The 57,671-nt window shown below is 61.9% G+C and carries 45 protein-coding genes, 1 tRNA gene and 2 pseudogenes (1 of these 48 cut by a window edge); 26 read left to right on the top strand and 22 right to left on the bottom strand.

The features are described from left to right. Positions 1 to 11: 11 nt before the first annotated feature. Positions 12 to 611 (top strand): exopolysaccharide biosynthesis protein, encoded by a 600-nt coding sequence (locus tag D6C00_RS03245; RefSeq protein ID WP_125180288.1) that lies wholly within the window; start codon positions 12 to 14, stop codon positions 609 to 611. 167 nt (positions 612 to 778) lie between these two features. On the opposite strand, the gene D6C00_RS03240 is transcribed toward D6C00_RS03245, so the two are convergent. Further along, on the bottom strand, positions 779 to 949 hold the full coding sequence (locus D6C00_RS03240; RefSeq protein ID WP_125180287.1) for an entericidin A/B family lipoprotein: 171 nt from the start codon (positions 947 to 949) through the stop codon (positions 779 to 781). Positions 950 to 1,162: 213 nt separating this feature from the next. Between D6C00_RS03240 and D6C00_RS03235 the strand changes: the two genes are divergently transcribed. Together D6C00_RS03235 and D6C00_RS03230 are read left to right on the top strand one after the other, a co-directional pair. Further along, positions 1,163 to 1,441, top strand: coding sequence for a DUF1206 domain-containing protein (locus D6C00_RS03235; protein ID WP_158675270.1), 279 nt, complete (start codon positions 1,163 to 1,165; stop codon positions 1,439 to 1,441). Between the two features lie 252 nt (positions 1,442 to 1,693). Beyond that, positions 1,694 to 2,692 (top strand): YihY/virulence factor BrkB family protein, encoded by a 999-nt coding sequence (locus tag D6C00_RS03230; protein WP_125180285.1) that lies wholly within the window; start codon positions 1,694 to 1,696, stop codon positions 2,690 to 2,692. A 71-nt stretch (positions 2,693 to 2,763) separates the two neighbouring features. On the opposite strand, the gene D6C00_RS03225 is transcribed toward D6C00_RS03230, so the two are convergent. After that, positions 2,764 to 3,249, bottom strand: a complete 486-nt coding sequence (locus D6C00_RS03225; protein ID WP_206609496.1) for a DUF4112 domain-containing protein — start codon at positions 3,247 to 3,249, stop codon at positions 2,764 to 2,766. A 136-nt stretch (positions 3,250 to 3,385) separates the two neighbouring features. Here D6C00_RS03225 and D6C00_RS03220 point away from each other — a divergent pair, with 136 nt between their 5' ends. From D6C00_RS03220 to D6C00_RS03205, 4 genes and pseudogenes are all read left to right on the top strand, one after another. Beyond that, positions 3,386 to 3,559: a YqaE/Pmp3 family membrane protein gene (locus D6C00_RS03220; RefSeq protein ID WP_125180283.1), complete on the top strand. Its 174-nt coding sequence runs from the start codon at positions 3,386 to 3,388 to the stop codon at positions 3,557 to 3,559. Between the two features lie 95 nt (positions 3,560 to 3,654). Next, a complete protein-coding gene (locus tag D6C00_RS03215; RefSeq protein ID WP_125180282.1) occupies positions 3,655 to 4,788 on the top strand; it encodes an AI-2E family transporter in 1,134 nt (377 codons plus the stop codon). 164 nt (positions 4,789 to 4,952) lie between these two features. Further along, positions 4,953 to 5,567, top strand: coding sequence for a hypothetical protein (locus D6C00_RS03210; protein WP_125180281.1), 615 nt, complete (start codon positions 4,953 to 4,955; stop codon positions 5,565 to 5,567). A 636-nt stretch (positions 5,568 to 6,203) separates the two neighbouring features. Continuing rightward, a pseudogene (locus D6C00_RS03205) lies at positions 6,204 to 7,478 on the top strand (DUF2254 domain-containing protein). A 191-nt stretch (positions 7,479 to 7,669) separates the two neighbouring features. Here the strand turns inward: D6C00_RS03205 and D6C00_RS03200 are convergent. Then, positions 7,670 to 8,734 carry an endonuclease/exonuclease/phosphatase family protein gene (locus tag D6C00_RS03200; protein ID WP_125180280.1) on the bottom strand — a complete coding sequence of 355 codons (1,065 nt, stop codon included), beginning with the start codon at positions 8,732 to 8,734 and terminating at the stop codon, positions 7,670 to 7,672. A gap of 251 nt (positions 8,735 to 8,985) precedes the next feature. After that, positions 8,986 to 9,150 carry a lipoprotein gene (locus D6C00_RS15575; RefSeq protein WP_170165440.1) on the bottom strand — a complete coding sequence of 55 codons (165 nt, stop codon included), beginning with the start codon at positions 9,148 to 9,150 and terminating at the stop codon, positions 8,986 to 8,988. Between the two features lie 454 nt (positions 9,151 to 9,604). Here D6C00_RS15575 and D6C00_RS03195 point away from each other — a divergent pair, with 454 nt between their 5' ends. Beyond that, the gene (locus D6C00_RS03195; protein ID WP_125180279.1) at positions 9,605 to 9,895 is read left to right on the top strand and encodes a DUF883 family protein; all 291 of its coding nucleotides are present in this window, start codon (positions 9,605 to 9,607) and stop codon (positions 9,893 to 9,895) included. 8 nt (positions 9,896 to 9,903) lie between these two features. Here D6C00_RS03195 and D6C00_RS16305 read toward each other — a convergent pair whose 3' ends face one another. The 5 genes from D6C00_RS16305 to D6C00_RS03175 form a co-directional block, all read right to left on the bottom strand. Then, the gene (locus D6C00_RS16305; RefSeq protein ID WP_255416749.1) at positions 9,904 to 10,389 is read right to left on the bottom strand and encodes an AI-2E family transporter; all 486 of its coding nucleotides are present in this window, start codon (positions 10,387 to 10,389) and stop codon (positions 9,904 to 9,906) included. Beyond that, positions 10,341 to 11,090 (bottom strand): AI-2E family transporter, encoded by a 750-nt coding sequence (locus tag D6C00_RS16300; RefSeq protein ID WP_255416748.1) that lies wholly within the window; start codon positions 11,088 to 11,090, stop codon positions 10,341 to 10,343. The genes D6C00_RS16305 and D6C00_RS16300 overlap by 49 nt, the downstream gene beginning before the upstream one ends. A gap of 14 nt (positions 11,091 to 11,104) precedes the next feature. Further along, positions 11,105 to 11,320 carry a DUF3185 family protein gene (locus tag D6C00_RS03185; protein WP_125180278.1) on the bottom strand — a complete coding sequence of 72 codons (216 nt, stop codon included), beginning with the start codon at positions 11,318 to 11,320 and terminating at the stop codon, positions 11,105 to 11,107. 182 nt (positions 11,321 to 11,502) lie between these two features. Next, complete coding sequence (locus D6C00_RS03180) at positions 11,503 to 11,682, bottom strand: CsbD family protein (RefSeq protein WP_125180277.1); 180 nt, start codon at positions 11,680 to 11,682, stop codon at positions 11,503 to 11,505. A gap of 690 nt (positions 11,683 to 12,372) precedes the next feature. Further along, positions 12,373 to 12,969: a PRC-barrel domain-containing protein gene (locus tag D6C00_RS03175; protein ID WP_125180276.1), complete on the bottom strand. Its 597-nt coding sequence runs from the start codon at positions 12,967 to 12,969 to the stop codon at positions 12,373 to 12,375. A 497-nt stretch (positions 12,970 to 13,466) separates the two neighbouring features. Here D6C00_RS03175 and D6C00_RS03170 point away from each other — a divergent pair, with 497 nt between their 5' ends. Then, complete coding sequence (locus D6C00_RS03170) at positions 13,467 to 22,034, top strand: GH36-type glycosyl hydrolase domain-containing protein (protein ID WP_125182341.1); 8,568 nt, start codon at positions 13,467 to 13,469, stop codon at positions 22,032 to 22,034. Between the two features lie 824 nt (positions 22,035 to 22,858). Here the strand turns inward: D6C00_RS03170 and D6C00_RS03165 are convergent. Continuing rightward, a pseudogene (locus tag D6C00_RS03165) lies at positions 22,859 to 23,932 on the bottom strand (class I SAM-dependent methyltransferase); the annotation flags it as partial. A 278-nt stretch (positions 23,933 to 24,210) separates the two neighbouring features. On the opposite strand from D6C00_RS03165, the gene D6C00_RS03160 reads away from it, so the two are divergent. After that, complete coding sequence (locus D6C00_RS03160) at positions 24,211 to 25,185, top strand: AraC family transcriptional regulator (protein ID WP_125180275.1); 975 nt, start codon at positions 24,211 to 24,213, stop codon at positions 25,183 to 25,185. A 79-nt stretch (positions 25,186 to 25,264) separates the two neighbouring features. Here the strand turns inward: D6C00_RS03160 and D6C00_RS03155 are convergent, their stop codons facing one another. The 3 genes from D6C00_RS03155 to D6C00_RS03145 all read right to left on the bottom strand — a co-directional run bounded on the left by D6C00_RS03155 (position 25,265) and on the right by D6C00_RS03145 (position 28,840). Then, complete coding sequence (locus D6C00_RS03155) at positions 25,265 to 26,623, bottom strand: cation:proton antiporter (RefSeq protein WP_125180274.1); 1,359 nt, start codon at positions 26,621 to 26,623, stop codon at positions 25,265 to 25,267. Positions 26,624 to 26,708: 85 nt separating this feature from the next. Next, the gene (locus D6C00_RS03150) at positions 26,709 to 27,371 is read right to left on the bottom strand and encodes a potassium channel family protein (RefSeq protein ID WP_125180273.1); all 663 of its coding nucleotides are present in this window, start codon (positions 27,369 to 27,371) and stop codon (positions 26,709 to 26,711) included. Next, on the bottom strand, positions 27,368 to 28,840 hold the full coding sequence (locus D6C00_RS03145; RefSeq protein ID WP_241546779.1) for a TrkH family potassium uptake protein: 1,473 nt from the start codon (positions 28,838 to 28,840) through the stop codon (positions 27,368 to 27,370). The genes D6C00_RS03150 and D6C00_RS03145 overlap by 4 nt, the downstream gene beginning before the upstream one ends. A gap of 620 nt (positions 28,841 to 29,460) precedes the next feature. Between D6C00_RS03145 and D6C00_RS03140 the strand changes: the two genes are divergently transcribed. After that, a complete protein-coding gene (locus D6C00_RS03140; protein ID WP_125180272.1) occupies positions 29,461 to 30,408 on the top strand; it encodes a PDC sensor domain-containing protein in 948 nt (315 codons plus the stop codon). Between the two features lie 111 nt (positions 30,409 to 30,519). After that, entirely contained in the window at positions 30,520 to 30,996 is a 477-nt protein-coding gene (gene tadA / locus D6C00_RS03135) for a tRNA adenosine(34) deaminase TadA (protein WP_125180271.1), read from the top strand. A 139-nt stretch (positions 30,997 to 31,135) separates the two neighbouring features. On the opposite strand, the gene mltF is transcribed toward tadA, so the two are convergent. Next, complete coding sequence (gene mltF / locus D6C00_RS16295; RefSeq protein ID WP_125180270.1) at positions 31,136 to 32,047, bottom strand: membrane-bound lytic murein transglycosylase MltF; 912 nt, start codon at positions 32,045 to 32,047, stop codon at positions 31,136 to 31,138. Continuing rightward, the gene (locus D6C00_RS16290; protein ID WP_158675269.1) at positions 32,044 to 32,499 is read right to left on the bottom strand and encodes a transporter substrate-binding domain-containing protein; all 456 of its coding nucleotides are present in this window, start codon (positions 32,497 to 32,499) and stop codon (positions 32,044 to 32,046) included. The genes mltF and D6C00_RS16290 overlap by 4 nt, the downstream gene beginning before the upstream one ends. A 282-nt stretch (positions 32,500 to 32,781) precedes the next feature. Here D6C00_RS16290 and D6C00_RS03120 point away from each other — a divergent pair. Further along, positions 32,782 to 32,872, top strand: a tRNA-Ser gene (locus tag D6C00_RS03120). An 86-nt stretch (positions 32,873 to 32,958) separates the two neighbouring features. Here the strand turns inward: D6C00_RS03120 and D6C00_RS03115 are convergent. Then, positions 32,959 to 33,564 carry a CBS domain-containing protein gene (locus tag D6C00_RS03115; RefSeq protein WP_125180268.1) on the bottom strand — a complete coding sequence of 202 codons (606 nt, stop codon included), beginning with the start codon at positions 33,562 to 33,564 and terminating at the stop codon, positions 32,959 to 32,961. A gap of 465 nt (positions 33,565 to 34,029) precedes the next feature. Between D6C00_RS03115 and D6C00_RS03110 the strand changes: the two genes are divergently transcribed. Next, positions 34,030 to 34,374: a TusE/DsrC/DsvC family sulfur relay protein gene (locus D6C00_RS03110; protein ID WP_125180267.1), complete on the top strand. Its 345-nt coding sequence runs from the start codon at positions 34,030 to 34,032 to the stop codon at positions 34,372 to 34,374. A gap of 155 nt (positions 34,375 to 34,529) precedes the next feature. Here D6C00_RS03110 and D6C00_RS03105 read toward each other — a convergent pair whose 3' ends face one another. Beyond that, the gene (locus D6C00_RS03105) at positions 34,530 to 35,396 is read right to left on the bottom strand and encodes a LysR family transcriptional regulator (RefSeq protein ID WP_125180266.1); all 867 of its coding nucleotides are present in this window, start codon (positions 35,394 to 35,396) and stop codon (positions 34,530 to 34,532) included. A 308-nt stretch (positions 35,397 to 35,704) separates the two neighbouring features. On the opposite strand from D6C00_RS03105, the gene D6C00_RS03100 reads away from it, so the two are divergent. The 3 genes from D6C00_RS03100 (at position 35,705) to dsrB (ending at position 39,052) form a co-directional block, all read left to right on the top strand. Next, complete coding sequence (locus D6C00_RS03100) at positions 35,705 to 36,448, top strand: hypothetical protein (protein WP_125180265.1); 744 nt, start codon at positions 35,705 to 35,707, stop codon at positions 36,446 to 36,448. A 246-nt stretch (positions 36,449 to 36,694) separates the two neighbouring features. Further along, complete coding sequence (gene dsrA / locus D6C00_RS03095; protein WP_125180264.1) at positions 36,695 to 37,933, top strand: dissimilatory-type sulfite reductase subunit alpha; 1,239 nt, start codon at positions 36,695 to 36,697, stop codon at positions 37,931 to 37,933. Between the two features lie 45 nt (positions 37,934 to 37,978). Continuing rightward, on the top strand, positions 37,979 to 39,052 hold the full coding sequence (gene dsrB / locus D6C00_RS03090) for a dissimilatory-type sulfite reductase subunit beta (RefSeq protein WP_125180263.1): 1,074 nt from the start codon (positions 37,979 to 37,981) through the stop codon (positions 39,050 to 39,052). 51 nt (positions 39,053 to 39,103) lie between these two features. On the opposite strand, the gene D6C00_RS03085 is transcribed toward dsrB, so the two are convergent. Then, a complete protein-coding gene (locus D6C00_RS03085) occupies positions 39,104 to 42,700 on the bottom strand; it encodes a S8 family peptidase (RefSeq protein WP_125180262.1) in 3,597 nt (1,198 codons plus the stop codon). A gap of 393 nt (positions 42,701 to 43,093) precedes the next feature. Between D6C00_RS03085 and D6C00_RS03080 the strand changes: the two genes are divergently transcribed. The 8 genes from D6C00_RS03080 (at position 43,094) to D6C00_RS03045 (ending at position 52,673) form a co-directional block, all read left to right on the top strand. Beyond that, positions 43,094 to 44,908, top strand: a complete 1,815-nt coding sequence (locus tag D6C00_RS03080; protein ID WP_125180261.1) for a fatty acyl-AMP ligase — start codon at positions 43,094 to 43,096, stop codon at positions 44,906 to 44,908. Then, complete coding sequence (locus tag D6C00_RS03075) at positions 44,905 to 45,870, top strand: NAD-dependent epimerase/dehydratase family protein (RefSeq protein WP_125180260.1); 966 nt, start codon at positions 44,905 to 44,907, stop codon at positions 45,868 to 45,870. The genes D6C00_RS03080 and D6C00_RS03075 overlap by 4 nt, the downstream gene beginning before the upstream one ends. Further along, positions 45,860 to 46,126, top strand: coding sequence for an acyl carrier protein (locus D6C00_RS03070; RefSeq protein WP_125180259.1), 267 nt, complete (start codon positions 45,860 to 45,862; stop codon positions 46,124 to 46,126). Before D6C00_RS03075 ends, D6C00_RS03070 begins: the two co-directional genes overlap by 11 nt. Then, positions 46,123 to 47,331, top strand: coding sequence for a serine palmitoyltransferase (gene spt, locus D6C00_RS03065; protein WP_125180258.1), 1,209 nt, complete (start codon positions 46,123 to 46,125; stop codon positions 47,329 to 47,331). The genes D6C00_RS03070 and spt overlap by 4 nt, the downstream gene beginning before the upstream one ends. A 58-nt stretch (positions 47,332 to 47,389) precedes the next feature. Continuing rightward, complete coding sequence (locus D6C00_RS03060; protein ID WP_158675268.1) at positions 47,390 to 48,352, top strand: metallophosphoesterase family protein; 963 nt, start codon at positions 47,390 to 47,392, stop codon at positions 48,350 to 48,352. 67 nt (positions 48,353 to 48,419) lie between these two features. After that, positions 48,420 to 49,541: an LPS export ABC transporter permease LptF gene (gene lptF / locus D6C00_RS03055; protein WP_125180256.1), complete on the top strand. Its 1,122-nt coding sequence runs from the start codon at positions 48,420 to 48,422 to the stop codon at positions 49,539 to 49,541. Between the two features lie 3 nt (positions 49,542 to 49,544). Continuing rightward, complete coding sequence (lptG, locus tag D6C00_RS03050) at positions 49,545 to 50,612, top strand: LPS export ABC transporter permease LptG (RefSeq protein ID WP_125180255.1); 1,068 nt, start codon at positions 49,545 to 49,547, stop codon at positions 50,610 to 50,612. Between the two features lie 351 nt (positions 50,613 to 50,963). Further along, positions 50,964 to 52,673: an ABC transporter ATP-binding protein gene (locus D6C00_RS03045; protein WP_125180254.1), complete on the top strand. Its 1,710-nt coding sequence runs from the start codon at positions 50,964 to 50,966 to the stop codon at positions 52,671 to 52,673. Between the two features lie 264 nt (positions 52,674 to 52,937). Here D6C00_RS03045 and D6C00_RS03040 read toward each other — a convergent pair whose 3' ends face one another. The 4 genes from D6C00_RS03040 to D6C00_RS03025 are packed head-to-tail and all read right to left on the bottom strand — an operon-like array spanning position 52,938 to position 56,759. Continuing rightward, positions 52,938 to 54,101: a mitochondrial fission ELM1 family protein gene (locus D6C00_RS03040; protein WP_125180253.1), complete on the bottom strand. Its 1,164-nt coding sequence runs from the start codon at positions 54,099 to 54,101 to the stop codon at positions 52,938 to 52,940. Further along, the gene (locus D6C00_RS03035) at positions 54,098 to 55,063 is read right to left on the bottom strand and encodes a lysophospholipid acyltransferase family protein (RefSeq protein ID WP_125180252.1); all 966 of its coding nucleotides are present in this window, start codon (positions 55,061 to 55,063) and stop codon (positions 54,098 to 54,100) included. Before D6C00_RS03035 ends, D6C00_RS03040 begins: the two co-directional genes overlap by 4 nt. Positions 55,064 to 55,111: 48 nt before the next feature. Then, a complete protein-coding gene (locus D6C00_RS03030; protein WP_125180251.1) occupies positions 55,112 to 55,747 on the bottom strand; it encodes a sterol desaturase family protein in 636 nt (211 codons plus the stop codon). A gap of 10 nt (positions 55,748 to 55,757) precedes the next feature. Continuing rightward, positions 55,758 to 56,759: a lysophospholipid acyltransferase family protein gene (locus D6C00_RS03025; RefSeq protein WP_125180250.1), complete on the bottom strand. Its 1,002-nt coding sequence runs from the start codon at positions 56,757 to 56,759 to the stop codon at positions 55,758 to 55,760. 188 nt (positions 56,760 to 56,947) lie between these two features. On the opposite strand from D6C00_RS03025, the gene D6C00_RS03020 reads away from it, so the two are divergent. After that, positions 56,948 to 57,671: the 5' portion of a GNAT family N-acetyltransferase gene (locus D6C00_RS03020; RefSeq protein ID WP_177433195.1), read on the top strand. Its footprint extends 425 nt past the window's final position; 724 of the gene's 1,149 nt are visible here — the first part of the coding sequence; the start codon lies at positions 56,948 to 56,950; the stop codon falls past the right edge of the window.

The raw sequence follows: 57,671 nt of genomic DNA, 5'->3' as shown, positions 1-57,671 counted from the left end.
CGAGGCGAGGCATGCAGGACGATCATCAGAAGCCGGTAGGCAATCTTCAGCGCCTGCTCGATCGCATCGAGGACGCCGCGAACAACGCCGACCCGGTTACCACCGGGGAGGTGATCGATGCCGTGGGCAGACGGTCATTCGGTGCCATGCTGCTGATTCCGGGGTTGGTGACCCTGGCGCCGATCATAGGGGATATACCCGGTGTACCTACGCTGATGGGTGCAATTGTGTTGATTATTGGGAGTCAACTGCTGGTGGGGCGCAAACGTATCTGGCTGCCTGGCTGGCTTCTCAAGCGGGCCGCTGAGCGTGACAAGGTATGCAAAGTGATCCGCTGGCTGCGGCCGGTGGCGAGGCTTCTGGACCGGATTTCACGGCCGCGTCTCAGCCGGATCACGGGAGGCTTCGGGCAGTACATCATCGCCCTGGACTGTGTGCTCATTGCCGTCGCCATGCCGCCCATGGAGTTCGTGCCATTCAGCGCCAACGGGGCAGGCGCCGCGCTGACCCTTCTTGGTCTCGGGCTGATCGCCCATGATGGTCTGCTGGCGTTGATCGGATTGCTGGTTACAGCGGGAACCTTCGCAGCGGTCGGGTATGGCCTGTTTTGACAGCTGCTTGTGCGAGACCTGCTGAGGGCTGGTGCCCTCAAAGCCACCGTTCCAGGTGATGGTTCTCCACCTGAACCGCCAGACGCTTCTCACACCGTGCCCCCCCCCCCCCCCTCCGCGGCCATGCTCTAACGGGATCCAGCCCGCGGTCTCGATCAAAAAACCCTTCAGTCACGCTGTTCCTCGACCGCTTCCTCCTCGATGGATTCACCGGCGGATTCCACATCCTGGCCGATGCCGGCCATGGTATTACAGCCACTCAGGCCGAAAGCGGCGAGTACACCGATGCACAGGAACTGGTGGAAGGGGTGAACCGGGTTTTTGGCCAGTGTCTTCATTTTCGGATCCTTCTGCGTTTGCAGGGCAATGTCACTCATGAAGAGTATAGCAGCAACCTCATGCCATGGCGTATCCAGGGTAACGGCCGAGCCCTAGGGCGCGCGTGCGCGCGGTGTGGATGATATCCCCCATCCGGCGCCGGCGGGCATTATTGATCCTGGATTTCCGTGCAGGAATGCATGAGCTACATTCATGGAATGAGAACCGGTGACATGAATATCAGCCGCAGGCAAAACAAGTTTCAGTGGTTTTCCCGGCTGGGGTATGCCAGCCGGGGCGTGATCTATCTGATCATCGGGTGGTTCTTCCTGGTGGTCGCCTATACCACGGATTCCAGTGCCGCTCGCGGGTTGCCGGGCGCGCTCATGGCACTGCGACAGCAGGCCTACGGGTCTTGGCTGCTGATGACCATGCCCATCGGCCTGATGGCGTTCGGGCTCTACAGTCTGCTGGAGGCCGTGTTTCGGCGCATTCAACGTCCGCTCACCTGAGAGCCCGGTGGATTGCCCCCTGCGGTGGTGCATATGCCGCCGTCTGGCGGGTTAAAGGCGCCCGGGACGCAGATTGCGCCGCCGCATTCGCGCGGCATGTTTTTTGAATCGACAGAGCGTAATTATAGAATTTCAGCAGACATGTCTGACAGGCAAGGAGGTCGGCATGGACAGAGGCGACATTCATTCCTCCTGTCCAGACACCGGATCGCAGGAAGGCCTTCCCTCACGGTCGACCGAGGCAGGGTGGCGATGACACACACCAACACCGGTACGGCCGAGGCCCGTGAGCGTAAGCTGGGGCGCCATGCCAGTGTGCCCTCCGAGATCCCCTGGCGCGGCTGGCGCCGGGTCATGGCCCGGGTATGGGGCGAGATCGGTCGGCGCAATCTCGGGCTGGTGGCGGCCGGCGTCGCCTTCTACGGGCTGCTGGCTCTGTTTCCCGCCATTGCCGCGCTCATCGCGGTGTATGGGCTGGTGGCCGACCCCGCCCACGTGAGCCAGCAGTTCGCTATTCTTGAAAAAATGTTGCCCGCCGACGCCTATACCTTGCTGCAGCAACAGATGCAGCAGTTGGCCACGCGCCCGGACGGTAAACTCGGTCTAGGCCTGGCCGGGGCGGTCGTGCTGTCGGTGTGGAGTTCCACCAAGGGTTCCAGGTCGATAATCGCCGCCATGAACATCGCCTACAGGGAGCGGGAAAAACGCGGCATCATCAGATTGAACCTGATCGCCTATGCCATGACGCTTGGATTGGTGCTGGTCGCCGTGGTGGTCATCGCGCTGGTGGTGGCGGTTCCCATCGTGCTCAACCTGATCGGGCTGGGTGGCTTGGTCGAAGTCGGTGTCAATGTGCTGCGCTGGCTGCTGCTCGCCGGTGTCGTTCTGGTTATGCTGGCGAGCATTTATCGGTTCGGGCCGGCGCGGAAGGAGGCGCGCTGGCAATGGGTGTCCTGGGGGGCCGTGCTTGCCCTGCTCCTGTGGCTGCTGACCTCAGCCCTGTTTTCCTTCTATGTGTCCCGGTTCGGCAGTTATAACGCCACCTATGGCTCGGTCGGCGCCGTGGTGATTTTGCTGCTGTGGTTGTTTATCACCGCCTTTGCGGTGATTCTCGGGGCCGTGCTCAATGGCGAAATGGAATATCAGACCGGGCGCGACACCATCCATCACCACGAACGGCCCATGGGCGAACGCGGGGCGTTTGTGGCGGACCATCTGCCGACCGGCGACAGCCGCAGGCCGAAAGAATGACGGGGTTTACGGGCAGGCGTGCCATCCACAAACTTACGGTCTGTGCTGGATGCACGCGATTGTCACTCGTCTCAACTACTCAGCGAGGTCCACATCCAGTGCACCAGCGCCACCAGGAGATATACAATCCCCAGCAACAGAATTACGCCCCCGGCCGTGACCCCGACGATCAGCAGGCTACTCTGCCTCCGGGTCTGGCGCGGCTGCGCCAGATGACGTTCCAGCAGATCGACATTGCGGCGGTTGGCCTTCCATGCAAAGTCGAACAGGTCGCCCAGAAACGGGATGGTGCCGATCAGGGTGTCCAGTGCGATATTGCCGGCCATGTGTGCAATGACGCTGCGCGAGGCCCCGAGGCGGTAAGCCTGGGCGACGATGTAGGAAGACAGCGCGGCCCCGACCACGTCGCCGAGCCCCGGGATCAGGCCGATGATGCCGTCCAGGCCGATACGCAGCCCCCCGGGCAAGGGGATGGCGCTGTCGAGCAAATGGGCCAGCCGCTGCAGGCCGGCGCGTTGACGATGGCGGTCGTCGTCGGGTGTAGCCGTCCCATACATGCGAATCATCTCCTGGGCCTGGCCTACTTGATCCTAAGCAATAAACACGCCGGATCCAGGGATATGCCTGCGCCAGGCATGTGACTTGCAACCAGCAATAAACGGACACATTATCACAGCTAACAAGGAGTGCCACATGCCTGTTACAGCAACCGATCCGCTGAAGATCATTCTCGCGATACTGCTTCCTCCCGTGGGTGTGTTCACCGAGGTGGGGTTCAAGGGGCATTTCTGGTTGAATATCCTGCTCACCATCCTGGGCTATATTCCCGGAATCATTCATGCCCTGTACGTGATTCTGAAGCATTGAGGGTTCGTTCGGTTTGCGGACCAGCCCTCCGTTGGGTGGATTATATAACCATGCAGGGTGAATAACACCCATGCATTGCACATGAGCACCGAGATATGACGGAACCGCTGGAACAGGCCGAGTTGCAGCGCAATGCCCCGCGCAAGGCTGCACCGGCCGGGGAGAAGACGCCGCCCGACGGGCAGCATACCGATCGGCTGCGCAGGCTCTACTATGTGGTCGTGGGGCTGTTTGTTCTCGCGCTGCTGGGGGCGCTGCATTTCGGTCAGCCGGTGCTGCTGCCACTGGCAACTGCGTTTCTGCTCAGTTTCATCTTTCGCCCGGTGACGCGCCGCCTGCACCGCTGGCATATACCCTATCCGCTAAGCGCCCTGTTTATGGTGACTCTGGTGACGGCGGTATTGGGGTTCGGGGCGTACAGCCTGGCAGGTCCGGCGAGTGAATGGATTCGCGATGCGCCGCGTGCGCTGCTCCAACTGCAGTATAAACTGGCGGATGTAAGGCAATCGATGGAAGAGGTCAAAGAGGCGACCGCACAGGTCGAGGGACTGGGCGATGTGGACAAGTCAAAGCAAACCGAGGTGGTGGCAAAGGACGGTGGCCTGCAGAAACTCTTGCTGAGCAATGCGCGCGAGGCCACGGTGGGCGTATTCACCGCCGTGATTATGCTCTTTTTCATTCTCGGGTGGGGCGACCGTCTGTTCCGCAATATTGTCGCCTCGCTGACGGATTTTCACGCCCAACGCCAGGCCGTGGAGATCGGGCAGGAGATCGAAAAGTCGGTGTCTGCTTATCTCGTTACGATCACCATCATCAATCTGCTGTTGGGGGCCGTGGTGGCGGGCGTGCTGTACCTGATGGGAATGCCCAACCCGGCGCTGTGGGGCGTGGCGGCCGGGCTGCTCAATTTCATACCTTATCTGGGGCCGGCAGTGATGGCGGCGATTCTCAGCTTAGCGGCCATCCTGTCCTACCCCAGCTTGGGCGAGGCCTTGATGGTCCCGTTGGCGTTCCTCCTGATCACCTCCATTGAGGGCTATCTCGTCACGCCGCTCGCGGTGGGCAGGCGGCTTACCCTCAACCCACTGGTGATCTTCGTCTCCGTGGTTTTCTGGTTCTGGTTGTGGGGTATCGTTGGGGCGCTGCTCACCGTCCCGATCCTGGTCTGCGCCAAGGTGGCGTTGGAGCGGATCAGCGCGGCCAAGCCGCTGGCGCAGATCCTGGATTAGCGGACAAGCGACTGGATGAACGTCAGCGAGACGAGAGTGGACAGAGAAACTGAATGCGGCGGCGTTGACCGCACAGCTCGGCAGGGTGCCGATACCGGATCGTCGCCGCGGCGAGCGCTGGTCGCCTTCATTACCCTCAGCCTCGACGGAGTGGAACAGGGTGAGTGTGTCTGCAGGCGCTCGAAATTGCGCTTTCGGGAACCCCGGTCAGGATCGGTCTGGGACGGGTGAATGATTGTCTGTTCGCCAATGTTGCGAGCATCGGTCTCGGCCCGAAGGTGGCCGAACGCCTGTCGGGCGAAATCAAACGCCGATTGGGAGTGCTCGGCTATCCCCGCGCCTTGCTCAGTGCCTATCGTGATACCCGGCCGTTTCGGTGTCATATCATCCTTGATGACGATGCCGAGTACCATTTGCGGGTGATTCATGTGGCGGTCGGCAACGGGCGCTTCTATGGCGGCGGGGCGGTGGTATTCGAAGGCGCTGCCGTCGACGACAACCGATTGGATCTGTATACGTTGTTGCCGATGCCGCTGTGGCGGCTGATCCAGATTGGCCCCTGGGTCAAGGACGGACAGCACCGTGAGCTGGAGGAAGTCCGCAGCCTGCACGGGCGGAAGATTCAGGTGTGGACCTCGCGGCGGCTACCGGTCTCCGCCGATGGTGAGATCCTCACCCATACGCCCGCAACCTTTGAGGTCGTGCCGAGAGCTCTGTCGGTAATCGTCCCGTCTGCGGTGGACACCTCCGGGTTGACGCAATCTCCGACTCAAGGCTGATGCGTTGGTGCGGGGGATTCGAGACGTCGGGGGATATGCACCAGAAATGGTTGAAAACAACCGGGCGGTTTATGTCCAGATTGCTGACGACCCGCCTTTACCGAATCCGCAAGGACTTTAGCCCAGTCCAACGAACGACAGGACTGCGATTATGATGACGACTGCGCCGACGATGTAGACGATATTGTTCATGAAATATTCCTTTACGTGAGATTAAGAACGGCCCGAGGGTGGCGTATGATTTCCAGTCCACGCGTTCTAACTGTATCTTTTGCGATCCAGTCCCACTGTAAGCGCACTTGCCGTAATGACTGTCCGAATACGGCTCTCGGCGATTCCAGCTGTTTCAGTTTCTTCTAAACCCAGGCCGACTTCTGTACGGCAGCGCACAGAAGCCCTGAAAACCGCTTCGATGCATCATGCGCTGGCCCCATGTGTGCCGTCGGACAGGACGCTACGGGATTTTGGGTTATGCTTATGCGCATGGCGAACACATTCTGAAAGGGTGTGTTAATAGTAGTATGGCTACAATTAGGGAAGAATATGTGTTGCCACCCTGTCGTATGCGCCTTTCCCACTGCATAGGCGTTCCTGGCAACCTATGTGACCCTGTGCATTACGGTGGAGGAAGCGATTATGGGTCAATCATCACTGTTGACATCGGACGGTCTTCGCTTTTTCTTCAGTCGGATTAGAGAGCGTTTGTGGATCAAGCCGCTGGTGCTTTGCGTGCTTTCCATTGGTGGTACATTCATCGCCAAGCTGGCTGACGATACGGGTCTTTCCAGTGTGTTGCCCGAGGTCAACCTGGAATCAGTTGAGTCCCTGCTGTCTATCATGGCTTCCAGCATGCTGGTTATTGCGACTTTTGCGGTAGGTTCCATGGTTGCGGCATACGCATCCGCCAGTGCCGGTGCGACACCTCGTTCCATACCGCTTGTTATTGCTGATGATGTTACCCAGAACGCATTGTCTGCGTTTATAGGCGCCTTCATCTTCAGTCTTGTTTCTCTGATAGCAGTCAAAAATGACATTTTTGACTCTGCGGGCCTGTTTGCGATATTCGTGCTTACCCTTCTGGTGTTTGCCATTGTCATCATCACTTTCGTTCGCTGGGTGGACAGAATTGCCCGACTGGGCCGGGTGGTGAACACCATTGAGCAAGTGGAAAAGGCAGCCGGCGACGCTCTTGATCGTCGCCGACATGCGCCAACGCTGGGTGCTTCGTCAGTCTCACTGGATCAGGCGGGGGGCAAGGGTCTCTCCGTGTGTTCTTCTACGGTTGGTTATGTCTAGCATATTGATGTGGAGACGCTGCAATCCCGTGCTGAGTCGCTCAATTGCCGCGTGATAGTGACGGCGTTGCCGGGTACGTTCGTGAGCACACGCCGTCCACTGCTTCGTATTGAAGGCTGCGAGGCGTTCACACCTGATGCCTTTTCCAGCGCCTTCACGATCAGTCCGAATCGTGCTTTTGAAGATGACCCCCGCTTCGGGCTGCTTGCGCTGTCCGAAATCGCCGACAAGGCGCTGTCGCCTGGCATCAATGACCCGGGAACCGCGATCAATGTCATTGGCGCAATGGTACGACTGTTTACGCTTTGGCAATCCCCGATTGAAAAGGACAGATTGCCGGCGATAACCTATGACCGTGTATCGATCCCGGAGCTGGTGATCGACGACATGTTCGATGATGCCTTTACTGCAATTACCCGTGACGGCGCGGGTATCGTTGAGGTTTCCATTCGACTGCAGAAAGCTTTTTGCGCATTGGCCGAAACAGATGACCATGCGATGGTCGCCGCAGCCAAAAAACATTCACGGATGGCGCTGGTCCGTTCGGAGCGGGCCATGTCACTTCAGGACGATATCGATGCTGTGCGTAACGCTGCTGCGTTTTCGGCCACGTAAATTCAGGAGGAATAGACGGTTAACGGACGGAGGTGCGGAGGTCAGCCTTGAGCAAATGAAGAAGGTAGAATGCACGATCAGCGCCGATCGGATGGAGAACCCCAACACGCCATGCTGAAATCGAAGCACTGACTGATGTCGGGCAGCGGCATCTGGTAAAGGGCTTGTACCGGCCCCCGCTCCTGACGAGCTCATTCGTCCTTTTGCTGCTTCCCATCTTCGATCTTCTCATCTACCTCCTTTTTTTCCGCCCGGTTCGTATCAGCTCCTTCCTGCTCGGCTTCTGCTCCGCGCACCAGGCTCAGTTCGATGAAGATGGGAAAATGGTCTGATCCCCAAGCTGAACCCGTCTCCATCCGGACGAGCTTGAAATGATCGGAGTGGAAGACGTGATCAAGCGGCCAGCGCAGGAGCGGGTTCCTCGCGTTGAAGGTGTTGTACGTCCCCCGCCCGATGCGGGGATCGAGCAGGCCACTGGCTTTCTGAAACAGGCTCGTGGTATAGGACCATGCTACATCGTTGAAATCCCCGGCAATAATTGTTGGTTCATCGCGTTTTGCCACTTCTCGTCCCACGATAAGCAGTTCTGCATCCCGTTCTGTGGTCTCGGTCGTGTACTTCGGGTTGGGTGGGTCGGGGTGAACGAAATGCATGAAGACACGGTCTTCTGACGGCAATACCACCTGCATGTGCATCGACGGGATGCTGTCCTTGAGGATAAACCGGATCTCGGGATCGATTATCTCCAGTCGACTATGCACGAGCATGCCATAGGTGTTGTCGAGCGGGATCTTGAGCGAGTTCGGATATTGCTCTTCCAGTGGCCTGAGTGCTTCCTCCCACCACTCGTCTGTCTCCACGGTCAGGATCATGTCCGGATCGTACTCGTGCACGACATCCAGAAAGGCCCCCGACTCCCGGTTTTCCATCATCACGTTTGCAACGAGAAGCTTGAGGTTTCCGCCGTCCGAGCGCGACTCCGTCGCCAGTACCTGCTTGGGCATCAGCGCCGTGTATGGGAACATCTTCACTACCTGATATCCCACGGCCATAACCAATAGCCCGAGAACGACGGATTCGTAGACGCGTTGCGTGTTCCAGAAATAGAGATAGAGGGCAAGAAGTACAATCCCTGCGATGGTAATCTGACCTCTTGGAAAATCTAAAACGCGAATCCACCATTGGTCGAAACGCAGTAGCGGAAGAGCCGTAGCGATCACCAGTAGCAGGGCCAGTATGACCAGAACAATTTTCATATACCCACACACACGCGTCGGGCAGTCGTCGTTTCGAACGCGTAGCTCGGAGCGTCTTGTGAGCGTGGCGTGAACGATCCTCGCGGGTCCATACAGTCACTGCAGGCAACTACGCGCCGCCTCTTCTCGGTTTCCAGGCAAACCTCGTTCGTGATGCCCCGGAGCACGCATACTACCCTGACTGAAGCACCTGAACCGCTGTGCGGAGCATTTCAGCGGCTGTGGGGCGCGTCAATTGGGAAGAGAGAGGATCAGTTGCCGTCGGTGGTATCTTCGATGGCATCGCCCGCGTCCTCGACTTTGTCGTCAACTGCCTCACCAGCCTCTTCCAGAGGACCTTGCTGCTCGCAGCCAGCCAGCGTGAACATGAGAGCACTTGCAAGCAGAGAGGCTGCTATGGTTTCGCTGATTTTCATGGTTCCATCCTCCGAGTTGATTGCTGAAATACACACGATCCGCACCGGCGCCTGTAAAGGTGAATAGTGCATTGACAGGGTTCATGCTGATCCTTACCCAGTTACCAGTAAGGTAGGAATTAATCATGAAGCCCTACCGCGGAATGATCTGTGCGGTAGCGTACACAATGGCACGGGGGCGACCTTTCCTCGGCCACGAGTGCGCGGACCTTACCGTCAGCGGAATCCGTTGCGTCGACCCCCCAGGGTTTCCGAATTCTTAAACGCCGACTGCATTGTCAATGTCAGATCCGGAGCGAACGCGTGTACTCAGATCAATTATAGTGGTGGATTAGTCCATATGTTCGTTGCCGCGCAGACAGGTGGGGGCATTCGCGATAGTCTTCCCCGTACTTTCCAGTGGATGCCGAACGGCGTCCACCTATGTCCCATCAAAGCAGGGGGAATAAATACCATGAGAAAACCATCGAGTGGCGACCACACCACCACAGACCGTCTTTCTGAGCGTGCCCACGAGTCGGTGGACAAGTTCGCCAGGACTGCGGGCAAGGGCGAGGAACAGATTCGCCATAAGGCCGCGGATACGGAGGCCCGTGTCAGGGATGCCGGGCAGAAGGTCAAGCAGCGCTCCCGCGAAGCCCGGCAGTCCATTAGCGCCTTCGTGCGGAACAAGCCTTTGATCTCCCTGGGTATCGCCTTTGCCGCGGGAACCTTGCTGTCTGCCATCTTAGGGCGTCGCACATAGTGCCTCGTTCATGGTCTGACTTCCCGGTTGCTCAGCGAGCGTTTCAGACTGGCTTTGATCTCGCTCCAGATAGCGACGAAGAACGCTGTCAGGGGAACCGCAAGTACCATGCCGATAATGCCGCCCAGGGCTGTGCCCCAGAAGAACAGTGAAATAACCACGAGTTCGGGGTGCAGGCCCGAGCGGTTGGCCATGATTTTCGGCGTCAACAGCCAGCTTTCGATTACTTGAACCGCCGCGAATACCAGACCGGTCAGGAGCAGTAACTCAATGCCGCCATCAGGCTGCAGATAGGCCATGGGCAGGACCACCAGCAGGCCGATCAGGGTGCCCAGGAAGGGGACGATATTCAGCAGCCCAAGCACCAGACCGATAAGTACGCCGAACTCCAGGCCGATCAGAGTAAAGCTTATGGCATACAAGGTACCCATGGACACGGCGATGATCAGCTGGCCCTGAAAGAAGGCGGTGACGTATCCCACGAAAACATCCATGAAATACAGCACCTTCTGCTGGGTGGTCTTGTGGAAAGGGATAACAGTTCGGATGCCTTTCCCCGGAGTAAGTCCCCGGAGAGCAGGGTGAAGAACAGGAACAGGGGCACGAAGCTGATACCCGCCAACAGCCCCAGATAGGACATGATGGTCCTGCCCGGTTCCTCCAGGCCTGGCAGGACTGGCTGGGACTCCTCCCCGCCGCTGCTCTCCATCCGGGTGGAAATCATGGCGGTGAGTTCCGGGAACTGATAGGAGAAATGTGCCTGCCAGCTTGCGAGTATATCGGGCAAAACAGTCATCAGCTGGACGGTCTGGCTGACCAGAATGGGGACGAGCAGGAAAATCAGGCCGCTGATACCCACGAAGAAGACTGCCAGCAGAAGAATGATGGCCAGCAAGCGGGGTAAGCGAAGCCAACTCTCGAGAAAGTCCACTACCGGATAAAGCACCAGCGCCAGAATGCCGGCCAGGGAGAGCGACAGAAGCAGGTTGTAGAAGGCATTCAGTATCCAGCCTAATGACCACACGATGATTCCGATTAGCGCGGTCAGTGAAACCAGGGACAACAGGACCGCCGTGTAGCGAAACAAGCGAAGCTCAACGGCGTTGAACAGTCGTTTATCCGGAGGTGACGCCGCCAGGTTTTGATCGACAACCTTCGCCCTGCCAACCAGGGATTCCTGCCTGTGGTTGGGCATCGCGAATTCCTGCGCTACTTGCTTGCGGATTTACCGAACAGCAGCAGCCCAATACCGGCCACCGCAGAAGCCGCGCCAAGGATCAGGAACCAGGTGGTGGAGTCAGTGAAGCGTCCGGTAACGGCCTCCGTCACCTGATCGCCCAGGCTTTGGGATGACTGATACGCAAAGAAAAGCAGGATCAAGCCGATAACAAGCAACACAATTGCCAAAATTCTATTATTCATCATTTCAACCTCTTTCAGCTCGAGGAGGGATCATCATTCCGCTATTCAGGGATGGTTGTCTGGTGCTACAGCTGGAATTTTAATCCGCTGCGCTTCCCGGCCTGGTGACGACACTCAGCAATGTGACTCCTGTCTGCATGTCATCGGCGGCTGGTATCTGCTTTTCGATTGTGTCGTTGAATAGTTCACTTCGTTTCCTTCTTGACGTCGCTCTTGAGATCTCCGTACCTGGCTTCAGCCTTGCCGCCATGCTTCTCGGCTTTACCCTCGTACTCCGTGCTTTTATCGCCGGTCACCTTTCCGGCAACCTCCTTGACCTTCCCCTTCGCCTCGTTCGCACGACCTTTGACCTGATTCTTGTTCATGATTGATCTCCAGATGATCATTCCGTTTGGGTTCTGCCTCTTATCCATGAACTCATGTAGATGCAGGGTTATGTTTTCAAGATAGCTGAAGATCGAGGACTGCTCTGTGCGTTGTCCAACTTATGCGGTGTCATTTTCTTCAGATATGTCTCCAGCCACCAGTGTCCGACATGTTTCCGCAACAAAGTCAGTAGGTTATCGGTTCCGGCTATGTTCTCGGATGGCGCTATTTCAGTAAGCAGTCGAAACAACGGAACTTTCTCATACTGATGCCGGTTTGGTCTGGCCGGAGCACAGGATCGGAATTCGGACCATGCTGCCGGTCAGATAACCGTATCGGGTGAGATTTGTAAGGCCTGGTCGGCCGGGTTGATGCGGGGTAGTCAGGATGGTTTTTCAGCGAAAAGGGAGAATTATACTTCCATTACTATTATTTTCCGCAAGAACCAAGTCGCTCTGCGTTGTGGTTCAAACCACAAGATTAATGATCCTGTGTGCGAAATCGTGCGGAACCGATATGGTTTCAGGCGTAGATGTTGCGTGGTGCATGCTTTCGATTGTGATCGGCTGTACCATCATAAAAATAAAGGAGCATAGCCTGCGAATACACTGACCCTGGATCGGGTTAGATGCAGATACAAGCAATGCTCCCTGATTGTGTTCATTCACACATTCACTGCATAGATTTTATTACTGAGTCGATTCTGAGGGTTCCGGAACCAGCTCCGGATCAGAGTCGCTATCTGCTGGCTCGAATGCAGAGAACTCCACTCCGATCGGTTTGTCACCTTTCAGTTCGACGTATTGCTCGGGTTGATACTCCTTGCGGGCCTGAATTTGCTCCTTCGTGTTTTTCAACTGCAACTCCTCACCCACGGTATCGAGCTCATCGAGTGACACGACGATGTCACGTTCCCCAAGGCCCAGCAACCCGCCGGTAGAAATAACCGCATGAGCGCTGTGACGGTCACGCATGAATACTACATGCTTGATTGTTCCGACATTCTCTCCAGCGCTATCCACTACCTCCGTGCCTTCAAGCTCATCCGCGGATCGGGAGTAAATCGGATTATCACCCCTTGCCTGGGTTTTGGTGGTCATACCCATGGATTTGCCACCCATTTTCGGTTCCATATCCATTGGCTTTTCGGTTACAGGCTTTTCCGTCCCAGCCTTTCCTGGCGTAGATTCACCTTCAGACTGGATGCCTTCGGCAGCGAACGCAGGGGCGGATATCAGCACAGCAATTGCGCTGGCCAGGAATGTCTTGCGATAACTTGTGTTCATTTCGTGCTCCTTGTGCGCAATAAGGAAAAAGCATCCGCATCCTGATCCGGTTGGTCAGCATCGGACCATACCTTATTGCACTCGGGAAATTTACCAGATGATACACTTCCTGTATGTGCGCTGTCCCACAGAGCCCTCCTCAAACGGTCTTTGTGTAGTGGTGTGGCAATATCTGGCAATGACAGGCAGCATAAAGCAGTTCTTCACCAAGGTATAATGCACTGGTCTGTCACCGAAGACGATATGTCCTCTCTTTTCATCTTGATGACCTCAATTCCCGCCAAAACAGCGTACAATTAATTGACCGAATCAACTGATAAAAGGATAAGGGCTTAGGGTCAGCAGGAACGTGGGATTCGTTTTCGGTTAATACCGGCCACATGGCCAGGGCTGCTTTGAGCATCCAAGGTTCGGACAAGGAGTATGTCATAAGCATCGAAGCGTTCAGGTTTTCGCCACACATACGGAATGCGCTGCGCCATGAGCGTGATACCGGCTTGCTGCGTGCGGAGCTGTTCAGTATCGAGCAACTGAAGCGTCACGCAGTCACGCTCGCAGGTCAGCACAGGATTGATCCGCATCCGGGGCCAGAAGACCGGTTGCTGCCACGGCTGGCGGACAATGCAAGGGTTCTGCTGGCGGCGTATGAAGTCGTCACCACCGTCGCCACCCAGGGACAACGGATCGTGCCGGCAGAGGCCTGGTTGCTCGACAATTTCTACCTGATCGAGCAGCAGATCACCCTGGCGCGTCGACACCTGCCCCGCGGCTACAGCCAGCAGTTGCCGCGGCTGGCCGCTGGCTCGTCGGCCGGATTTCCACGCATCTACGATCTGGCGCTGGAACTGATCTCACACATGGACGGCCGCGTCGACAGCGACAACGCCACCCAGTTCATTTCCGCCTATCAGACCGTCGAGCCTCTGAAACTGGGCGAATTGTGGGCTTTCCCGATCATGCTGCAGCTGGCGCTGCTGGAAAATCTTCGCCGTGTCGGTGTGCGTATCGCCCAGCGGCGCGAGGAGCGCGATGCGGCCATCACCTGGGCGGACCGCATGCTCGAGGCGGCCGAAACCGAGCCAAAACAGCTGATCCAGTTGCTGGCCGAGTTTGCCCATGCCGATGTTCCGCTTACCGCGCCGTTTGTGGAGGAGTTTTACGACCGGCTACAGGCGCAAGGGCCGGCCATGGCCTTCGTACAAACCTGGGTCGAGCACAAATTGCTCGACCAGGGGGTGACCGCAGCCGGCTTGTCGGAGGCGGCCGGTCGCACCGCCGCGGCCAACCAGATTTCCATCGCCAACAGTATCGGCAGCCTGCGCTTCATCGGTGCCATGGACTGGAAGCAATACGTCGAGTCGCTCAGCGTCGTCGAACAGACCCTGCACGAAGACCCAATGGCAGTGTACGCCTGCCAGGATTTTGCCACCCGCGACCGCTATCGGCACGTCATCGAGGATGTGGCGCGACACACCACCTGGAGCGAAATGGCGGTGGCACGCGAAGCCGTCGCGCTGGCGCAGGCAGCCGCGGTGCAACAGGGCACGTATGATCGCACGGCGCATGTGGGCTATTACCTGATCGATCTGGGACGACCACAGCTGGAGTCTGCGGTCGACTGCCGGCTGTCGTGGAAATCCAGGCTCAGCCGGATGGGCCGGCATCTCCGCTTCCCGCTTTATCTCGGCCCGATCCTGCTGCTCACGCTGCTCGCGACAGCGGCCGGGCTGGCCCTGCTCGGCCTTGATACGGGCAGGGTCGATGCAGATGGCTGGCGGATCGGGCTGTTGGCACTTCCCCTCGTCATCGGCGCCTCGGCGCTGGCCGTACCGCTGGTGAACCTGCTGGTCACGCTCGTCCTGCAGCCGCAGGTGCTGCCGCGACTGGATTTTTCCACCGGAATTCCGGACAGCCACCGCACCATGGTGATCGTCCCCACCCTGTTGACGAAGCCCCAGGACGTCGACGATCTGATCGAAGCGATGGAAATCCGCTACCTCGGCAATCGCGATCCCAATCTGTTCTTTGCCCTGCTGACGGATTTTTCCGACGCGCCCGAGCAGACGCAGCCGGACGATGAAGCCCTGCTTGAATATGCCCGTACAGCACTCGAGTCGCTCAACGTGACTTATCGCGAGGATCGCGCATGCATCTTCTATCTGTTTCACCGGCCACGGGTGTGGAACCCGTTCGAACGGGTGTGGATGGGCTACGAGCGCAAGCGCGGCAAGCTGGAGCAGTTCAACGCTCGGTTGAGGGGTGAAGCACATACGGCCTTCTCGGATATCGTCGGTGATCTGTCCCTCCTGGCTTCGGTCCAGTACGTCATCACCCTGGATACCGACACCCAACTGCCGCGCGACGCGGCACGTACGCTGATCGGCAACCTCGCGCACCCGCTTAACCGGCCTGTGTATGATGCCGGAAAAGGACGCATTGTCGAAGGCTATGCGATCCTGCAGCCGCGCACCTCGATCAGCCTGACCAGTGCCGGCCGGTCACGCTTTTCCAAACTGTTTGCGGGTGACTCGGGCATCGATCCCTACACTCGCGAAGTATCGGATGTCTACCAGGATGTGTTCGGGGAAGGCTCGTTCATCGGCAAGGGTATCTACGACGTCGATGCGTTTCGTCAGGCCGTCGACGGCCGTTTTCCTGAAAATCTCATCCTCAGCCACGACCTGCTGGAAAGTGGCTATGCGCGTTCGGCGCTGGTGACCGATGTCGAACTCATCGAGGAACATCCGGCCAGTATCGCCACCGAGGCCAGCAGGCGCCACCGCTGGATACGCGGCGACTGGCAGCTGGCCGGTTGGTTGCTACCACGCGTGCCGGCCCCTCCCGGCCCGAATGGCGAGCGGGTGAGGCGGCAGGCGAACCCGCTTTCGGCCCTGTCACGGTGGAAGCTTTTCGACAATCTGAGGCGCAGCCTGGTCGCGCCTGCGCTGCTCGCCCTGTTGGCCGGCGGCTGGCTGTTGGGGCCGGGGCCCGAGTGGCACTGGGCCTTGCTGGTCATGGCGGTGATATTTCTGCCCACCCTGCTGGCCGCTGCCATCGAGCTTGTTCGCAAGCCCGAAGAATGGGAATGGCGAGTGCACCTGAACCTGGCCGGCAGATCCGCGGGGCGCCCGCTTGTGCTCGCCGTACTGACCCTGGCTTTTTTGCCTTACGACACCCTGATCTGCCTGGGGGCAATCCTGCGTTCGGGGCTTCGCATGCTGTTCACGCGACGCGGCCTGCTGCTGTGGAAACTGCCGTCCTACGCGCGCCGCAACGCTCGCCGCACGCTCGCCGAATTTTTCCGGGAGATGTGGGTCGCGCCGGTGCTCGCGCTGGCACTGGGCGCGGCATTGGCCATGGCTGGTCAGCCGGCGGCGTGGCTCGCCGCTGCGCCTATCCTGCTGCTGTGGCTGTTATCGCCTGTCGCCGGCTGGTGGATCAGCCGGCCGCTGGCCGCCCCCGTCCCGGGCCTGAGCGTCGACCAGGAAGCCTTCCTGCGGAAGTCGGCGCGGCGCACCTGGCGCTACTTCGCGGACTTCGTCGGTCCGCAGGACAACTGGCTGCCGCCCGACAACGTTCAGGAATACCCGGCAGCGGCCATCGCCTCGCGCACCTCGCCCACCAACATCGGCATGTCGCTGCTGGCCGACCTGGCGGCGGTCGATTTCGGCTACATCACGGCCGGGGAATGCCTGCAGCGCATCGGCAATACACTCGACTCGGTGGAGAAGCTGGAACGCTACCGCGGCCATCTGTACAACTGGTACGACACGCACACCCTGGAGCCGCTGCACCCGCAGTACGTCTCGTCGGTCGACAGCGGTAACCTGGCCGGCTGTCTGCTCACCCTGCAGGCTGGGCTGGCCGAGCTGAAAGATCAGCCGGTGCTGTCGTCAAACGCATTGCAGGGGCTTCAGGATAGTTTGCAGGTGTTCGCTGAACAGCTGCCTCTGTCGTTCGATCCGGATATTGCAAACAAGATCAGGTTGCTGCAGGACAAGCTGTACTCTTTCACACTGAGCGGCTCGCCCCAGACATTGGCAGCCGCCGAGCAGGCGCTGGAGGAGATTCACCGTGCCAGCGGGGAGTTGGTTGACTGGCTTCCGGCTGATGTCGATATCGATGGTGAACTGGTTTACTGGGCGCGGGCATTCGACCGGCAATCCCAGGCGCTTCGGGATGAGCTTCGGTTGCTGGTGCCTGACCCGCGACACTTCAGCACGATCCCGACACTGGTGGAACTGGCTGGCGTGCACGGAAAGGTTACTGAGGCGCGTTCGTCCGTCGCGGCCGAACGGCTTGGCGTGATCGACGATCTGGTGCAGCGTTGCCGCGCTCTGGCGGTAATGGATTTTGAATTTCTCTACGATACGACGTGCGGTCTGCTGGCCATTGGCTATGATGTGGGTGAACGGCGCCGCGATCCGTCCTGTTACGACCTGCTGGCATCGGAAGCACGCCTGGCCAGCTTTCTTTTGATTGCGCAGGGACAGCTGCCGCAGAAGCACTGGTTCTCGCTCGGCCGCCTGCTGACCAGTCATGGCGGCGACGTCAGTCTGATTTCGTGGAGCGGCTCGATGTTCGAGTACCTGATGCCGCAGCTGGTCATGCCGAGTTACCCCAATACCCTGCTGGAACAAACCTGCAAGGCCGCGGTGTCGCGCCAGATCGAATACGGCCGACAACGCGAAGTGCCGTGGGGCATTTCCGAGTCCTGCTATAACGCCACCGACATACACAAGGTCTACCAGTACCGGGCATTCGGCGTGCCCGGCCTCGGCTTCAAGCGCGGATTGGGCGACGATCTGGTGATCGCGCCCTATGCCAGTGCACTGGCGCTGACGGTGATGCCGAGGGAAGCCTGCCGTAACCTGCTGACGCTGGCCGAGCAGGGATTTATCGGCGCATACGGCTTCTACGAGGCAATCGACTACACGCCCTCGCGGGTGCCGCGGGGCAAGCCGCATGCCATCGTGCAGGCATTCATGGCGCATCACCAGGGTATGAGCCTGCTGGCGTATGCGCATGTCCTGCTCGACCAGCCGATGCAGCGCCGCTTCATGTCAGATCCGCTGACACAGGCGACCGAACTGCTGCTGCAGGAACGGGTGCCGAAGAAGGGCGCTACCCTGCATCCGCACGCCGCCGAAGTGAGCGCTGCCGCCCGTCCCCCCAGTGCGGACACCGGCGCGATCATGCGCGTGTTTACCAATCCGAACACGCCGATCCCTGAAGTCCATCTGTTGTCGAACGGCCGCTACCACGTCATGGCGACCCATGCCGGCGGTAGCACCAGCCGCTGGCGCGACCTCGCCGTCACCCGCTGGCGCGAGGACGCCACTTCCGATGACTGGGGCACTTTCATCTACCTGCGCGACCGCGACAGCGGTAAGTACTGGTCGACCGCTCACCAGCCGACCCTGCGCCGCGCCGACCACTACGAGGCGATCTTCGTGCAGGCGCGTGCTGAATACCGGCGACGCGATCATTTGATCGAAGCACACACCGAGATCAGCGTGTCGCCCGAGGACGACGTCGAGATCCGTCGCGTCACGCTCACCAACCAGTCGGCGCGCACCCGTCACATCGAGGTGACGAGCTACGCGGAAGTGGTGCTGGCGCCGTTGAATGCCGATCTGGCGCATCGCGTCTTCAGTAATCTGTTCGTGCAGACCGAAATCCTGCCCGAGCAGCAGGCGATCCTCTGCACCCGGCGTCCCCGCACACCCGGCGAGCAGGTGCCCTGGATGTTTCACCTGCTGGCTGCACCCGGAGCGGTAGCCGATGCACCGTCCTACGAGACCGACCGCGCCCGCTTCATCGGACGGGGTCGCACGGCGGTCAACCCACTGGTGCTGGAAGACGGCGACAGCCCATCGACTTTGTCGAACACGCAGGGGCCGGTGCTCGATCCCATCGTGGCGATCCGCCGCACCCTTACCCTGGCACCCGATGAATCGGCGAGTGTACAGATCATCTCCGGTGTCGCGGACACACGCGAGGCCGCACTGGCCCTGCTGGAGAAATACTGCGACCGTCACTTCGTCAAGCGCGCGTTCGAGATGGCCTGGTTTCAGAGCCAGGAGGTACTGCGTCACCTCAATGTCACCGAAGAGGATGCCCAGATCTACGGCCGCCTGGCCAATTCCGTGATCTTCGGCACGGCACTGCGACGCGCCACACCCGACGTTATTGCGCGTAACCAGTTGGGACAGTCCGGGCTGTGGCGCTTTGGCATCTCTGGTGATCTGCCCATCGTCCTGCTGCACATCGGCGACCTCAACCGCATCGTTCTGGTCAAGCAGGTGCTGCAGGCGCATGCCTATTGGCGTATGAAGGGCCTGGCTGCCGACATGGTGATCGTGAACGAGGATTTCTCGGGCTACCGGGCGGAGCTGCAGGATCGGATCATGGGCCTGATCAACTCGGGTCCCGAAGCGCAGATGATCGACAAACCGGGCGGGGTCTTCGTGCGTCGCGCCGAGGAACTGACCGAAAACGAACGCGTGCTGCTGCAGACGGTCGCCCGCATCGTCTTCAGGGATACCGCAGCGACCCTGATCGAGCAGGTGGATCGCCGTGTGTCGTCAGAACGCGTGTCGGACCTGCTCGAGCCTTCGCAGCAGGCGGGCGCCAAACCGGTTTATCCACTGGCCCCGCGCGAGCGCATTTTCTGCAATGGCCTGGGCGGCTTCACGCCCGACGGCCACGAATACGTCGTAACTCTCGAACCCGGACAGACCACGCCGGTGCCGTGGGCCAACGTGATCGCCAGCCCGCACATCGGCACCGTCGTCAGCGAGAGCGGTAGCGCCTATACCTGGGTGGAAAATGCGCACGAATTCCGCCTCACCACCTGGCACAACGACCCTCTTTCCGACAGCAGCGGCGAAGCGCTCTACATCCGCGACGAGGAAACCGGTGCGTTCTGGTCGCCGATGCCGCTGCCCGCGCATGGCCGCTCCGGCTACGTGTGCCGGCACGGTTTCGGCTACAGCGTGTTTGAGCACTTTGAGGCAGACATCGTTTCGGAATTGTTCACCTACGTCGCCATGGATGCGCCGGTCAAGTTCGTGGTGGTCAAGCTGCGCAACGCGTCAAAGCGTGCGCGCAGCCTGTCACTCACCGGTTACTGGGAGCTGGTACTCGGTGAGTGGCGGCACGCCAACCTGATGCACATCGTCACCGAAATCGATCCGCATACTGGCGCGTTGTTCGCCCGTAATGCCTACGGTCGCGAATGCGCCAACCGGGTGGTGTTTACCCATGTCAGCGAGCGTGAGCGGTCGGTGAGCGGAAACCGCGCCGAGTTCATCGGCCGCAATGGCTCGCTGGCCAGCCCGGCGGCGATGCGACGCAAGCACCTGTCTGGTCGAATCGGTGCCGGCCTCGACCCGTGCGCCGCGATCCAGGCCCGGATCGAGCTGTCCGCAGGGCAGGAACGCGAGATCGTGTTCGTATTCGGCGCAGCCGGAAACACCGATGAAGCACGTCACTTTATCCAACAATTCGGCGGGCCTGCAGGCGCGCGGCAGGCGCTGGAAGCAGTATGGGGACACTGGAACCACACCCTGGGCGCGGTGAACGTGGACACGCCCGACACTGCGCTCAACGTGCTGGCCAACGGCTGGCTGGTTTATCAAACCATATCGTGCAGGCTGTGGGGTCGCAGCGGCTATTACCAGTCTGGCGGTGCCTACGGCTTCCGCGATCAACTACAGGACACCATGGCACTGATCCACGCGACACCGTGGCTCGCCCGCGAGCAGCTGATCCGCTGCGCCGGGCGCCAGTTCATCAAGGGTGACGTGCAGCACTGGTGGCACCCGCCCAACGGGCAGGGCGTGCGCACTCATTTCTCCGACGACTATTTGTGGCTGCCGTATGCCGCCTGTCGTTATGTGCTCGCGACCGGCGACATGGGCGTGCTCGACGAGTCCATCCATTTTCTGGAGGGCCGCGAGCTGTATGCGGAAGAAGAGGCTTACTACGACCAGCCGCAACGCTCGTCCGAAGCAGCCAGCCTGTACGAGCACTGTGTGCGTGCCATCAAGCACGGCCTGCGTTTTGGTGCTCATCGCTTGCCGCTGATTGGCTGCGGCGACTGGAACGACGGCATGAATCTGATCGGTAAGGAGGGTAAGGGCGAAAGCGTGTGGCTGGCGTGGTTCCTGTTCGAGAATCTCGAGCTGTTCGCCGGCCTGGCGCGCGACCACGGTGATACCGCCTTTGCTGACGTGTGCACCGAGCAGGCGGAGCAATTGCGCAGCAGCATCGAGTCCCAGGCCTGGGACGGCGGCTGGTACCGGCGCGCCTGGTTCGACGATGGCACGCCCCTGGGCTCGTCCAGCAACGACGAATGCCAGATCGATTCGATCAGCCAGAGCTGGGCGGTTATCTCGCAGGGCGGCGATCCTGTGCGCGCCCGCCAGGCGATGATGGCAGTGGATAAACGTCTGGTACGACGCGACAAGCAGATCATTCAGCTGCTCGACCCGCCCTTCGATAAATCTGATCTGGAGCCCGGCTACATCAAGGGCTACATCCCCGGCGTGCGCGAGAACGGCGGCCAATATACCCATGCCGCGATCTGGTCCACAATGGCGTTTGCCATGCTGGGCGACACGGATCGCGCGTGGGAATTTTTCGCCATGCTCAATCCCGTCCATCACGGCAGCACTGCGGATGCCATCGAGCGCTACAAGGTCGAGCCTTACGTCATGTGTGCGGATATCTATGGTGTGTCGCCGCACATCGGACGCGGCGGTTGGACCTGGTACACCGGCGCGGCAGGCTGGATGTACCGGCTGACCGTGGAAACCCTGCTGGGGCTGCAACTGGAAGTGGACCATCTACGCATCGTGCCGTGTGTCCCCGCCGACTGGGAATCCTACAAAATCCACTACCGCTATCGTGATACTGTCTACCATATCACCGTCAGGCGCGTCGGCGGACCATCGGGGCAGGTCAGTCGCGTGACCGTGGACGGTGCCGAACGTCCCGATACACGCATTCCGCTCGTGGACGACCGCCAGGAGCACTTCGTCGAAGTGGACCTTGGTTAATTATCGGGAAGGTCGGATGTTACGAGACTGCCGATTAAGCGCGGTGTGCCATAAGATGCACCATCCCCGACAAGCCGGTGTGCCGATCCACAGAAAAGTGGTTTGCTTTAAGAGAGTTCTCAAGCCACTCCGGCGACAGGCTTAGCTTGCGTAAGCGCTGACGGCCGTCGTCCAGCTGGTACCGTTCCATTCGTGTACAATATCGTGGACCTTGACATGCGAGTCGGTGTACTCGAGAAAACAGGTGAGTATGCGGCGCTCGGTACTGCGAACCGGGATAAATCGTTGTTCGCCGGTCAGGGCAGTGAAGTAATCCCGCAGGGTTATCACAAAATGCCCGTCTCTATCAATTTCCGATGCTACTGTCCCAATCAGGCGTGTTGCTGATTCGTAATCCGGTAAGTGGGTGATGGTGTCCCCCAGCAAATTACCAGTAGCGGTGACTGCGGCAAGTATTGCTGAAAGGATTGAAGCTCACCGAGCACGGTCCGATCGGGAGGCGAGAAAAAAAGAAAAAAAAAAAAAAGGAGAACTCGTCCTGAGAGACCGGAATTCGTCGAAGTAGGCGGCACAGGTTCTAAGCGCCACGACGCGAAGCCTACGCACCAATAGGGTATGGCGTGGCATCCGAATCCCGCGCCGAGGTCGCGGCCAGGCCCCTGCGGCGAGAATGACTCGACAATTTTTGCAACTTCGACAGCACCGGAGGCCGTGGCGGCTTCCGCGCCGCCATTTATCCAGGCGTAGATTGGCCCCAGGTGGTTATCGTAGCGGCTTGTGGACGATTTCAGGTTTGATTTGTCTCCCGGCGGCGTTTTCAGGGGGCGCGCCTCGAGAAGCATGTTGGTATCGGTCTCGGCCGCGCGGCGCACATGGGTGAAACCGGCTTGTTTGAGTACCTCGGTGAGCCGCCGCTCGCCCGCCTGGGCGCCCAGTGCCAGTCCGACTTCCTGCGCCCGGGAGGCGGGTGTGCAGATGACCGTAGAGGCCGAGTAAAAGATCTGGCCCAGCAGGTGCAGGTTGTCGGTGAGCGTATCACCGGCCAGCGGTTCGACGAGCATCAAGGTCCCTTCCGGGCTGAGACATTCTCTCAGGTGTTGGGCCGCTCCCACCGGGTCGCCCATGTCGTGCAGGGCGTCGAACATACAGATCAGGTCAAAGTCCCGCTCCTTGATGGTTTTTGCACTGGATGTCACGAAGTGGGTGTTCGAACTCACGCCGTTGTCGGCCGCTTTGCTGGTTGCAGCCTTGATGGACGGCTCATGGAAGTCGTATCCATAAAAGATCGACCGGGGAAAGGAATGAGCCATCAACACGGTGGAAGAGCCGTGACCGCAACCGACATCGGCCACTTTCGCACCTTTGCTGAGCTTGTCGGTGATGCCATCAAGCGCCGGCAACCAGGCGTTAACCAGATTGGCCTCATAGCCGGGACGGAAGAATCGATCGGTACCGCAAAAGCAGCAAGCATGATGTTCACCCCAGTCGCGGCCGGCGCCTGATTTGAACGTATTGATAGCCTGATCGTGGGTTGTGAATTGAGAGACCAGTTGCTGGAACAGGCCCTGCATGCAGGCGGGGTGGCCTTCCTGCGCCAGTACAATGGCCTGTTCCGGCGTGAGCGAGAAGGTGTCATCTTGATCGTGGTAGACAACGTAACCGGCGGCCGCCTGGGCGCTGAGCCATTCGCGCAGGTAGCGTTCGTCGACCTTGCTCAGAATCGCCAGCTCGGTGGTGGTGCATGGGCCGATGTCGCGTAGTGTCCGGTAGACCTCGGTTTGATCGCCCATAAAGGACAGCAGCACTGCAAATGAGCCTCCGATGTCCTCCATGACCTTGTCCACGAAGGTATTGAGCTGTTTTTCGTCGATTTGCGTCTGTTTTGTTAAAGCATCCATAGTATCGACCTCAGTGATTTGACGCAGGCCGCGGTGGCCCGGGTCAGTCGTCCTGTTGATTAACGCCTCGCGCGTATTGTCCCGCTGGCGCTGTTCGTGCAAAGAGCTTGTAAGTCTGTGCCACAGTAACCGGACGTTGCCCGCTCTTTGCAGGACAAATCTTAGACAATGGGGTATGCTCGGAATATGATTGTGCGGCCGGGATTGTTGATCGATCGTACCGACTTGAACGGCACGGTTCGGGCTCCGAATACGGAACCGAGGAGTGAAACAGAACCATGAAAGGGGACATCTTGTCGGATGTGCTTAGGACGGTAAGACTCTCGGGTGCGATATTCTTCGACGTCGAGGCCTCGTCACCGTGGGTGGCCGAGGCACCCGCTGCCGCCTCGATTGCGCCGTTGGTGATGCCGAGCGCCCAGCATGTTATCGAGTATCATGTAATTACCAGCGGTTTCGGATGGGCAACCCTGATCGATGCGGAGGAGGAGCCTGTGCGTCTTGCTCCCGGCAGCATCATCATGTTTCCGCAGGGCGACAGGCACGTTTTGTCCAGCCAGCCTCACATGCGCGCGGAACCCAATTATGCCGCCTTCGATCAACCCGAGGAGCTGTCGCCGCCGTATTACATCCAGAATTTCGGTGGCGGTCCCGAAAAGGCGAGCATGGCCTGTGGCTTCCTGGGTTGTGATCGATTTCCCTTCAATCCCATCATTCAGGCGTTGCCGCGCATGATCCATGTCCCCAATGGCTATTCCGCTGGAGATGGTTGGTTGAGTAATCTGATCAGAAGCATCATGAAGGAAAGCCGTAATAAACGGGTAGGTAGTGATTGTGTCCTGGCACGGCTGAGCGAGCTGATTTTTATTGAGGTATTGCGCAGCTACATGGAGTCGCTGTCCAGTGACGCGACAGGTTGGCTGGCTGCGCTTTCCGATCGCCATGTGGGCCGGGCCATTTCACTACTGCACGCCGATCCCAAACGACCCTGGACGCTGGCGATGCTGTCCAGGGAGGTGGGCGTCTCACGTACCGTATTGGTCAGCCGGTTTACCGAGCACCTCGGCGTGGCACCGATTACGTATCTATCCAGCTGGCGCATGCAGCTCGCAGCTGGAATGCTGGCCGGGGGCGGCATGACAATCGCAAAGATCGCCGCAGAAGTGGGCTACGAATCGGAAGCTGCCTTCAGTCGGAGCTTCAAACGCTGTACGGGCTTGTCGCCCGGCGCATGGCGCTCCAACGGTAAGTAGATGCTGCTTCGAGCTTTTTGATTTCATTGCCCGGCTGACTGTCCTTGGCTAGAAGCGCGCATATAAGCTCTGGGATACCTCATTTGTCGGCTTGTTCTGTTTTGCGTTCAATTGGTTGACCTGGTCCGACCCCGTTGACTCCTGACTGATGGCTGCGGTGACGCAAAAACCGGCTCATCAGCGGCTTGACGCTGGTACCGTGTACGAGAATCGAGAGTGTGACCACAATCAGTGTCAATTGAACCAGATCCAGGGCCAGTTCTTCAGGAAGACCATGCTGGATGGCGAACATCAGGTAATACAGCGAACCGATGCCGCGCACCCCGAACCAACCGACCATGCTGCGTGTCGGCCACGAGGTGCGCGAGCCCAACAGGCCAACGAGGACACTGATCGGCGTGCGTGCTACCATGAACAGGAACAGCGCAAGCCCCACTGCACGCAAGCTCCAGGAATCGATAAACAGCGTGCCACCGATCAGCAGGATGAGCACCAATTCCGAGAGTCGCTCCAGGTGTTCCTTGAATACCAGCGCCCCTTCGCTGACGGTCGGTGTGGGCTCGTTTTCCGGGCCTGGGTTTTCCTCTCCCGGTTCGTTCAGAGCGACGCTGTTCATATCGTCGCCGGCGAGTTTGAGTTCAGTCTGGCGCAGGGCGACGGCAGCGAAAAACACCGCCAGAAACCCCCATGCGTTGACCAGTTCACTCAGGCCATACACCACACCGATCAGACCGAGTCCGAGAAAGTCGTCCATCAGCTTGTGCCTGGGCGGAGTGCCGCGCAGCTTCCGTCCCAGGTGGGCGAGGGTGGCGCCGGAGATGACTCCGATGACACCCCCCGCTATCGTGGCCCACAGCACATCGACCAGCGCCCAGCGCAGGCCGAACTCGCCGAGTTCGTGCAGCCCCAGCAATCCCATCCCCAGCATTACAAACGGAAATGCGCTGCCATCGTTCATGCCCGCCTCGCAGGTCAGGGTGAAGCGAAGCCGGTCGCGATCGCCGGGATGGCGGGTCTGCACATCGGTCGCCAGTACCGGGTCGGTGGGCGCCAGGATGGCGCCCAGCAGGACGCCGGCACCCAGTGGCAGACCGAGCAGGTAGTAGGCAAAGGCGGCGACCAGCCCGACGCTGACCGCCATCGACACCGATGCCAGGAGAATCGGTGTGCGCCAGCGCGCGAAGCTGAACGGCACAGGCATTTTGACGCCAGCGGAAAACAGCGAAATCAGTACCACCATTTCGGTCAGTACTTCCAGTAGCGCCGATTCCTTGAGTGGGTTGAAGTGAAACAGATTGAGCACCGTCGGCCCGACCAGCAACCCCACGGCCAGATAGACAATCGCCGGGGTGACCGGCAGGCGCTGTAGCATCGGCGCAGTCAAGCCCCTGGCAAGCAGCAACGCGCCCACGAGTAAAAACCATTGCGCGTTAGTCATGGCGCGTTCGCTTCATTGGGTTTCCCGTTTGGCATGACTTGCTCAGGAGATCGAATGGAAGCAGGAAGCATGCATTCTGTTTCTGTCAGGGCCCGTTCTCGGCTTGCGGGTTCCAGCGCGATTCGAGATCCGGCAACACCTTGCTATGCGCAATCACCACAACCTCGTCGCCTTTCTTCAGGGTGGTATCCATATCGGGAATAATGAATTTTTCATTGCGATACAGAAACATCACCCGGCTCTCGGTGGGCAGTTTCAGATCGGCGACAGCGACTTCGTCGTCCTCACGTGCCACAAAGGAGAAGATTCGTGCATTACCCTTCACCATGGCTGACAGTTCCAGCGGGTTTTTGCCGGCGACGATATCGGTCAGATACCGGGCGATCGTGTAATCCGGTACAACGAGTTCACTGAGGCCCAGCTCGATGCATATATGCTCGTAGGCGGGATCATCAATACGTGTAACAACGCGACTGAAGCCCAGCGAACGACCGACCAGGCTCGCGATGATATTGCTCTGGTCGTTGCCCGTCAGGGTAAACAAAAAATCAGTGGCGGCTGGATCCGCTTCACGCAGAATCGCCGGCTTGCTGCCATCACCGTGAATGAACCCGGCGGCCAGCTCGTTACTCAGCTCATCGATACGAGCCTTGTCTTTTTCGATGATCACTACTTCGTGACCCTGCTTGAGCAGTTGCTGTGCAGTCAACGTGGAAATCTTACCAGCGCCGATAACAACGGTTCTCATGCGACCTTCTCTCTGCGGCCAAACCACGTGCGCGAATACAAAACTACCAGCAACGCCACGATTTCCACACGACCAGCCAGCATATCAAAGCACAAAATACCCTTGAGTACGGGTTCCAGTTCCGGTCGTGCGATGCCGCTGCTGAGGCCTACAGTGCCACTTGCTGACACGACCTCGAACAGCGCGTCGAGAGGATCGTAACCCAGCATCAAGAACGGAATCCATGACACAATAATAATGATAATAAACAGCAAAATAAGCTGCAGTGCGCGGATGGCATCATCTGTCTCCAGTTTCTGATCGCCCAGATAGGGTTCGGCCACGGCGTGAACCGGCATCGCGGTGCGGCGCAACATCAATTGTAACAAACGCACCAGGATCAACAGGCGCAGGATCTTGAATCCACCAGCGGATGAGCCCACGCTTCCGCCCACGAGCATGGAAAGAATCATGACAAGCTTTGATACAGGATCCAGATCTGACACCGGCATGGTCGTAAAACCCGTTGTCGTCTGTGCAGAGATCCCGATTATGAAACCCTGGTACCAGGGTGCGGAAACATCATTCTGCCAGGCCAGCAGGCCAAGTACGCTGCCCGAAATGAGACAAAGCAACAACAGGCTGCGCAGCTCGATATCAGTAAAGAGTGTGCCAGCTCCGTGGCGCCAGCCGGCGTGTCCGACTCTCCAGTACAGATGCAGGGAGACGGCGCCGAGAAATGACAACGCCATGACCGCAACGGCGGTACTCTGCGACGACATCCCTGCCAGGCTCGCCGTGTGATTGGAAAAGCCGCCGGTCGAGACTGCCGATAAGACATGCAGCAATGCCGTGAATCCATCCTGTGCCAATGGCCAGATCAGAGCCAACCCTGCGGCGGTCAGACAAGTATAAACGATCAGTGTGCGCATGGCGTGGGTGCGTGCCGTGACCATTATGGCTGCACTGCTTTCCACGCTTCCCACCAGGCGCCGTGAGGCGGCTTGATGCCCCATCAATAACGCGACCGAAAGCACAATGAAGCCCAGGCCGCCATACCACTGCATCCAGGCGCGGGTGAACAAAAATGTAGTGGAGCGTGCTTCAATGTTGCCCAGGGTCGACAACCCCGTGGTGGTGACACCCGAGACGGCCTCGAACAATGCATCGATAAATACAACCCCGGCTTCGCTCATGGGCCAGGACATCAACAGTGCCGCGCCCACGAATGCCAGGGCCGTGACAGTCAGCGCCTCGTTCACCTGGATGCGATCCGGTGCAGGCAGGCCTGCCAGCATGCCGCCTGCCAGCGACAGGCCACTGCACAATAAGCCAAATCGCCAGGCCATTGCCCAGTTGTGCTCAAGCAGTGCGCAACCCAGCGGCGGCAGCGTCAGCAGGGCGAGCACCAGGGCAACCTGGCCGCCGTATTTTGCGACGACCTGCCCCCGTACTGCATACGCCAATACATGGGTTCTTTCTTCTGTCATTACGTTGTCCTGACGAGACAGTGTTCAGCGGCGGGAGATCGTTTGCCACCCAGGCAGTTTCAATAAAATTGCAGGGTCCATCCACCTCGGGCTGGCATGCCGAGTACGCCCCCCCTGCCTCGATAAGCTGTGGTTTCGGCCCACCGTCGTGAATGACTCCCTTGTTTATATCATACTGTTGTGCGCCATCCACCTGGCAATATCGATTTCACGCTGGGCTGCGTCCGGCGATTTCTCATCACCTTCAACTGCGTGGCTGTCCTGTCACCAGCGCCGGTGAAAAACTGCGGATATCGTGTGGCTCGCAGTTACGATATCCTGTGGATCGACAGCATAGTGTTTCACGTCATTTCCTTGTCGCACGTATCGAAGTGGGGTGCTAACCTCTTAAGGAGACGCTCAGGTTCAATGTTTCACAGGAGCGGGAAGGAATGTGCTGAAGACGCAGGAGTACGGGAGGCGTACTGGTGAGCTTTCGCTTATTGCGCCCAATCAGTAAATCAATTGCATGTATCTCCAGGGCGTGCAATCCCTTAACATAAGGACTGTCATTGGTATGACACGGGCTACGGTGAATATTATCGTTTCAGGATGCGGGCTTTCTGATGATTGACAAGACAATGGGGCCTTCCTGGCAAGACAGCATCTATCGGCAACGTGAAGAACTGGCCCGGATGCTCCGGGAGCCGCTTGCGCAGCTGGCCAATAAATGTACCCCGGTGTGGGGCGATAGAGAGCGCCTGAATGCGTTGCTGCTGGACGGATTCTCCAGCATACCCTATTGCACCTACCTATACGCACTCGACCCCGACGGTCTGCAACTCAGCGATAACATCAGCAAGGACGGCGTCATGGCCGGGCATTTCCATCGCAACCGCGCAGAACGCCCCTATATGCAGGAGGCAATGCCGGCGTGGGGATTCCTGTTATCGGATGCCTATATCAGCCAGTCCGGCCAGCGCCCCTCGTTGACCGCTCTGCAGATCGTCGCCGCCGACACCGGCATTCTGGGGTATGTCGGTGCGGATTTCGACCTGCGCAGCCTTCCGGTCACTTCGGCGCTTTACCAGGAGCCCGCTGACTGGCGGCAAGTGAAAGGCGACCCGGCCATCCGCGGCACCCTGTTCCTGCAGACCCGGACCGAGAGCCCGATGGACCGCAATATGCAGCAGGCCCTGTCCATCCTGGAGGAACTGCTCACGGAGCGTGGCGTCTTCCAGTGCCAGATCCACTTTTCGAGCAGCCAGGCTATCATCTGGATGATCGATGATCCGCTTCGGTATCGCATCCTCGACCAGGAAGTACTCAAGGATCCGGATATCTGCCTGCTATACCCGTCGCGACCTTATCCCACGGACGCCGCGATACCGCCGAGCGATATTGTCCGGATCCTGGACGGTATGCGGGATCTGCGCCTGGTCGACACGACCATCTACCTGCGTACGGCGTCCATTAATATCTTCAACGGGATGGTAAGCCTCACCTTTTCCTGTGACGGATCGCACTACATGCGTTACGACGAGTTTCTCAGCAAGGGGCCTGCCTTCTGGTCGGGGATATCCGCGTGATTGCCCGGCACCCGCATTCCGGATGTATGAACTACCATTGCCGGAAAATTTGCTCTGTTTCGTTTATGCCTTTCGGGCGTTCCCAACCTGCGGAATAGTGAAATCACGGATATGGATACTGCGCTGGATTCACCGGAAGACCGCGACGAATACTGGATGCGACAGGCCCTGGCGCAGGCCGAACTGGCCGCGGCCGCCGGCGAGGTGCCCATCGGCGCGGTGCTGGTGAAGGAGGGTGAACTGATCGCATCCGGCTGGAATCAGCCCATCGCCAGCTATGATCCCAGCGCGCACGCCGAGATTCAGACCCTGCGCGCCGCCGGCGCGGCCCTGCAGAACTACCGCCTGCCCGATACCACCCTGTACGTTACCCTCGAACCCTGTCTGATGTGCACCGGGGCCATGATCCATGCCCGCATTTCCAGACTGGTGTTCGGGGCGCACGACAGCAAGCGCGGCGTGGTGGACAGCCGCTGGGAGGTGTTCGACGCGCCCTGGCTCAACCACCGCGTGGAGGTGACCGGCGGGGTACTTGAAAGTGAGTGCGCGGAGCTGTTGAAAGATTTTTTCAGAGATCGGCGAGAGTAGGTGATCCAGGGAGACTCTGATCAATTTGATTATTCCCGTCATTGCGAGGAGCGGAGCGACGCGGCAATCTCCATCCGATTGATTCTACTGTAGGAGATTGCTTCGCTACGCTCGCAATGACGAATCAATCAGAGGTTCCCTAGAGCGCAGGGAAATCACTCACCCACTGCGGCGGTGAAGGCACCGGCTCCTGGTCGCGTTCCGTGTACCAGACCAGGATGTCGTAGTAGCTGCGGATATTCTCCACATACTGCACCGGCTCGTGGCCGCGGGCATAGCCGAAGCGCGTGCGCTGGTACCATTTCTTCTGGGTCAGCAGTGGCAGGTGCTCCTTCACGTCCACCCAGCGGTCGGGCTCTGCGCCGTTGGCCTCGGTCAGGCGGCGGGCGTCCTCCAGATGGCCGAAGCCGATATTGTAGGCTGCCAGCGCCAGCCAGGTGCGGTCGGGCTCGGGGATGCGTTCGGGGATCTTCTCTATCATCATCCGCAGATACTCCGCACCCCCCTGGATGCTCTGCACCGGGTCCAGCCGGTCGTCCAGGCCCAGGTATTTCACCGTGTTGAGGGTGAGCATCATGATGCCGCGCACCCCGGTCGGCGAGCGGGCGTCCGGCCGCCAGTGTGATTCCTGATAGCCGACCGCCGCCAGCAGGCGCCAGTCCAGGCCGTTCTTCTTCGCTGCCCGTTTGAAGATCCCGGTGTATTCTGGCAACCGCAGCTGGATGTGGCGTAGATAGCGCCGGGTGCCGACATAGTCGAAGTCCTGCACATGGCCGTAATAGCGTTCGATGATCTGTGCCAGACGGCCGCTGTTGCGCAGTTCGAAGAAAAACTGCTTGGCCGCTTCGTACAGGCTGGTATCCGGGCCGCGGGCGAAGGCCCAGGCCAGCGGCTGCGGCTCACTGATGGCGAAGGCGGTGCGCAGTTCCGGGTAGAAACGCTGGTTGATGGCGATTTCGTTCGAATCGGCGATGGTGTAGTCGATGACCTGCTCCCACACCAGGTGCAGCAGCGCCTCGCTGTCCAGCTCCCTGTTGGCGCGCCAGCTCAGGTCGGGATACTCAGTGGCCTTGAGCTGCTTGAGTTGTTCCTATGGCTGCTGCCGGCGACCACTTCCAGGATGCCGTCCAGATCGTCCAGCCCGGCCGGTTCCGTCGTGGTGGTTCGATAGACCAGCTGCGGGATGATGGACTGGTAGCTCGGTGCGAAGCGTACGATCATCTTGCGCACATCGGTGATGGTGAGTCCCGCTGCCGCGAAATGGGCCTCGCCGCTGGCGACCATTGGGAGGATCCCGTTGAAGCTGTCCGGTACCACCACCCTGAGCTTGACGCCCAGGTGATCGGCGAATTCCCGGGCCAGATCGTATTCGAAGCCGGTCGGACCGTCGGGTCCGAGGTAGTAGGTGGTGGGGCTGTTGCGCGTGACCACCACCAGCTCTCCCGACTCGCGGATTTCCTCGAGCAGGGTGCGCTCACCAGAGCAGCCGGTAATCGCGATCAAAAACAGTATGATATAAATGCGTCGGGACATAGGGGGTCACAGCGTGCACCGGCAACCGGCTCAACAGCTATAGCGGTAGTCGGCTGCCAACGTTTAGAGCTCCTGGCGCTTTTGCGATAGAATACCATCCCGTTTGCGAACAGCGGACCATCAAATGCTCGACGAAGCGCCGGTGGCGCTTCACAGCGGGGTGAACGCCCGGATGGAATCCGGGCTGGAAGGACGCCCCGAAACAAGGGTCATGGATCAGCAATAACGGGATTGAAGCAGTGAAGTTCTTTCGGAGAGATGCCGGAGCGGTTGAACGGGGCGGACTCGAAATCCGTTGATGGATTCTGTCCATCCGAGGGTTCGAATCCCTCTCTCTCCGCCATTCAAAGAAAAAGGGGCCATCATGGCCCCTTTTTCTTTGAATTGAAGGCGGGATTCGACCCCAACAGCATCACAGCGCGCTCCGACTTATTCCTGCCCCCGTATCCGGTCGAAGAACACCCGTACGATGTCCGAACGGGTAATCATGCCGATCGGCTCTCCCTTGTCGTTGGTTACCACCAGCCGCTTGATGCGGTGACGTTTCATCAATTCCAGTACGTCGTGCAGGGTCTGGTCGGGTCGGATGGTGACCAGGTCGGTGACCATCAGCGCGGCAACGCTGCCCTCGGGGGACTGCGGCCGGACGGCGTGCGTGAACATGGCCTCGAGCGTCTGCCACAGGTTGTGGGTGGGGTGATGCGAGGGTACGCCCAGGGCGCGCAGCATGTCGGCCTCGGTCAGGATGCCGACCAGGCGGTTGTCGGCGTCCACCACCGGCAGGCCGCTGATGCGGCGAGTGACCATTTCATGGGCGGCCTCGGCCAGGGAGGTGTCCGTGCGCACCGTGACCAGCGGCTGGCTCATCAGGGTATCCACGCGATAGGCCTCGGCCTCGCGCTGGCGTGCATGTCGTTCCGCCATGGTCGTGATCTCCATCAGGTCGTCCACGGTGACATCGATATAAGTGCCCATGTCGCTCAGGGCCTGCTTGAAATCCTCACGCGTGGGGCGTGAGGGTGGGGTTCTGGACATGCTTGACTCCTGCCATGTCGGGTGACTGACTTCATGTTGCCGCCGCCGTGGGCGGTAAGGCAAGTGAAATAAATCGGATTCAGGTATCGCTGATATTGAAACTGGCGCTGTCAGGGAAGCGTGGTGGGTAAGTCCATGCCGGGGCTGTTTCCGGGGCGAACCTGAACAATCGCCCCGGAAACAGCCCCGGCATGGACATTGGTCAGGTTGCGCAGACCCACTGCGTACAGCCCGGACAGTCGTATACAGGGATGGGAGTCAATAAAGTCCGTGAGTAGCCGGTGTCGGGACGATAGTTCAGGTTCGTCCCGACACCGGCTACCCACGGACTTCCCAGGGAACGCCACCATGCTTTATATCGAACATTTGCATATTAAATAGTGAATAATATCGTTTGTGTTCCAGTTAACGGCTTGGTATTACATAAACAACGATGAATTGCTGTAACCAACAGGAGGCACAGACATGACAGCCACCGCACTGGAAATCCCGATCGAAGCCGAAGTGGACAAGGAAGGCTATCTGATCGAGCCGGCCGACTGGAACGAGGACATCGCACGGGCCATGGCCGAGGACGAGGGTATCGAGCTCGAGCCGGATCACTGGAAGGTGTTCGGATTCATGCGCCAGTACTATGCCGATCACGGCATCGCCGCCGATGCCCGCTTCGTCATCAAGTACCTGGCCAACGAACTCGGCTACGGGAAAGCGGCCAAGGCGCGGCTGTTCGAGCTGTTCCCCTACGGCTATGTCAAGCAGGCATGCCGCCTGGCCGGCATGAAGCGGCCCCGGGCCTGGAGCACCGGCTGAAGCGGCCGGTGTCAGGGCCTGTCAACAGGTCCTGGTGTTTCATCCCCTTGGGTCGCTTCGCCGTCTTCCTCTAGTTCTAGCCGACTCAGCCAGGGCGCGGCGGCCCCCTTTTATCCTCATAGTCTCCTGCAGTCTCTGAATGACGGCTTGTTGCCTCAGCCCTCGGGGCTGTACTTGTGGCGCTCGGTTTCGGCGAACAGCCGCAGTCCGGCCAGTGCCTGTCCGATCACATCCGACTCGCTTTCCCGCGGATAGACCATGTAGGCGGGCAGCCGGAATTCCGGGCTGTCCGGCACCACGAACAGTCGTTCCGAATCGATGAACGATTCCGCCATGCGGATGGGCACAAAGCAGGAGCCACCATTGCACAGAATCAGCTGGATCCCCAGCCAGCCGATGTTGACCGTCTGTGCCGGCTGTTCCAGATCGGGGAAGTTGTCCCGGTGCTGGGCATAGAAGGCCGGCCCCCAGTTGACGAAGATATAGTCATGTCCCGGCCAGGGCTGATCCGGATCGGTGGTCAGCAGGACCAGGCGCTCATCGAACAGGTGCTCGACCTCAAGCCCCGGGCTGTGCTGCGGGGTGTACATCATGCCGATGTCCAGCGTGCCCTCGATCAGGCGGCGCATCAGATCCTCCTCGAAACTGATCTCGCTGCGGATGGAGATGTCCGGGGCCGTGTCGCGCATGTGGCCGACCCAGCGGGGCAGAAAGCCTTCCCACAGCGCGATGCGTGCGCCGACCGTGATGCTGGCGCTGAAGCGGCCCGGCAGGCCGACGTCATGGCGTGCCTGCTCGAGGGTCAGGACCAGCGACTTGGCGTGGCGCAGGAAACGCTTTCCGGTCGGGGTCAGGCTGGCGCCGGCGCGGTTGCGCACGAACAGCCGGGTACCCAGGTAATCCTCAAGGTTCTGGATGCGGGCGCTGACCGTGGACTGGGTGACATGCAGCCGTTTGGCCGCCTCCAGGAAGCTGCCGTTGGCAGCCACGGAAAGGAAGGTGCGTACTTGTTCGAAATCCATGCTGTTTCTTGTAGGGTCTGTTGCTGATCAGGAATGGGGAATAGTATATTGCAAGTAAGATGTATTTAATATCCATTTACAGTCTCCTGGCCTGACGAAGTCTCATTCAGAGTCCCGCAGGGTTCGGGAGGCAAGATGTATCCGTGCCTGCAAGGCCGTGCATGCCAGACGGATGCAGCGTCTTGGGCCGGGCCAGCGGGGACAGCCTGCAGTCCCGGTTATACATCGGGTTCAGGAAACGGTAACAGCGGTTTCCATCGGCGGGAACGAAAATCATAGCCAGGCGTGCAGGCAATGCGGTACTGCGAATGAAACTGAAGAAATTCCTCAGCTTTGAATGGGACGCCATCGCTGGCATTCTGGCGGCGGTGGCGGCAATTATCCTGCATCTGCTGCATGTGGTCGACGAGCAGATCATTCTGCCCATTGTGCTGGCACTGCTCGGGCTGTTGTTTGTCAACTTCATGCGCCATGCCCGCAACAACGAGATCACGGCGGAGGAGGTTGCGAGTACCGCCCGTAGCGTGCGACGCATCCAGGCCGGGCTGCGGCACCCGGAGATCGTCCTGGTCGGTCCGCGCCAACTGCGCAGCGTCAGTGAGCAGTTTGCGCGCGAAATGAGCGGGGACAGTGTCTGGTTCAATGTCTGTCTGTCGATGTATGTTCCCGATGAATTGTTCGACAAGCTGTTACGACCGGCAATCGAAAACCCACATGTGCGTTCCATCCAGTTTGTGCTCGATGAGAGCCAGAAGCGGATCTGGGAAAACAGTCTGAAGGCAAGGGTCGCTGCCTGTCAGGGCCACGAAAAGGTGCGGGAACCGCGTTGGTGCCGACTGGAGAGGAATGTCTCCTTCATCCTGGCGGACTCGCACGAGAGCGGCGGGCCGGAGGCGCTGCTCAGCTTCTGGGGTGAACCGTTCATGGCCCAGAGCACGGAACGTGACGTGCCGCGCTTCATCTTTCATGTCCAGCGCAATTCCGAACTGTTGCCGCACCTGGTGGAGCTGGAGCGGGGCAGCGTGAGCGTATCCGATCCGGATTTGCCTTGAGTGATGCGGTCGAGTTCCCTCGGCTGTGTTGACACGGCGTCAGAAAATCCTTCCTTGATGTTCGTCAAACCAGCTTTTATATCGGAATTACCGATTTAAATAGCCGAATAATATCGTTTGCCTTTATCTGTCAGGGCGGCCAAGAATGTATGCGTAGAGTGCATGCAATCCGATGCGGTGTGGATTGCGACATGCATCCCCCGAGTAACGGCAGTTCAATTCAGCCGGCAATGGAGGTCACAGGTTATGACGAAGAAGCAGCACGACACGCCGAATCTGGATCAACTCGAGAGCGGTCCATGGCCCAGTTTCGTGACCGGTTTCAAGCGCCTGGCGCAGGACAAGCCGATGATGGCCGACCTGCTGGGGCAGCTGGAGCATTCCTACCAGAACATCAAGGGCTACTGGAAGGGCGGCACCGTTACCGTACGCGGCTACGGCGGCGGCATTATCCCGCGGTTTTCGGAGGTGGCCGACAAGTTCCCCGAGTCCTCGGAATTCCATACCCTGCGCGTGATGCCCGCGCCGGGCATGCACTACGATACGGAGCTCCTGCGCGCGCTGTGCGATGTCTGGGACGAGCATGGGTCCGGGCTGCTGGCGCTGCATGGTCAGAGCGGCGACATGATGTTCCAGGGCTGCAAGTCCGAGAATATTCAGGCCGCGTTCGATGCCATCAATGAACTCGGCTTTGACCTGGGCGGCGCCGGTCCCTCGGTGCGGACATCGATGTCCTGCGTGGGAGCGGCGCGCTGCGAGCACTCCTGCTTCAATGAAGCCGTCGCCCACCGCCAGGTGATGAATTCATTTACCGACGACCTGCATCGTCCGGCCCTGCCCTACAAGTTCAAGTTCAAGTTCTCGGGCTGTCCCAACGACTGCATGAACTCGATCCAGCGTTCGGATATGGCCGTGATCGGAACCTGGCGCGACGATATCCGCATCAAACAGGATGAGGTCAGAAAGTTCGTCATGGACAAGGGCCGCGACTATGTGCAGGAGAATGTCATCTCGCGCTGTCCCACGCAGTGCATGAAACTCACCAAGGACGATACGCTGGAGATCGATAACAGCAACTGCGTGCGCTGCATGCATTGCATCAATGTCATGACGAAGGCGCTCTCACCGGGACTGGACCGCGGGGTGACAATCCTGGTCGGCGGCAAGCGCACCCTCAAGATCGGTGATCTGTTCGGCACGGTGCTGGTCCCTTTCCGCAAACTGGAGACCCAGCAGGATTACGAGGAACTGGTTGAGCTGGCCGAGACCATCATCGATTTCTGGGCCGAGAACGGGCTGGAGCACGAGCGCCTGGGCGAAACCATCGAGCGCATCGGCCTTACCAATTTTCTGGAGGGAATCGGTGTAGAGGTCGAGCCGGCCATGGTCGCCCAGCCGCGCAGCAACTCCTACGCCCGCATGGACGCCTGGGAGGAGGAAGCGGAGAAGTGGCGTAAGCGCCAGGCCGGTAAGCAGGGCGCGTAGCCGTACGCCTGTGTCCGATAGTCCAGAGATTGCGAGGAGAGTGAAATGAGCGATCAGTATCGTGAAGCCGTCGAGAGCGGCGTGCCAGACCCATTCCAGTACATGCATCCCGTGATGCGCCGCAACTATGGCCAGTGGGACTGGCATGAACGCTGCCGCCCCGGTGTGCTGCACCACAGATCCGTGAACGGGGACAGCATCTGGACCGTGCGTGCCGGCACCCAGCGCCAGATGGACACCGGCACCATCCGCAAGCTGTGCGCCATTGCCGATGAGTATGGCGAAAGCCATGTCCGCTTCACCATCCGCAGCAACATCGAGTTCATGGTGAGTGACGAGGCCAGGGTCGTCCCCCTGATCGATAAGTTGAACGATGAGGGTTTCCCGGTCGGCGGTACCGGCAACTCGGTGTCGATGATTTCCCACACCCAGGGTTTTCTGCATTGCGACATCCCGGCTACCGATGCCTCCGGCGTGGTCAAGGCGCTGATGGACGAACTGTACGAGGAGTTCGTCAACGAACGCATGCCCAACCGGGTGCACATCTCGACCTCCTGCTGCCAGATCAACTGCGGCGGGCAGGCCGATATCGCCATCAACATCCAGCACACCAAGCCGCCCATGATCAATCACGATCTGGTGGCCAATATCTGTGAACGTCCCTCGGTGGTCGCCCGCTGCCCGGTGGCCGCGATCCGTCCGGCCATCGTCAACGGCAAACCCTCGCTGGAAGTCGATGAGCGCAAGTGCATCTGCTGCGGGGCCTGCTATCCGCCCTGCCCGCCGATGCAGATCAACGACCCGGTCAATTCCAAACTGGCGATCTGGATCGGCGGCAAGAACTCCAATGCCCGCTCCAAGCCGAGCTTCATGAAGCTGGTCGCCGCCGGCCTGCCGAATAAGCCGCCACGCTGGCCCGAGGTTTCGGCCCTGGTCAAGAAGATCCTGAAGTGCTACCAGGAGGATGCCCGCGACTGGGAACGCGTCGGCGAATGGGTCGAGCGGATCGGCTGGCCGCGGTTCTTCGAAAAGACCGGACTACCCTTCACCCGCTTCCACGTCGACAACTGGAAGGGGGCGAAATACACCCTCAACCATTCCACGCATATCCGCTTTTGAGGGAAGCCGCGGCGGCGTCACCGGCGCCGCCGCGGCCGGGCGTTGCGACGATCATCCCTGTGCCCGGCACCCTCTGCGCAACAGCCCGGCTGCGGCGAACAGCGCCAGTAACGGGAACAGCGGATCCTGTGAACTCCTGCCGCCCAGACTGCAGCCGCCGCCACCGCCGCCCTCGCTGCTGCTGAGGTTGTTACTACTGCTGCTGCTCCCGCCGCTGCTGGCGGGGGCAGCCACGCCGCCGGGATCCAGGATCTGGCCGTTGGCGCGGCCGTCGGCGTCATTGGGACCGCCGTCCTCAAGGGTCAGCCGCACGCACAGATCGCCCGCATTCAGGCCCTCCCGCCAGGCCGGGCTGGACGGTGACGGGCAGCTGCCCTTGCCGCCGGGCGCGGAGGCCAGGCGGTTGCGGGCATCGATGACGAACTCCTGCCAGCCCTGGTCGCTTAAGTATTTGCGATAGACACCGCCGGCCGGAATCGGCGCCAGCTGCGGGACGACCACCTGCACCGACTGGCCCGCCTGGCTCAGACCGGTCAGCTCGAAGTCGAACAGCCCCCCGGGATAGCGGCGTGCATCGTCCGCGGCCACGGCCGCCGTGCCGCTCGCGCTGCCATGATTGACGATGTCCGTGGCTGAGACGCCGGCGGCGTGCCGGCCCGCGGCCAGTGCCGTGGTGCCCAGGCGCAGCCGCAGGCCCGCCTCGGTGACCAGCAGATCGCGGTCGGCGACACGGGCCCGGGACTGCAGCACATGCCGGTCGGGCAGGGCGTCGAGGTAATCGGGGATGCCGTTGCCCTTGCTGTCGCCGGTGCCTTCGCTGGCATCGTCGATGCCGTCGTTGTCGCTGTCCTCGTTGGCGTTCAGCGCAGGCGGTCGGGATGCGACCTGCACGCTGGTCTGGACGGTGACCGCCTCGGCCGGGCTGCCGTCATCGGTCACGGTCAGGCGCAGGATGTAGATACCCGGTGCCAGCTGTTGTGGATCGAAGCTGTACTCCTCACCGGCCACGCCACTGGTCGACACCAGCGAGGCGTCGGTCAGGCTCCAGTCATAGGTGTGGCTGTCATCGGGATTGGCGTCCTCGACCCGCGCGGTGACCCGCACCTGTCCCGCGGAGGCATAGACGGTGCTCGTCGGCTGTCCGTCCTGACGGACCTCGAGTTCGGCCCGCGGCGGCAGGTTCTGCTCGCGGAGGGTGACGGTGTGGCTGGCGCGGCCGCCGAGTGCGGCATTGTCCGGTGTGTCCAGGGTGAAGGTGACGGTCTCGTCGCCTTCGCCCACGGCCTGTTCATCGACCACGTTGAAGCTCAGCGTGGCGCTGCGTCCGGTTCTGATCACCAGTTCACCGTCGCTGGCGTCATGGTCCTGGCCGGGCGTGGCGCTGCCGCCGACCCGATAGGGCAGGCGCACCGGGTAGTCCGCCGCGTCGCCGCTGAGTTGGACCCGGACCTCGACCGTGTCGCCTTCGCCGGCTTCCTGGTCCAGTTCGAACTCGGCCAGCGGCCGCACCTTGAGCGTCTGCACCACCTGGCGGCTGTTGCCGGCGGCGTCCGTGGCCGTCCAGGTAATGTTATGCCGGCCGCTGGTGAAGGGCCCGATGCGGTCGGCCACGGCGGTGATGTCGCCATCGACCAGGTCGGTTGCAGTGGGCGCTTTCAGATTCACATTGGTGAGATAGCCGGTGGCGTCCAGCGTACGGGTGGCGGGCGGGTTCAGGGACGGCGGCGTGGTGTCCTGCACGCTGACGGTCTGGGTCGCACTGCCGGTGTTGCCGGCGCTGTCGGTCGCCGTCCAGGTGACGGTGTGGCTGCCCACTGGGAAGGGCCCGCTGCGGTTGGGACTGGCGCTCAGGCTGCCGTCGATATTGTCCACGGCACTGGCGCTGCCCAGGGCTACGGCGGTCAGGCTGCCGCTGGCCTCGATCAGGATGTCGGGCGGGGCGCTGACCACGGGGGCAGTCACATCGCTCAGGGTCACGACCACGGTCTGAGTGTCGCTGCCGCTATTACCGGCGGCATCGGTGGCGGTCCAGGTTACGGTGTGGGTGCCGAGGGCAAAGGGACCGATATTGTCGGCGCTCGCGCTGAGACTGCCGTCGACCCGGTCACTGGCCGACGCGCTGCCCAGATCGACCGCCACCGCGTCGCCCGTGGACTGCACAGTTAGATCCGCGGGTGCCTGCACCTCGGGCGCCGTGGTGTCCTGCACGGTCACGCTCTGGATGGCGCTGCCGGTGTTGCCGGCGCTGTCGGTGGCGGTCCAGGTGACGCTGTGGCTGCCTACGGGGAAGGGCCCGGTGGTGTCCGGTACGGCATTGAGGTTGCCGTCGATATCGTCGTGGGCGCTGGCACTGCCCAGTGTGACACCGGTCAGCGCGCCGGTGGCCTCGACCGTGACGGCGGCCGGCGCGGTGACGACCGGCGGCTGGGTGTCCGGGGTATCACCGCCGGCGGCCTGTTCGGTCACCCGGCCGGCATTGACCCGTCCATGGCCGTACTGCGGATCCCAGCCCGTGCTGCCCAGGTCATCGGCGTGGGTCTCCAGCAGGGTTTCGACCTCGGCGGGGCTGAGATCGGGGTCGGCAGCCATGATCAGCGCCACCACGCCAGCGGTGGCCGGCGAGGCGAAGGAGGTGCCGCTGGCGGTGGAATAGCCGTCGTTGCGGTTCAGTGTCCAGATGCCCTGTCCGGGTGCGGAGACATCGACGTATGCACCGAAATTGGACCAGCTGGCCAGGCTGTCGCTGCTGGTGGTGGCCGAGACCGTGATCATCGCCGGGCTGTCGCTGTAGCCGGGATCGATGCCGTCGTTGCCGGCGGCGACCACGACCACGCCGCCGCGGTCGCGCATGTATTCAGCGGCGCTGGCCACGCTGCTGCTGGAACTGACGTTGTAACTGATGTTGGCGACGTCGGCGCCGGCATCGGCGGCATAGGTCAGGCCGCGGGCGATGTCGCTGAGGTAGGCGCCGCCGTCGCTGTCATTGCTGACCCGGATCGGCAGGATACGGGTCTGCGGAGCGATCGAGGCCACGCCGATGCCATTGTCGGTCACGGCCGCGATCACCCCGGCGACCTTGGTCCCGTGACCATTGATGTCGCTGCTGTCCGTGCCCTGGTCCACGGCGTTCCAGCCTGCCAGCACCCGGTTGCCGAAATCGGGGTGCGCGCCGTGCACACCGGTATCGAGCACGGCCACGGTGATGCCGCTGCCCTGTGAATACCGCCAGGCACGCTCGGATTCGAAGCTGTGCAGGTGCCACTGGTCGGCGTATTTCGGATCGTTCGGCGTCAGGGACTCGATGCCGAGCTTCATGTCGCGTTCGGCGAACACGATCCCGGGATCCTGGCCCAATTCCTGCACGATAGCCTGCTCAATACCTGCGGGTACATGCAGCACCCGGGTATTGATGGGGTCGATGTGCTCCCGGAGCCGGGCATCGTAGAAGCCGACGATATCGGCAAACTCCAGGGCGCTGACGCCATCGGCCGCGCGCACGATGATCTGACCCTCGACCGTCTGCGGCGGCGTCGAGGCCCCGAGTTCGGCGGCCGTGAGCGGTGTGCGGGACAGGCAGGCAAATGCCAGCAGGAGCAGAAACAGGGCCGGAAGGCGTGGTCGCGGGGCAGAACCAGGGATCAGGGGCACGGGAAATACCTGCGGGTTGTTTGGCAACTGGCAGGCGTATCGGTCGCGGGGCGGGATGCCTGTGTGAACCCGGTCGGATTTGTGCCGGACAGGCGTGTGAAGTCGGTCACAGAGGCGGGAATTTCATCCCCGGCACGGGAATACGGGGCCCGGAAGGTGTTACCTTGAGCCGACAGAAACGGGCGGTGGCGAGCGGGTCCCGGAGCTCCTCTGGACAGGGAAGATTGAAATTACCCCGCCCGGCGTCGTATCATTGGCGCTTATATGTCCCAATGATGGGCAAACTGTTTCACAAATTTGTTGAAACCTTTGGGGTAACTGGCAGTCTTATATTAGTATTTGCCAATTGGACCTGAAACCAAGACGCTTCCGAAACCGGAAAAGGATAATGTAATGCAGCCGACAGGCAGTTCGCATGATCTAGCTTTGCGACCCTCCACCTTCTCGACCCTGTGCGAAGCCCTGGATTATGCCGCTGGCGGTGAGACCGGCGTGAACTTCTACAACGGCCGGGGCCAGCTCTATTGCGCCCTGCGCTACGGGGAACTGCGCGAACAGTCCCTGGCGCTTGCCCGTCGGCTGCTCGGCCTGGGGATCGAAAAGGGCGGCCGGGTCGCGCTGGTGGCGGAGACGACGCCCGACTTCGTGCGCTTCTTCTGGGCCTGCCAGTATGCCGGCCTGGTACCGGTGCCGTTGCCGGCCACCGTACACATCGGCGGGCATCAGGCCTTCGTCAACCAGCTGCGCAAGCTGCTCGAGAACTGCCGGGCCGAGGCGGCCATGGCGCCCGAGGAATGGCTGAGCTTTCTCGAAGAGGCCACCGACGGACTGGAGCTGCGCTGCGTGGGCACGCCGGACGTTTTCGATGCACTCGAACCCTTCACGGGCGAGCTGCCCGGGGCCGCGCCGGAAGATACGGCTTACATCCAGTACACCTCCGGCAGCACGCGTTTCCCGCGCGGCGTGGTGATCGACCACGCCACCGTGCTGGCCAACATCAACGACATGGCACTGAACGGGCTGAAGCTCAACGATCAGGACCGTTTCGGCTCCTGGCTGCCCTTCTATCACGACATGGGACTGGTGGCCTTCATCATCATGCCCATGGCCACCCAGCGTTCGGTCGACTTCCTGGGCACCCGCGATTTCGCCATGCGGCCACGCCAGTGGCTGGAATTGATGTCGCGCAACCGCGCCACCATCGCCTCCGCGCCGCCCTTCGGCTACGACCTGGCCGCCATGCGCGTGCGCCCGCGGGATGCCGAACAGTGGGATCTCAGTAACTGGCGCGTGGCCTGTGTCGGCGCCGAGCTGATCAGCCCGGAGCCGCTGCAGCGCTTTGCCGAGGCCGTCGCGCCGGCCGGTTTCGACCCGCGCGCCTATGTGGCCTGTTACGGCATGGCCGAGTGCTCGCTCGCCATCAGCTTCGCGCCCCTGGGTGAGGAGATGGTGGTCGACTGCGTTGATGCCGAGTACCTGCAGCAGGCGCACGAGGCCCGGCCGCTGGATCCGGAGACGGCCGAGCGCGAAGGCGTGCGCGTGGCGAAATATGTCGACTGCGGTCCGCTGCTCCCGACCTTCGAGGTCTCGATCCGCGATGATGACGGCAACCCGCTGCCGGAACGTCATGTCGGCAGTATCCATCTGCGCGGCCCGAGTGTGATGAGCGGCTATTTCGAGGACGAGGCCTCCACCCGCGAGGTGATGAGTCCCGACGGCTGGCTCAATACCGGTGATGTCGGCTACCTGATCGACGGCAACCTGGTGGTCACCGGCCGCAAGAAGGACATGATCATCGTCCACGGCCGCAACATCTGGCCGCAGGATCTGGAATACCTGGCCAAGCAGCAGCCGGGCGTGCGCTTCACCGACGCCGCGGCCTTCGCCGTGACCGACGACCATCAGCACGAGACGGCTGCCGTGGTCGTGCAGTGCCGGGAGCGCGATCCGCTCAAGCGTGAGACGCTGGTCAAGAACATCAAGGGGCAGGTGCGGGCCGAGTTCGGCATCGACTGCATCGTCGAGCTGGTGCCGCCCCGGACCCTGCCGCGTACCTCTTCCGGCAAGCTCGCACGTTCGCGTGCCCGCCAGGAATTCCTGGCCCGGCGTGCGGCCGAGGCGGCCGCACCGCCGGCCGCCGTGGTCAATGGACCGCGGCCGGCGCGGCCGGCGGCGCCGGCCAGGGATCAGGCCCGGCGTCTGGCATGACGGGAACGGTTGCCGTCACCGGTGCAACAGGCTTCGTGGGACAGGCCCTGGTCGATCACCTGCTGCGCTCCGGCTGGCGGGTGCGGGCCCTGGTCCACCGGCGCGGTCTGACTGCGTCCGGGACGGAACTGCTGGAGACCGTCAGCGGCGGGCTCGAGGATACCGTTGCACTGGAACGCCTGCTGGCCGGTGCCGATGCCCTGGTGCATGTGGCCGGCCGCGTGCGCGGCCGCAGCGCGCGGGATTTCCGCCCGGTCAATGCCGACGGGGTGGCGCGCCTGGCACGGTTGGCCCTGGACCGGCCGCGGCCACCGCGTTTCGTTCTGATCTCCTCCCTGGCCGCGCGCGAGCCCGGTCTGTCGCATTATGCGGCCAGCAAGCGCGAAGGCGAGACCCGCCTGGCCGACCTGGCCGCGGGCTCATCCATGCGTTGTGCCGTGCTGCGTCCGCCCGCCGTCTACGGCCCCGGCGACCGCGAGCTGCTGCCGCTGTTCCGGATCATGGCCCGGGGGATCGCCCCGGTACTGGGACCGGCCGGGGCACGTGCCTCCCTGCTTCACGTCAATGATCTGGCGGTTGCCGTCGGCCAGCTGCTCGACAGCGCGGCCGAAGGAACCTATGAACTGCATGACGGTACCCCCGGCGGCTACAGCTGGGACGATATCGCCGCCACGGTCGCGGCCGTGACAGGGCGCCGGCCGGGCCGGCGCCTGCCGGTGCCGGGCGGGCTGTTGCGCGGCCTGGCCGGGCTGAATCTGGCGGCGGCCACGCTGCTGCGCTATCAGCCCATGCTCACGCCGGGCAAGGTCAACGAGTTGCGTCATCCCGACTGGGTGTGCGACAACAGTGCCCTTACCCGCGCCACCGGCTGGCGTCCGGCCATTGTGCTGCGTGACGGCCTGCAGCCGCTGCTGGTACCGGCGCGACCGCACACGAACGAGGGCATCTCCAATGTCCACTGAAGCCAGGGACCAGTACCAGGAAATCCTGCAGGGTCTGTACACCCTGTTGGCCCGGTTTCCGACCGGGAATGTCGAATTGAAGGAGCAGACCGACCTGGTGGCGGATATGGGGCTGGATTCCATTAATGTGATGGAGTTGCTACAGGAAATCGAGGACCGATTCGATATAATCGTCCCCCTGAATGTTATGTCGGATATCCGCACGGTGCAGGATCTTGCCATCCAGGTCCAGCGTCTGCTCGGGGAGAACTCATGAGTATCTCAAAACGCTTCGCCGAACTCGAACACATCCGCAGCGCCCTGAACGAGGCCGATGCCGATCCCGGCCGGATCGTCATGGAGCGCATGCTGTCGGCGACCGAGGCCGAAATCGCGGGGCGGCGCACGATCCTGGCGGGCACCAACAACTACCTCGGCCTGACCTTCGAGCCGGGCATTCTGGAGGCCTCTCACCAGGCCCTGCGCGAGCAGGGCAGTGGCACCACCGGCTCGCGTATGGCCAACGGCAGCTTCGCCAGCCACGTGGCACTGGAGCGCAGCTTTGCCGAGTTCTACGAGGTGCCGGCCGCGATGATCTTCTCCACCGGCTACCAGGCCAATCTGGGGATCCTCACCGGCCTGCTGCGCGCCGGCGACAAGGTGGTGATCGACGCCCACAGTCACGCCAGCATCTATGACGGCTGCCGCCTGAGCGGGGCCGATTTCTTCCCCTTCCGTCACAATGACCCGGAAGACCTGCGCAAGCGGCTGCGCCGCCTCGGCGACGACGCCCGCGGTGCGCTCGTGGTCACCGAGGGCCTGTACAGCATGCTGGGCGACATCGCCCCGCTGGCCGAACTGCTCGAGGTCACCGAGGAATTCGGTGCCTACCTGATGGTCGACGAGGCCCACTCGCTGGGCGTGTACGGCGAACAGGGGCGTGGCGTGGCCGAGGCCGCCGGCATCCTGGACCGGGTGGATTTCATTACCGGCACCTTCAGCAAGAGCCTGGGCTCGATGGGTGGTTTCTGCGTGAGCCGGCACGAACAGCTCAACCTGCTGCGCTACGGCAGTCGTCCCTACATCTTCACCGCCTCGTCCAGCCCGGCCAACATTGCAGCGGCCCACTGGGCGCTGGATCATGTCCGCAGCCATCCCGAGCTGCGGGAAAAGCTCTGGTCCAATGTCGCCCAGCTCTACAGTGGGCTCAAGGATCTGGGCTTCCGGCTGGGATCGGCACCCAGCCCGGTGGTGGCGGTGCGGGTCGATTCCCACGACGAGGCCGCGCGTATCTGGAACGAACTGCTGGCCAGCGGCGTGTACGTCAATCTGGTGGTGCCGCCCGCATCCCCCGATGGTGCCTCGCTGCTGCGCTGCAGCGTCAGCGCCGGCCACAGCCCGGAACAGATCGAGACCATCGTGGCCGCCTTCGGCGAAGCCATTTCCCGCACGGCCTTTGCCGGGGCCTGCTGCAGCGGCTAGGACTGAAGCCACGCCGACTGCGCGATGCCGCGCCCCTGCGGCGTCCGCGCACGGCCGTATGAAAATGCCGGATTCCACCCACCCGACTTCCACGGTGCTGGCCCAGCTGTCGGACCCGCACCTGCCGTTGCCCGCCTGGGTTCCCCCGACCGAACTGTTCAACAAGCGCCTGCTGGGACTGCTGTCCTGGTATACCCGCCGTCGCTATCGTTACCGGCCCGAGACCCTGGCCGCCCTGGTGGAGGATCTCAGGGCGCAGGCGCCGGACTGGATCACGGTCAGCGGCGATCTCACCAACCTGGGGCTGGAGAGCGAATTCCGCCGTGCCCGCCTGTGGCTGGACCGGCTGGCCGCACCCGAGAGGTTGCTGGTGGTGCCGGGCAATCACGACGCGACCGTCCCCGGGGCCTGGGAGCGGGGCGCGCCGCACTGGGCGCCCTACTGGCATGGTGATGCGCCTTACGGCGAGGCCGGGGCGGCCTTTCCCGTGCTGCGCCGGCGCGGCCCGCTGGCCCTGATCGGGCTGTCCACCGCCATCGCCTCACCGGCCGGCCGGGCCGTGGGCGAGGTCGGCGAGCCGCAGCGCCGGCGCCTGGCGGAGCTGTTACGGCAAACCCGGTCCGAGCGTTTGTGCCGGGTGCTGATTCTGCATCACCCCCTGATCGAGGGCACGGTCAGGGCGCGCAAGCGTCTGCTCGACGGCGAGGCGCTGTGCGAACTGCTCGCCGCCGAGGGCGTGGAACTGGTGATCCACGGCCACGGGCACAGGAGTCATCATCTGCAACTGGATACCCGCGACGGCAGCGCGCCCGTGATCGGTGTGCCCTCGGCCTCCTCGGCCCGGGACGAATACGCCGCCTACCACCTGTACCGGATTCAGCCCGCCGCGGATGGCTGGACACTGGAACTGGAGGTACGGCGCTGGCGGCCGCGGGACGGCCGGGTCGAGAGCGCCGAGCGCATGAGTACGGCCCTGCCGCGCGCGCATGCCGCGGCGGCCGCGCCTGAGCAATCTGTCTGAAACCTCCCGCCGCGCCGGCATGTTAAAGTAGGCCCTTTGTGGCTGATACTGTCCCCGAACCGCTGCCGTGCTGATTGACCGCTATCTGGCAAGTGAGATCCTGCGCCCCCTGGCGCTGGGCGTGGGGCTGTTCCTGCTGATCTATGTCGGCTTCAGCCTGTCGAAGAACCTGTCCATGGCCGCCGACGGCCTGATCGACACGGCCACGGCCCTGCAGCTGGTGGGCCTGTCCAGCCTCACCACCCTGGAAGTCATTCTCCCCACTGCGCTGTTCTTCTCGGTGCTGCTGGTGATGGGCCGGCTGTACCAGAACGGCGAGATCGCCGCACTCGTCTCGGCCGGGGTCTCGCCTCTGCGCCTGATGCGCAGCGTGGGTACGGCGGTGCTGCTGGCCGCCCTGCTGGCGGGGCTGCTGTCGATCTTCGGCCGGCCCTGGGCCTACGACAGCATCTACCGTCTGGAGGCTCAGGCCATCAGCCGGCTCGATGCCGGCGAACTGGCCGCGGGCCAGTTCGTTTCGCTGGATGTCGACGGTTACATGTTCATCGCCGATGACCGCGCCGAACAGGAGAAGCTGCACCGTGGCGTGTTCCTGTTCCGCACCCACGAGAATGCCGAGGGCGTGGTGCACAAGGAACTGATCCGGGCCGACAGCGCGCGCCTGCCGCGCTTCGATCCGGGGCGCGAGGCGGTACTGGTATTCCATGACGGTTACAGCTATCTGCTGGGCCCGGAGGGCCGGTCCGACCTGTCCATGCGCTTCGGCGAAATGAGCATTGTCTGGGGCGCGGCCGAACAGGCCCGGGAGAAATACAAGAGCAAGGCGCGGCCGACGGCGGAGCTGCGAAGCTCCGATCAACCCAAGGACATCGCCGAATACCAGTGGCGCCTGTCCACGCCGCTGGCAACCTTTCTGCTGACCCTGCTGGCCTTCCCGCTGGCGCGTTCGAAACCGCGGGAGTCGCGCCTGCGCCCGAATGTGGTGGCGCTGTTCATCTACCTGCTGCTGTTCGCCGAAGTTAGTATGGTGCGTACCCTGGTGGAACAGGCGACACTGCCACCGGTGCCGGGGCTGTGGATCGCCTATGTCCCGCCGCTGCTGTTGTTGCTGGCGCTGATGGCGCCGGAGCGGCTGCGACAGCTGCGGCGACGCCCGCCTGCGCTGTCTCCCGGCCAGAGGGCGCATTGATCCATGCGCACGCTGAGACGCTATCTGACCGGACATATGGTTGCAGGGTGGTTGCTGTTCGCCACCGTGATGGGTGTGCTGCTGTTGCTGGTGCGCCTGATCGAGGAGCTGGAACGGGTCACCGACAGCTACACCACCGGCCAGGTGGTCCTGCATGTGCTGCTGACCCTGCCGCAGCAACTGCTCACGCTCACGCCGGTGATCGTGCTGGTGGGCACCCTGACCGCCTTCGCCCGGCTGGAGCAGCTCAATGAGATGACCATCATCCGCGCCGCCGGCGTGAACAAGGCCCGGCTGCTGCGCTCGCTGATGCTGCCGCTGCTGGTACTGTGTCTGCTGCTGTGGGGGGCGATGGAATGGGTCACGGCACCTCTGCACCAGTGGGGCGAGGAGATCCGCAGCGAGGCCCGCGGCAACAACACCCTGGAACCGGGGCAGAGCCTGTGGTCGCGCAGCGGCCGGACCTTCTACCGGCTCGGCCGTCTGGGCATCAATCAATCCCCGGGTGATATCGATATCTTCGAGTTCGGCCCGGACCATCGGCTGCTGCGTGCCATCCACGCCGAGCAGGCCCGGGTGATCGAGGGGCGGCGCTGGCAACTCGAGGACGCGCAGGTGCGACGCTGGGAGGCGGGCGAGCTGAGCCTGCAGCGCCAGCCGGGGCTGATCGTGGACCGGCTGTGGTCACGCGACGAGCTGCAGCGCCTGCTGCTCGGCATGGACAGCATGCCGCCCAGCGTGCTCTACGCCTACCAGGACTACCTGCAGCGCAGCGGCCAGAGTGCGCACGCCCATGCCCTGGCGCTGTGGAACCGTCTGATGCTGCCGCTCGCGGCCGTCGGCATGGCGCTGCTGGCCCTGGGCCTGAGCGTGAAACCCGGCAGCCAGCGCGGCGGCATGGGCCGGCAGCTGGCCGCCGGCGTGCTGGTCGGCGTGCTCTTCTATCTGGGCTCACAGATCCTGGTCGCGCTGGGCCAGATCTATCATCTGCCGCCGCTGGCCACGGCGGTGTTTCCCGTGGTCTGCATTTTTCTTGCCGCCTCGGTGCTGCTTATGAGACTGCGTTGGTGATGTGGATCCCGAGTCGAATGGCCCTTAATTTAGGGAAATTCTGATTAATTCCTTTTCGTCATCCCGGCGCAGGCCGGGATCCAGATCCCGCGATCGTCAATGTCCAACCCTGGCGCCAGTCTCATGTTTCTGCATTTGGGTGCGTCCAGGCATGGATTGGAAGAGTGCCATGGATTACTCGCTGCGCTCGCCCTTCGGGCCGCCCTTCGGGCGTTCAACGCGCTGCGCGCTTTTGTCCGGCCTGCGCCGGAATGACGAGGCTAAAGTAAGTGCCATTCGGCCTCGGGCATTTGAGTGCCAGAGAGGGAACGGGGATAATGCCGCCTTTCGTGTCGCCCTCGGAATCCATCCATGCGCCTGATGCTCAATCTGTTCCGTGCCTACCCGCTGGCCAGTTTCCTGATGCTGGTCGCGCTGCTGCTGTCGGGGCTGGCCGAGGGACTGGGGCTGTCGGCGCTGCTGCCGGTGCTCAAGGTCGCGCTGTATCACAATGAACCCGGAAGCGGCCCGCAGGAACCGCCCGGCGAGCTGGAGCTGATGGTTCTGGATCTGCTTGCCTGGCTCGGCATCCCGCCGACCCTGGGGCCGCTGCTGCTGCTGATCGTGGTGGCCTCGACCTTCAAGGCGCTGCTGCTGCTACTGGCCCAGCGCCAGGTGGGCTATACCGCCGCGCAGCTGGCCACCGACCTGCGTCTGGCCGTGCTGCGTCACATGATGCGCAGCCGCTGGGCCTTCTTCCTGCACCAGCCGGTGGGCAAGCTGACCAACACCATGGCCTCCGAGGCCCAGCGCGCCTCCGATGCCTACGTCAACGGCGCGACCGCCATCACCTTCCTGATCCAGTCGCTGGTCTACGCCGGCGTGGCCGTGGCCGTGTCCTGGCGGGCGGCCCTGGTCAGTCTGATCGCCGGCGTGCTCATCATCGGCGGTTCGCATTTCCTGGTGCGCATCACCCGCCGCGCCGGGCGCAAACAGACCCAGCTGATGATCTCGCTGATGTCGCGTCTGACCGATACCCTGCAGTCGGTCAAGCCGCTCAAGGCCATGGCCCGCGAGGAACTGGCCGACCGGGTGCTCAACCTGGAGACCAACAAGCTCAACAAGGCCCTGCGCCGGCAGGTGTTCAGCGCCGCCGCGCTCAATTCCGCCCAGGACCTGATGTTCACCGCCTTCATCGCCCTGGGTGTGTACCTGGCCCTGGAGCAGTTCTCCATGGACCTGGCCACGGTGATGGTGCTGGTGGTGGCGCTGGGGCGTGCCTTCAGCTTCCTGGGCAAGGTGCAGAAGCAGTACCAGAAGCTGATGCAGGGCGAGAGCGCCTACTGGTCGCTGCTGGATACCATCGACCAGGCCCGCCGGGCCGAGGAGCCGCTGGGCGGCGGGGCGGAGCCGGTGCTGCGCCAGGGGATCCGGTTCGAGCAGGTCGATTTCGCCTATGACGGGCATCCGGTCTTTTCCGGCCTCGATCTGGACATTCCGGTAAACAGCATCACCACCCTCATCGGGCCCTCGGGCTCGGGCAAGACCACCATCATCGATCTGCTCATCGGCCTGCTGCGGCCCGGGGTCGGCGAGGTGCGCATTGACGGGATGGCGCTGGATCAGCTCGATCTCAAGGCCTGGCGGCGCAAGATCGGTTATGTGCCGCAGGAGACAGTGCTGCTGCACGACAGCATCCTGCACAACGTCACCCTGGGTGATCCCGACATCGACGAGGCGCGGGTGATCCAGGCCCTCCAGGACGCCGGTGCCTGGGAATTCGTCGAGGGGCTGCCGGAGGGGATTCATACCCAGGTCGGGGAACGCGGGGGACGCCTCTCGGGGGGGCAGCGTCAGCGCATCGCCATCGCCCGGGCCCTGATCAACCGGCCGCAGCTGCTGATCCTGGACGAGGCTACCAGCGCGCTGGATCCGGCCAGTGAACAGGCCATCGTCGCCACCCTGCGTGAACTGCGCACGCGGCTGACCATCCTGGCCATCTCCCACAACACCGCCCTGGCCGAGGCGGCCGACCGGGTCTACCGGCTGGAGCCGCGCGGTCGGGTCGAGCTGCAGGCCTGAGCGCCAGGCTGTAGGTTGGGTCAGCCCGCAGGGCGTAACCCAACATTCGGACCGTATTCGTTGGGTTACGGCGCTATCGCGCCTAACCCAACCTACAGCGCTGGTTCGACCCGTAGCCCTGCTTTTCCCCTTCCCGTCATTCCCGCGCAGGCGGGAATCCATTGGCCGTAGCGGTTTCTGGATCCCCGCCTGCGCGGGGATGACGGATGAATTTGTCAACGGTTACAGCCGGTGGTTTTACGCTGCGTTGGCCCGCCCTGCGATTCAAACCGATGCGGTATCTTCCAGCAGGGCCCGCACCCGCGCCAGCGCCCGTTGCATATCACTGGACTGGTGCGCCTGCGAGCCCGGATGCGGCTCGCCCAGCCAGGCCACCTTGCCGGAACGGATCAGCTGCAGGTGTACCCGACTGATGTCCCGTGACAGGTGTTTCCAGCCCCAGCGCATCAGCGCCCGGTAGGCCAGGGCGCCGGCGGTGAGGTCGGTCTTCTGCCCCGCGTCCTGTTTTACCACTTCTTTTGCCCTGTCCGCCTCACCGGCGGCGATGAGCATGTCGTGGCGCATGCTGAAGCGTCCCCGGCCCAGGTCGAACATGTGTACCGGCCTGCCGGTGGCATAGGCCTCGGACAGCATGGAGACGCTGTCGGCGGTGACGATCAGCTCGTCGGCCAGGGCCAGAAAGCCGAGATAGGGATTGTCGGGATCGTCGCGCTGCCAGCGATACAGCTGCATGGGCAGCTCGTCCTGGGCGGCAAAGGCATCGATGGCGACGGGGCGGGTGCGGGCGCTGGAGCTGACCAGAAGTGAACCGCCGCGGGTGCGGGCCAGCGTCACCGCATCCCGTACCAGCCGCTCGGCCGCATGCCGGCCGAAGGCGTAGGGGCCGCTGTCACCGCCCAGGTTGACGGTAATGAAGGGCCGGGGCAGGTGCGCCAGCCGCGGCGCCCAGTGCTCGGCCGCCCGGGCCAGTGTATCCGGCTGCACCCGGTGCAGCGGCAGATCGTTGCGCAGCACGTTGGGCCGTTCCGGTACCCGGTACTGGGGGGTGGTGATCACCAGGTCGAAATGTTCCGGATCGGCCCACAGCCGGCCGACGAAAACGATGCGGGTGCGGTCGCCGGACTGATCGCGGATCCAGCGGCACACGGGTTCGTTGCGCATGCCGGATGACAGCACCAGGTCCGGCCAGGGCGGGGTGAGCGGATCGGAATGGGCCAGGTCCACGCCGCGCAGGTCGCGGCCACGGAACAGGTTGGTGCGGATCTCCTGCTTGCGATAGCGCAGTGTCTTGCGCTCCCAGGGCAGTTCCAGCGCCTCGGCCAGCGCCCGCAGCTGGGTCTGTTCACCGGCGCGATAGGCGTCCACCACCCAGACCCGCGCCGACGGCACAGCCTGCTGTGAGGCAGCGGGGCCTGGATGGTGACTCATGACGTTGATCCCTGCGCGTCGGCGCCAGCGGCCGGCTCCGCGTCCTTGGGCCAGCGGCGTTTCATACACAGCCAGTCGCCCGGCGATTCCCGGATCCAGTCCTCGAACAACCGGTTCAGGCGCAGGGTCAGTTCCCGCACCTGCTCCTGGCGCCCGGCCTGCGGATCGGCGGGGGCAAGCGGGGCCAGCACCTCGATGCGGTAGCGCTGGCCCGGCAGGCGCACGCAGCGGATGGGAATGAGCGGATAGCCGCGCAGCGACAGCCGCGCCGGGGTGGTGTTGGTCGGGGCCGGTACGCCGAAGAAGGGGATCATCTCGCCCGAATCGATGCGGGTGTCGAAGGCCGCGCCCACGCTGTGGCCGGCGCCCAGCTCCCGGATCAGTTCGCGCACGCCGCCGGTGCTGGGCACCAGGCGCGAACCGAAGGCCCGCCGCCGCTGCAGAAAGAAGCGGTGCAGCCAGGGGTTGGCCTCGCGGGCATACAGGATGGAGATGCTCAGGCCGTATTCGCGGCTGATCAGGTTGGTCAGCTGCCAGGCCCCGGCATGCGCCGTGGCGAACACCATGGCCTCACGCCGTTCGAATGCCTGCATGGCCTCCGGATGAACGTCGAATTCCAGGAAGCGGTCCCTGTGCTTCCACAGCCGGTCCAGCAGGAACAGTTCGGCCGCGGCCAGACCGGTGCAGCGAAAGACCTGTCTGACATACCCGTCGCGGTCGGCGGCGGAGAGCTGGGGCAGTACGAACTCGAGATTGCGGCGTACCACCCGGCGCTTCTTGTCGTTCCAGTAGCCGAGGCTGCCGAGCAGGCGGGAGAGGAAGGCGGCGGCCAGGGCAAAGGGCAGCAGCCGGACCAGTCCGTAGAGGCTGTAGAATACCAGGGCCTCCAGCAGCCAGACCGGCTGTTGCGTCCAGGGAGCGCGTTTGGCCAGGCGCTTGGGCAGCAGGTAATACTTCGGCATCGCTCGGTTCAGGTACCGGGGCGGGGCTGATGGAACACGGCAGGGGGCCTAGCGCCCGCGCGGCGGCAGGTAGGTGCCGAACACCCGGTCCCAGAGCGGAGAGCTGACACCGTAACGCCCGGCGTCGGCGGAGAAGTGATGATGCATGTGATACTGCTTGAGAAAACGCAGCACCGGGTGACGCATCGGGAAGTGGTGCGTGGCGTAGTGGATGTAGTCGTAGACCAGGTAGCCGAGCAGGAAGAAGGCGGTAAAGGGCTCGGCCCAGGGATGGGGCAGCACACTGCTGAACAGCAGCCACAGTACGCCCAGGATCAGGGCCGCGCCTGCCGGCGGCATCACCAGTCGGGTCTTGTCCTGTGGGGTGTCGTGATGGACACCGTGAAACAGGAACACGAAGCGTTTGCCCAGGCGGCTTCTGGCCGGGTAGTGGAAGACGAAGCGGTGCAGGGTGTATTCGGCGAAGGTCCAGGTGACCAGACCGGCGATGCCGATGCCGGCCAGTCCGATGGGCCCGATCCCGTGCACGGTGACGGCACGCACCAGCAGCCACACAGCCACCGGCAGCCATACCAGCAACGGCATGATGGGATGAACATGACTGAGGGCTTCCAGCAACGGATTGTCAAACAGCCGGATGGACTGCTCGCGCGACTGGGCACTCGCTGTGCGGTTGGCCGACATCTTTAAGGGGTTACCTGTGATCTGTGCGCTGTTCGGAAGCTGTGGACAGGGTAACATTGCCACCCCGATGTGCGCGAAGTATAGCACTGGACCAGATTTTTTTCGAACAAAACCAGGCCCCTGGCCGTTGTGTGATCCACTGCTCAAAATGCCGGTGGATCTGGCGGGTCAGGTCCCGGGCCTGGGTCTCCGCGTCGGCGTCCGGGTTGGCCGGTAACAGGGGTTCATGGAAGGTGATGGTGAAGCGGGGACCCTCGCGCCGTTCCAGCTCGACCGGCACCAGGGGGCAGCCGAACTTCAGTGCCAGACGCGCGGCCAGGGTGGAGGAGGGTTTGTCCGCGCCGAAGAAGGGAATCGGCGTGCCGGCTTCGATGCGACGGTCCATGATCATTGCCACCGAGCGGCCTTCCTTCAGGGCCTGGACGAAGGGGCGCATGCTGGCCTCGCGGGAAATTAACTCGCAGCCCAGCGCCAGGCGGGAGCGCCGCAACAGCCGGTCCAGCCAGGGGTTGGCCAGGGGGGAATACAGCACAGACAAGGGTACCCGGTAACGGTAAAGGGCCGCCCCGGCCGCCTCCCAGTTGGCGATGTGCGCGGTGACGAACACGGCTGGCTGCGTGGGATCGCTGTAGGTGGGAATCTCGTGTTCGAAGACCAGTTCGAGATGATCGTGGCGTGGATCGACGATCCTTGCCAGATGCGGGTACTCGCCCAGCACGGCACCGGCATTGCCCCAGATCTCGGGCAGCAGCTGCTCGATTTCCTGCGGACTCTTGTCGGGAAAGGCCAGACCGAGATTGGCCCGCATGTGGTCACAGCGGCTTCTGAACCAGGGACCGATACGCCGGCCCAGCCAGTCGCCGGTGCGCGAGGCCCAGGTCACCGGCAGCAGCCGGAACAGGCTGTAGAGCAGGCCGATCACCAGCAGGTCGAGCAGCCACAGGGTATGGCGCAGCACGCTGTTGTCCAGCGCCTTCTTGCGCAGCGCGTTGCCGAGGATGAACTTGGCCAAGTCTGAGTGCTTCCTGTGCCCGTTCCGCGGGCCTGATATCGGGGTGGGAATGCGCGGGAAAAGGAGTGTGCCGGAGGGGGTCAAAAAGATCAAATCCGGGCCGCGGCACTGGGTTCCACCGCAGCGGTTACGGTATGATGGCGGGATTGTTTCACGGATTCATGCGGTTCAAGGCGACAGGATTGTTCATGACCAGTGCGGGGACGGACAGCGGGGGGCTGCGCATCATCGAGGCCCGGGACCGGACGACGGTGAAGGATTTCCTGCGCCTGCCGGAGCGCCTCTATGCCGACGACCCGGCCTGGGTGCCGCCGCTGCACCTGGAGCAGCGCCAGCGGGTGTTTCACAACCATCCCCTGTTCGAGCACAGCGAGGTCCGGGCCTGGGTCGCCTACCGGGGCGACCGGCCGGTGGGGCGGATCACCGCCCAGCTGGATCGTCTGCAGCCACCGGTCGAGGGTGACAGGCTCGGTTACTTCGGCATGCTCGAGGCCGAGGACGATGCGGCGGTGTTCGCCGCCCTGCTGGAAACGGCGCAGGACTGGTTGCGGACACAGGGCGCGGCCCGGATCCGCGGCCCCTACAACCTCTCCATCAACGAGGAAATCGGCCTGCTGGTGGAGAACTTCGAGGACCCGCCCTACATCATGATGGGGCATGCCCGGCCCTGGTATCAGGCCCGCCTGGAGGAACAGGGGTTTGCCGGGGTGAAGGACCTGCTGACCTACACGGTGCGGCCCGACTTCACCGCCCCCGAGGTGATGCAGAAGCTGGCCCGGCGGGCGCTGCGCCGGGTGCGGATACGGCCGCTCGACCGCAGGCGCAAGGCGGCGGATTTCGAGGCCATGCGCGACATCTTCAATGACGCCTGGTCCGGCAACTGGGGCTTCGTGCCCTTTACCCGCGCCGAGT

This window comes from Thiohalobacter thiocyanaticus (genome assembly GCF_003932505.1).
Taxonomy (GTDB): Bacteria; Pseudomonadota; Gammaproteobacteria; order Thiohalobacterales; family Thiohalobacteraceae; genus Thiohalobacter; species Thiohalobacter thiocyanaticus.
Note: the sequence above shows the minus strand (reverse complement) of the source record. Positions and strands in the feature narration are given on the sequence as shown.

What these genes read in the sequence shown, in the direction of transcription:
- D6C00_RS03100 (WP_125180265.1), top strand. Translation starts at nt 35,705, where the DNA reads ATGAAACTGAAGAAATTCCTCAGCTTTGAATGGGACGCCATCGCTGGC.
- D6C00_RS03045 (WP_125180254.1), top strand. Translation starts at nt 50,964, where the DNA reads ATGCGCCTGATGCTCAATCTGTTCCGTGCCTACCCGCTGGCCAGTTTC.
- D6C00_RS03175 (WP_125180276.1), bottom strand. Translation starts at nt 12,969, where the DNA reads ATGAACACAAGTTATCGCAAGACATTCCTGGCCAGCGCAATTGCTGTG.
- D6C00_RS03200 (WP_125180280.1), bottom strand. Translation starts at nt 8,734, where the DNA reads ATGAAAATTGTTCTGGTCATACTGGCCCTGCTACTGGTGATCGCTACG.
- D6C00_RS03110 (WP_125180267.1), top strand. Translation starts at nt 34,030, where the DNA reads ATGACAGCCACCGCACTGGAAATCCCGATCGAAGCCGAAGTGGACAAG.
- D6C00_RS03140 (WP_125180272.1), top strand. Translation starts at nt 29,461, where the DNA reads ATGGGGCCTTCCTGGCAAGACAGCATCTATCGGCAACGTGAAGAACTG.
- lptG (WP_125180255.1), top strand. Translation starts at nt 49,545, where the DNA reads ATGCGCACGCTGAGACGCTATCTGACCGGACATATGGTTGCAGGGTGG.
- D6C00_RS16305 (WP_255416749.1), bottom strand. Translation starts at nt 10,389, where the DNA reads ATGGATGTTTTCGTGGGATACGTCACCGCCTTCTTTCAGGGCCAGCTG.
- D6C00_RS03030 (WP_125180251.1), bottom strand. Translation starts at nt 55,747, where the DNA reads ATGTCGGCCAACCGCACAGCGAGTGCCCAGTCGCGCGAGCAGTCCATC.
- D6C00_RS03080 (WP_125180261.1), top strand. Translation starts at nt 43,094, where the DNA reads ATGCAGCCGACAGGCAGTTCGCATGATCTAGCTTTGCGACCCTCCACC.
- D6C00_RS03220 (WP_125180283.1), top strand. Translation starts at nt 3,386, where the DNA reads ATGCCTGTTACAGCAACCGATCCGCTGAAGATCATTCTCGCGATACTG.
- D6C00_RS03160 (WP_125180275.1), top strand. Translation starts at nt 24,211, where the DNA reads ATGAAAGGGGACATCTTGTCGGATGTGCTTAGGACGGTAAGACTCTCG.
- spt (WP_125180258.1), top strand. Translation starts at nt 46,123, where the DNA reads ATGAGTATCTCAAAACGCTTCGCCGAACTCGAACACATCCGCAGCGCC.
- D6C00_RS03230 (WP_125180285.1), top strand. Translation starts at nt 1,694, where the DNA reads ATGACACACACCAACACCGGTACGGCCGAGGCCCGTGAGCGTAAGCTG.
- D6C00_RS03185 (WP_125180278.1), bottom strand. Translation starts at nt 11,320, where the DNA reads ATGATGAATAATAGAATTTTGGCAATTGTGTTGCTTGTTATCGGCTTG.
- D6C00_RS03225 (WP_206609496.1), bottom strand. Translation starts at nt 3,249, where the DNA reads ATGTATGGGACGGCTACACCCGACGACGACCGCCATCGTCAACGCGCC.
- D6C00_RS03145 (WP_241546779.1), bottom strand. Translation starts at nt 28,840, where the DNA reads ATGACAGAAGAAAGAACCCATGTATTGGCGTATGCAGTACGGGGGCAG.
- D6C00_RS15575 (WP_170165440.1), bottom strand. Translation starts at nt 9,150, where the DNA reads ATGAAAATCAGCGAAACCATAGCAGCCTCTCTGCTTGCAAGTGCTCTC.
- D6C00_RS03105 (WP_125180266.1), bottom strand. Translation starts at nt 35,396, where the DNA reads ATGGATTTCGAACAAGTACGCACCTTCCTTTCCGTGGCTGCCAACGGC.
- D6C00_RS03240 (WP_125180287.1), bottom strand. Translation starts at nt 949, where the DNA reads ATGAAGACACTGGCCAAAAACCCGGTTCACCCCTTCCACCAGTTCCTG.
- D6C00_RS03215 (WP_125180282.1), top strand. Translation starts at nt 3,655, where the DNA reads ATGACGGAACCGCTGGAACAGGCCGAGTTGCAGCGCAATGCCCCGCGC.
- D6C00_RS03115 (WP_125180268.1), bottom strand. Translation starts at nt 33,564, where the DNA reads ATGTCCAGAACCCCACCCTCACGCCCCACGCGTGAGGATTTCAAGCAG.
- D6C00_RS03235 (WP_158675270.1), top strand. Translation starts at nt 1,163, where the DNA reads ATGAATATCAGCCGCAGGCAAAACAAGTTTCAGTGGTTTTCCCGGCTG.
- D6C00_RS03040 (WP_125180253.1), bottom strand. Translation starts at nt 54,101, where the DNA reads ATGAGTCACCATCCAGGCCCCGCTGCCTCACAGCAGGCTGTGCCGTCG.
- dsrA (WP_125180264.1), top strand. Translation starts at nt 36,695, where the DNA reads ATGACGAAGAAGCAGCACGACACGCCGAATCTGGATCAACTCGAGAGC.
- tadA (WP_125180271.1), top strand. Translation starts at nt 30,520, where the DNA reads ATGGATACTGCGCTGGATTCACCGGAAGACCGCGACGAATACTGGATG.
- D6C00_RS03070 (WP_125180259.1), top strand. Translation starts at nt 45,860, where the DNA reads ATGTCCACTGAAGCCAGGGACCAGTACCAGGAAATCCTGCAGGGTCTG.
- dsrB (WP_125180263.1), top strand. Translation starts at nt 37,979, where the DNA reads ATGAGCGATCAGTATCGTGAAGCCGTCGAGAGCGGCGTGCCAGACCCA.
- D6C00_RS03035 (WP_125180252.1), bottom strand. Translation starts at nt 55,063, where the DNA reads ATGCCGAAGTATTACCTGCTGCCCAAGCGCCTGGCCAAACGCGCTCCC.
- D6C00_RS03180 (WP_125180277.1), bottom strand. Translation starts at nt 11,682, where the DNA reads ATGAACAAGAATCAGGTCAAAGGTCGTGCGAACGAGGCGAAGGGGAAG.
- D6C00_RS03150 (WP_125180273.1), bottom strand. Translation starts at nt 27,371, where the DNA reads ATGAGAACCGTTGTTATCGGCGCTGGTAAGATTTCCACGTTGACTGCA.
- D6C00_RS03195 (WP_125180279.1), top strand. Translation starts at nt 9,605, where the DNA reads ATGAGAAAACCATCGAGTGGCGACCACACCACCACAGACCGTCTTTCT.
- D6C00_RS16300 (WP_255416748.1), bottom strand. Translation starts at nt 11,090, where the DNA reads ATGCCCAACCACAGGCAGGAATCCCTGGTTGGCAGGGCGAAGGTTGTC.
- D6C00_RS03155 (WP_125180274.1), bottom strand. Translation starts at nt 26,623, where the DNA reads ATGACTAACGCGCAATGGTTTTTACTCGTGGGCGCGTTGCTGCTTGCC.
- D6C00_RS03245 (WP_125180288.1), top strand. Translation starts at nt 12, where the DNA reads ATGCAGGACGATCATCAGAAGCCGGTAGGCAATCTTCAGCGCCTGCTC.
- D6C00_RS03060 (WP_158675268.1), top strand. Translation starts at nt 47,390, where the DNA reads ATGAAAATGCCGGATTCCACCCACCCGACTTCCACGGTGCTGGCCCAG.
- D6C00_RS03075 (WP_125180260.1), top strand. Translation starts at nt 44,905, where the DNA reads ATGACGGGAACGGTTGCCGTCACCGGTGCAACAGGCTTCGTGGGACAG.